The sequence below is a fragment of the Mycolicibacterium pyrenivorans genome (assembly GCF_025821625.1).
Lineage (GTDB): Bacteria > Actinomycetota > Actinomycetes > Mycobacteriales > Mycobacteriaceae > Mycobacterium > Mycobacterium pyrenivorans.
This window is the reverse complement of record NZ_JACKSH010000184.1, coordinates 1-46,815: the sequence shown is the minus strand read 5'-3', so window position 1 is coordinate 46,815 and position 46,815 is coordinate 1. Positions and strand designations below refer to the sequence as shown.

The following is a 46,815-nucleotide window of genomic DNA, read 5'->3' as shown; positions in this document are numbered from 1 at the left end:
TACGGCATCGTGCGCAAACTTCAACGCGCACTGGCTCATTGGATCGGCACCTGCCCACTATGCCACCACACCTTCCCCACCTAACAAAGTACTACTAGCAGTGCACCTGAGGCGGCCACGCCCGTGCCAATCAACGAGCCGCTTCCCGCAGCGGAGCCGCTAGACGACCACCAAGGCCATGACCACGTGCATTGACGCAGGCCCGCGCGGTAGTCAATCGCGCGCCTCGGCCTCCTAATTGCCGCCCGCCGGGTCTACCCGGCTATGGCCTCACCCCGATGCTCCACAGCGTCGAGCGCCGACATATCGATGCCGTCCCGTCATCGCCCTGACTCGGGAATCGTCACCCGGCCGATCGCGCCACGTGGCTGCCGCAGGTTGTCCCAGACAGTCATTCCAATCGCATATGTGAACACCGTGCGATTGGGGCGGATGCGGTTGAAGCACAAACGGCCCCCCTCGGTCACGATGCGTCGCTCCGTCGCGAGGATCCTGCGAAGGAACCACGATCCCTCGAACGTTCGGTTCCCCCCTCGTCGTCGGCCGCAACCAATCGTGGCGGTACCCAGAAACTGGATCGCGCGCGGCGGAAACACCGGAAAGAACCGATGCGGCGCCGGCACGACGAAGGCCACTTCCGGACGTGCGCGAAGGTTACGCACCTTGCGGTTGGTCGTCCGTGTCGTCACATACAGATTCAGCGGCTCGCCTGGCGCCGCCACCCAATAGACCACACCTGTCACATGCGGTGCGCCGTCCTCGGTCAACGTGGATAGTGTGCCAAACGTATTTTGCCGCAAGGTCTTTTCGACGCGGTCGAAGCTGATGCTCAACGCTGCTCCTGACCAGCACCCGGCACGTTGAGCCGTTTAAGCATCAGCGCGTTGACCGCGACGATCAGGCTCGAACCCGACATCGACAGGGCCGCGAGTGCCCGGCAGCATCGGCAACGCCGGCTGGGTTTTGTTCAAGGCTTGGATCTGGGTCTTCTCGTCCACGCACAGCACCAACGCACGCTCGGGCGGGTTCAGATACAGCCCGACGACGTCGCGAACCTTGGCTACGAACAACGGATCCTTGGACTAGTTTCCACGAATCCTGTTTGTGTGGAGCAAGTCCGAAAGCCCGCCACACCCGCGACACCATCGACTGGTTCAAGCCCAGATGCTCAGCCATCGACCGTGTCGACCAATGCGTGGCATCGGCAGGAGCCGTCTCCAGCGTCGCCACGATCAAGGCTTCGATCCGGTCGTCACCGACCACCCGGGGGCGCCCCGGACGCGGCTCGTCGAGCAAGCCCTCGAGCCGGTCTGCGACGAACCGTGTCCGCCACTTTCGGGCACTAGAGACATGGATGTCGAGTTTGTCCGCAATCGCGGTATTGCTGAGGCCGTCAGCAGTTGCCAACACGATCCGCGAGACCGCATCGCCAGGGCATTCGCGCTCTTGGACCGCCGCGACCACGACACCAACTCGCAACGCTCATCCTCGGTCAGATTCACCACCGACGCGACAGGGTTCGACACCCCCTAAGTCTAAACGCTACCGGCGAACGACTCAGGACACTAGTCGGTCGGCTTGAGCGGCGTCGTGTAGATGTCGCCAGCCCACCGCGACCAGCCAGAACCCGCCCCCAATCAGGACATAACTAGCCAGATGGAACGGGCTCAAGGTGCCCGCCGGCGTGAGTGCTGCGCAGCAGCGGGAACCGAGACCCCAACAAGCTGCCGAGCAGATAGACGGTCAGGGGGATTCCGTTGGCGAGTTCACCGCATTCCTGGTGGCGTTGTTCACCGAGGTGTTAGTCGCGCTTTGTGCGTGGATGAAAAAACTCAATCCGAAAACCGCGAACAACAAGTTATTCAGAATCACCAACGGCCACAGGCCGTAATCGGCATCTGCCATCGCCCCCACCCACCCAACGATCGAAGCCGATTCGGCTACGGCCGTGCGACCGGGTCGCGGTGCTCGCTGATATCGGAAGAGCCACGATTAGAACCCCCGCCGTGGCCTCCCCCCATACCGCCCATCATGAACATCATCATCAGCGGGCAGGCCAGTAACACGAGCGGCAGCAGAACTGTCGAGAGCGGGACGCCCAAGGCCACCGCGCCGATGACCGCTGCGACCAGAGCCGCCGTGTACCAGAGTATGTATTGACGCTTCATCAGTCGCTCCTTCAATTGGGGCCAACGAGGCTCAGGGCCATGCGATAGAGCCTACGTACCTCCGTAGTTGATACGTAGGTACGTAGGTCACTACCGAAGGTGACGAAAGTCCCTCCGGTGCCGATCCACCAGCGAGGGATGGACCGGCACGCCAGCACTAGCCCACCCTGCGACGCTCGCCAGGCTCGGGGCGAACCCGGCAGCACAGGTTGTATACCGGCACAAAGACCACAGCGACATATGCGCTGTAGAGGATGCTCCAGCCGAGACCGGTAACGAACCCGACGACACTCCAGCTGAAGCCGGGAAAGGCCGCAGCGAAGACGCTGTCGGTAAACGACGAGCGCGCCAACGCGTGCCACAGATAGCACGCCGCGTAGGTGATGGCAGCGAACACCATGAGTGACGACGCGACACGGGTAACACTCAATCTGTATCTGTCCACGTCACACTCCAATTCTTACGGGACCCAAATCGCTTGCAGTGCAACAGTGAATGACTGCCCCCTGGGTATCTGACGCGTCTATGACCGTCTGGTTTCGACGTCTTCGGGCAGTCCGCAACGTAGTTGTGTTCCCCGGCGTGCAGGGACGGACTGGCCGTGGAGCTACGCCACCTAGCCTGACGCGTCGTTGTCTCCCTTCGTGATGGTAGGTGCCACCTCGAATACGCGCGATCAGTAATCGGAGATCCGTACTGGCAAACGTCAAGATCACCCGTCACGGGCCTAGGAGCGCACCAGCCGGGCGATGGCTTCGGACGCTTCGGTAAGTCTGGCATCGGCGGCTGGTCCCCCGGCGGCAGCAGCGTCTCGAACGCAGTGTCGGATATGGTCGTCGAGCAGTGCCAGCGAGACGCTTTGCAGGGCTTTGGTGAGTGCGTCAGCTTGGGTGAGGATGTCGATGCAATAGCGTTCCTCCTCAATCATCCGGCTGATGCCGCGGGCTTGACCTTCGATGCGCTTCAACCGTTTCAGGTACTTATCCCTATCAGTGATGTAACCGTGGTGGCCCGATGTCTCGCAGTGGTTAGTGTCGCCGGCTTGAGTCATTTGCAGGTCCTTGTTTTACGTGTGAGGGTTTTCGCCCCGCGGAATCCGGTCCAGGCTGCGCAGTGTTTGTCACGCTGCGCTGGTGTATTTGTCGGGGTCGCGGTCGAACCGTGGTCCGCATCCCTTGCAGCAGAACCAGTAACGCCGACCGCGGTAGTCGCGGAACAGTCCAGCCGCCTCGGCGCTCGTCTTGTTCACCGGCATTCCCGGCATCACAGGGCAGGTGGCCTCGTTCTGGGAGCCGAGCTCGAGCAGATTCCTTGAAGTGGGGACGATGGCCGAGGTGCCGATCTCGTCGCCTGCGCTGCTGCAGCAGCAGCTGGAAGCGGACTTCTGATTGTCGGACATGGGTTCTCCTGAAAGGTGGCGTGGTGATCTAACTGGTGGTGTCGGTGGACGTGGACTTGAATCCGCGCAGGCGCAGGCTATTGCCGACCACGAAGACACTGGAGAATGCCATCGCGGCTCCTGCCAGCATTGGGTTGAGCATGCCTAGCGCCGCGACGGGTATCGCGGCGACGTTGTAGGCGAACGCCCAGAACAGGTTCGTCTTGATCGTCGACAGTGTTCTGCGGGACAGCCGGATCGCATCGACGGCGCTACGCAGGTCACCGCGCACCAGGGTGATGTCGGAGGCCTCGATAGCGACGTCGGTGCCGGTGCCCATGGCCAGACCGAGGTCTGCTTGGGCGAGGGCAGGCGCGTCGTTGACTCCGTCGCCGACCATGGCGACCGTTTTGCCCTCGGCTTGAAGGCGGGCGATGACGTCGACTTTGTCCTTGGGCATGACCTCGGCGATCACCGCGTCGATACCCACTTCGGCGGCGATCTGTCGGGCGACGGCTTCGTTGTCGCCGGTGAGTAGCACGGGCGTGAGGCCGAGGTCGCGCAGCTGCGAAATTGCTTGAGCACTGGTCGATTTCACGGTATCGGCGATGACGAGCACGCCCCGCGCTTGCCCATCCCACCCGACCGCGACCACCGTCTTGCCCTGAGCTTCAGCCACTCCTTTCGCCTGCACCAGCTCTGGGCTCAGGTGTTGGGACCAGTCGGCGAGCAGTGATTCGCGGCCGACGACGACGGCGTGGCCGTCCACGACGCCCTGCACACCCTTGCCTTCGACATTCGCGAAGTCCTCAGGGGTGGGCAGGGTTTGGACTTCCTCGGTGGCCGCGGTGGCGATGGCTTGGGCGATGGGGTGCTCGGAAGCGTTCTCCAGGGCGCCGGCCAGCCGAAGCAGCTCCGCACGTTCGGTTCCCGGCGCCGCGATGACGTCAATCAGGGACATCTTGCCGGTGGTGACAGTGCCGGTCTTGTCTAGCACCACGGTGTCGACCTTGCGGGTCGATTCCAGCACCTCGGGGCCCTTGATCAACACGCCCATCTGCGCGCCGCGACCGGTGCCCACCAGCAGTGCCGTGGGCGTGGCCAACCCGAGGGCGCAGGGGCAGGCGATGACGAGGACCGCGACCGCTGCGGTAAACGCGGCGGTGACCGAGAACCCCGCGCCCAACCAGGCACCGAGGGTGATCACCGCGATCGCGATGACGATGGGCACGAAGACACCGGAGATCCGATCGGCCAGGCGTTGAACCTCGGCCTTGCCGGTCTGGGCCCGTTCGACCAGCTCAGCCATCTGCGCCAGCTGGGTGTCCGAGCCGACACGACTGGCCCGCACCACCAGCCGGCCGCCGGCGTTGACGGTGGCGCCGACCACAGTGTCACCGGCAGCCACTTCCACGGGTACCGATTCGCCGGTCAGCATCGACGCATCGACCGCCGAGCTACCCGATGCCACCACTCCGTCGGTGGCGATCTTCTCCCCCGGGCGCACGACGAACTCGTCGCCGACCATCAGTTCTTCGATGGCGATCTTGGTTTCCACACCGTCGCGCAGCACGGATACGTCTTTGGCGCCCAGATCGAGTAGGGCGCGCAGCGCCGCCCCGGCCTGCCGCTTCGACCGTTTCTCGAAGTACCGGCCAGCAAGAATGAATGTCGTTACCCCAGCGGCGACTTCGAGGTAAATGTTCGCGGCGCCGTGCGACGGCGCCAGTGTCAGTTCGAACGGGTGCTTCATTCCGGGGGTGCCAGCAGTCCCGAAGAACAGCGCGTACAGCGACCACAAGAACGCCGAGACGGTGCCCAGGGAAATGAGGGTGTCCATCGTCGCGGTGCCGTGTCGCAGGTTGGCCCAGGCGGCCCGGTGGAACGGCCACGCCGCCCACACGATGACAGGGGCGGCCAGCGTGAGCGACGCCCACTGCCAGTAGGTGAACTGCAGCGCCGGGATCATCGCCATCGCGATGACCGGCACCGTCAGGACAGTCGAGGCCCTCAGGCGGTGCCGCAGCGACGCCAGTTCGGGGTCGTCGATACCGTCGGCGTTCGGGATCTCGCCGGATGCGTCCGAAGGCGCCGGTGCGCGGGGTGTCGGAAGCGCGGCGGTGTAGCCCGTCTTTTCCACCTCGGCGATCAGCAGCGCCGGATCGTATCCGTCAGGCACCGTGACGGTGGCCTTCTCCGTCGCGTAGTTGACCGTCGCGGCCACGCCGTCGAGCTTGTTGAGCTTGCGCTCGATGCGGTTGGCGCAGGAGGCACACGTCATCCCTCCGATGCGCAGTTCAACGTTCGCACCGGACACCGGTGTTGATGTCGATGTCGTCATGAGTGCCATTGCCTTTCAGTTTTCTGAGTCGGGCCGAAGTCGTTCAGTGCCCGCCGGCATGGCCGGCGTCGCGCGGAGATTCCGGCGCAGGCTGATTGCCGCCGCCGGGTGCAGCGTCGAGGACGAAGCTGGCGGTGTGCACGGTGTCGTCGACTTTGAAGTCGAGGTAGAGCAGGTACCGGCCGGCGGTGGGTGCGGTGGCCGCGAACGACACCGCCGGGCCGCCGGTGCGGCCTCCTACCGGCTCAGCGCCCTCGGGGTGCACGTGCAGATACGCCAGGTCACCTTCACGCAGCGCGACGAGGTGCCCGTATGCCCCGAGGTAGGGCTGCAGTGTTGTCACCGGCTCGCCGTCACGGGTGACCGTCGCTGTGACCTGCTTCGAGACGCCCGCGGTGAGCGCACCGTCGAGTTCCACGGTGTACCCGGCAATCTCATCCGAGGTGCGTGTGGTCAGTGGGGGCGACGGGGCCACCTCGCCGGCCACGTCGACCGTGCGGGTGAGTGTGAGTTTGGCGCTGCCGGCCTGGGCGGGCTGGAAATCCGCGAACACCCGGTAGGTCCCGGCGGCCTTCCACATCCAGGGCATCGACCATATGCCGGTTGCTTGATCCAGGACCGGGTGGACGTGCGCGAAATGCTGACCATCGGAGCGGACGACGATGAGATGCAGCTGCTTGTCGTGCACCGTCGCGTAGTCCAGCAGCGGCGTGCCGCTGGGACCAGCAATGGTGAAGCTCAACGTGGCCCGATCGTTGGGGGCGACGGGTGCCCGTACCGCGCTGAGCGCGTATCCGTCTTGGGCGAGCGACAACCCCGGCGGATCAGCGGACAGCGGTGATACCGGCACCGCCTGCTCGGTCGGCATGGTGTGGCCAGCGGCCGGCTCAGCGCCAACGTGCTGAGAAGGGGTCACCGCGGCGTCAGGGACGACCGCCGCGGCGGTGACGTACGCAGCCGTGAACGCCACCGCCAGTCCCGCACCGAACGCGGCCAACCGTCCCGCGGCGTTCATGCGACCCGCACCGCCGAATAGCCGGCCTCGTCGACCGCATGCAGGATCTGGGCGTCATCGACGAGACCGCTGGAGGTCACGATCAAAGTGCCGGTCGTGGCGCTGACCTCGACGTCTTCAACACCGGCGACCCCGCTGACTTCTTCCCGCACCGACAGCTCGCAGTGCCCGCAGGTCATTCCCGTGACGGCGTACGTGATCGTGCTCATGACCGAGCTCCCATCTTCACCTTGGGCAATACCCCTACCGGGTATGCGTACGCCAATGTATACCCCCAGAGGGTATGTTGCAAGAGTGGGTTTTCGGACTCTTGCTGATGCCGCGACGACGCTGGTCGGGGTCTCCCCGACGAAGGGATAGACAGATGGTGATGCAAACGTTGCACGTCGGGGATGACGGCTGGCCGCTCATGGGCGAGGTCGTCGGCCGCGGCGAGCTGATCATCATGCTGCACGGCGGCGGGCCCGATCACCACAGCATGCGGCCGCTTGCCGACCGACTTGCCGGCCGGTATCGCGTTGCGCTGCCGGATATTCGAGGATACGGAGCATCGCGATGCCCCGACCCGACGCTGCACCGCTGGGATCAGTACGTCACCGACACCCTCGCGATCATCCACGCGCTCGACGCCACGTCCACCCACCTTGTCGGCGCGGGCCTGGGCGGCACGATCGCCTTGCGGACATGCCTCCAACATCCCCAGATCGCCCGGTCAGCTGTCATCATCAGCGCTGAAGCTATCGAAGACGACGCCGACAAGGCCGCAGACGCAGAACTGATGGACCGCTTCGCCGAGCGCGCCCGCTCCCGCGGCTTACAGGCCGCCTGGGAGCTGTTCATTCCTCACCTTGCGCCGCTCATCGCCAACCTCGTCACCGAGGCCATTCCGCGCGCTGACACCCCCAGCGCCGCTGCCGCGGCGGCAATCGGTCATGACCGCGCCTTCGCGACAGTCGAGCAACTCCGGCGTATCGACACCCCGACGCTCATCATCGCCGGCGATGACACACGTCACCCTACGCACCTCGCGCGCACCCTTGCCGACGTCCTTCCGCGCGGCACACTCGCCGAGGCCACCATGTCCAACCTGCTGGTCAACGCCGACGACATGGCGCGCGCCTTCGCCTTAGTGATCGGAGAATTCCTCGCCACCGTGTCGGACCGCGATGCGCAGGACGACCTGCACTAGTGGCGCAGCTCCTCCGAGATCACCGGGGTAGAGCCAGAGGTCCGCGGCCATCAGCCGCAGCAGGATTTTTCCTTGCCGGCCTTGATAGGTCGGCGCCCGCCGGTGATTTGGGCCATCGCGCACAGGGCGATGCACTTGACGATCGCCCGCGTGGTCGAGCTCTCCACGAGCTGGCGGAATTTCTCTGGTGCCGTCACGAGCGTTAAGCCTTCCCAATCGATGCGATACCGCGGGGTACCACCGCAAGGTACCCCGCGGGGGTATCTACGCACAACGTTGGCCTAATCCGTTGTCACTCGCCAACGAGTGCTTTCAGCGCCTCGCTCATCGAGCACGACCGACGGGGCGAGTGCGCTGAAGACAGTGCGGGACGGGAACTGGCATCAATCCATGGCACGGGCCCATCGCCGCCGCTGGCAAACCATGCCCGCCCTCGTCCGACCCAACGCCCAGTCATTGCTGGTAGCCCGGCAAATACCCCTACGGACGATCGTTAGCATCGTTTGGTGGCAATGAATCGGGCGGGCGGTGATACCACCGGCGCACCGCGCTGGGGCGGGGCGGCGCTGCTGCGCCCAGGGGTGTTGGCGTTCACCGGGTCGATCGGTACCACTGATGTACACGCCCATCACGCAGTCCAAATTATCACCGCAACAACATCGTTCACGGTGTGTGACGAGCACGGCAATCGACATCGCAGCACAAAGGTGGTCGTGCCCGCCGATGCGCCACACCGGATTGAGGTCGGCGCGCAGGAGGGCACCGTAGTGTTCCTGGAACCGGAGTCCGTGCCGGGGCGGTCGGCCCATCTGCGCGCAATCCGTTCCGGCTGGACTGTTGCTCCCGTGCTGACGTTGACTCGTCGACGCGCGCTGGGCGCCGTGGTGGACGACCTGATCGAACACCTGGCGCCCCTCGGGACCGCAGACGAAGCGATCCACCACCCTGCCGTTGATGACGCGCTGCGCCTTCTGCCCAGCCTCGTGGCGCAAGGCCCCATCAGCGGTGCAGATCTCGCGGCCCGAGTGGGCCTGTCTGCGAGCCGGTTGACGCATCTGTTCACCGAGCAGGTCGGCATCCCGCTACGCCGCTACGTGCTGTGGTCGCGGTTGCGGATCGCGATCCTGCGGGTGCAGGCCGGTGATGATTTGACCGGCGCTGCGCACGGGGCGGGGTTCGCCGACAGCGCGCATCTGACCCGCACCACCCGCGACATGTTCGGGCTGCCGCCCTCGGTGCTGAGCCGGCACGTCTCCTGGGACCTGGCAACGAGTTGATAGCCGAATCGTTCAAGCTTCGTCACTGCAGTGACCGCGACGATAAGTGCCATGAGTACGACTCCTTCTTCGACCACGACGACGATCACGGCGGGTCAAGCGGTAGCCCGCTACGGCTATGTGCCGTTCATGCTGATCGGCCTCAACGGCGCGGGTATTGCCGTGGCCGCCGCTGACGCCCAGAAGTACTGGCTGCTGGTGATTCTGGCCGTTGCGATCGCGACGGCATTCCTGGTGGAGCGGATCATCCCGTATGACCCCCAGTGGAACCGCGACCGCGCCGACAGTAGCCGCGACCGCATCCACCTCGCGGTCAACGAAACCCTGATCCTGGCCAGCGTCGCCGCCATCCCGCTGCTCGCCGCGATCGTCCCCGCGCCCCAGTTGTGGCCCCACAGCTGGTCATTCGTCACGCAGGTCCTCGCCGCGATCCTCGTCGCGGACTTCGGCATCACCGTCGTACATCTGGCCAGCCACAAGATCGGCCTGTTGTGGCGCTTCCATGCCGTGCACCACAGCATCACCCGCTTCTACGGCCTCAACGGCCTCAACGGCCTCAACGGCCTTATGAAACACCCCCTGCACCAAACCGTCGAAATGGCCGCCGGCGTCGCACCGCTGATCCTGATCGGGCTCCCCGTCAACGTGGCGTCCGCCCTCGCCCTGGCCGTGGCGATCCAGCTGCTGCTGCAGCACTCCAACGCCGACTATCGCATCGGCCCCGCCAAGTACGTCCTGGCCCTCAACGAGGGCCACCGCTTCCACCACCTCAAGTGGGCCGGCATCGGCGACGTCAACTTCGGGCTATTCACCCTGGCGTGGGACCACCTGATGCGCACCTACTCCTACGACTCGGCCCGCCGGTTCGACTCCAGCCAGCTCGGCATGGCCGCCCAACCCGACTACCCCAGCAGCTACCTGCGGCAGATGATCTACCCATTCACTCGGAACGGCGGCTGCAGCCTCAACTCCGCAGCGTCGGAGGGCAACGCACGGACGACAGCATCCGATCCGGCCTCGAAGTATCGCCGCTGACCGGTTATCATCGTCATATGGCGATGAATAAGTCGGACCCCTGCCTCATTGGCAGCACCTTGGAGAGTTCGAATCTAGATGCCGCGGTGGCACTGTTTCACAGCCTCTCCGACTCGGCCCGGTTGCTGATCGTGCGCCGCCTGGCCGACGGGGAGGCGCGGGTGGCCGACTTGATCGGGGAACTGGGATTGGCCCAGTCCACCGTGTCGGCCCACGTGGCGTGCCTGCGGGATTGCGGCCTGGTCACCGGCCGCCCCGAGGGCCGCCAGGTGTTCTATTCGCTGACCCGCCCCGAACTGCTCGATCTGCTCGCTTCGGCCGAAACCCTGCTGGCCGCTACTGACAACGCCGTCGCGATATGCCCGGCCTACGGAACCAGGACGACCACATGAGCACGCCCACACCGGAACTGACCGCCGCCGAGACCGGACGGCTCACCCGCCGTGGCCTGCGCCTGGCTCAGTTCACTGTCGGCTACAACGTCATCGAAGGCGCCGTTGCCATCACCGCCGGATTGCTCGCCGGTCTGGTCTCGGTCGTCGGGTTCGGCATCGACTCCGGCATCGAATCCATCGCTGCCATCCTCGTCGGGCTTCGCCTGGCCGCCCGGCTGCGCCACGGCCACGCCGATGAACGCAAGGAACGCCTCGCCCTAAAACTGGTCGCCGGCACCTTCTTCCTGCTGGCCGCCTACGTCACCATCGAAGGCATCCGCAGCCTCGCCGGTGACGATGAACCCGAACACTCCTGGATCGCCATCGGGCTGCTCGTTGCTTCCATCATCGTGATGCCAGTGCTGGCTGCGGCGAAGAAGCGCGTCGGACAAGAACTCAACGACAACCTCATCCTCGCTGACGCCGCCGAAACCAGAATCTGTGTCCTCCTCAGCATTTCGACCCTGCTGGGCGTCGGGCTTTACGAACTGACCGGCGCAGCCTGGCTCGACCCGGTAGCCGGCTTCGTCATCGCCGCCTTCGCCCTCTACGAGGGCAAAGAAGCCTGGGAAGGCGAACTTGCCGAAACCGACGATCACTGAGCAGCGCCGACGCGGGCCCACCCGGTGGCCGTGGTCCATGAGAGCGGTGCACAACAAGCACCGATGACGTGCCCCCTGCACGAGGCGGAGATGGCCGCCGCTAAGACCCCGCCTCCGCTCATCAGCCTTCGGGGATACCTCGAATCCGCCGCACATCCTGCGCAACCCGCACCAGGCTGGCGCCGGAGGACAGACGGCTTCCTCACCCTCGGATTGGCCCAGCAGACGTGATCCCTGACTCGCGGTCGTGCAAACCCGGCAGCTCGGACTCTGGTGCCAGCTTTATCGAATCTTCATCGAAGGACTAAGAAAGCCAAACGACTGACGAGCACACTTAGAGAAGTCCCGTGAACGGTGCACCGTCGCCCGCGACCGGCCCACGAGGCGCCGAGCCGGCGCCACCGCATGTTAAGGCGATGACGACAACGCGATACGGAGAGCCCCACTCATGCCGCAGACAGGCTGCCGCCCATTGTTTCGAGCGACGACGCATTGGCTGCGGACCACCGTCCTCGCGGTGGCGGTGTTGCTGATCGCGGCCGCGTGCACCTCGTCGCCGTCGGCGGCGCCCACGCCCGACGTGATCACCGATAAGGGCACGCCCTACGCAGACTTGCTCGTACCGAAACTGGAAGCGTCCGTAACTGATGGCGCCATCGGCGTCGCTGTTGATGCCCCCGTCACCGTTACCGCCGGCGACGGTGTTCTCGGCCAAGTGTCGCTGACCAACGACGCCGGCAAAATCGTTGACGGACAACTCAGCCCCGACGGAGTGTCCTGGTCCTCCGCGGAGCCGCTGGGCTACAACAAGCAGTACACCCTGCAGGCGCAAGCACAAGGACTTGGCGGAACAACAAGCACCAGCGCAACATTCGAAACCCATTCTCCCGAAAACCTGACGATGCCCTACGTCTTGCCCAATGACGGCGAAACAGTGGGCGTGGGTCAACCCATTGCGATTCGCTTTGACGAGAACATCACGAACCGGGTCGCAGCGCAGCAGGCCATCACGGTCACCACGAACCCCCCGGTTGAGGGCGCCTTCTACTGGCTCAGCAACCGTGAAGTCCGTTGGCGCCCCGCCGAATACTGGGAGCCCGGCACCACCGTGGAGGTGTCGGTCAAGGCTTACGGGGTCGACTTCGGCGACGGGCTCTTCGGCCAAGACGACGTCACCACGCGCTTCACCATCGGCGATCAAATCATCGCCACCGCCGACGACGCCAGCAAGACGATGACCGTGCGGCGCAACGGTGACGTCGTCAAAACCATGCCCATCTCCATGGGCAAAGCCAAGACACCCACCGACAACGGCACCTACCTCATCGGCGACCGCTACTCATTCCTGGTGATGGATTCGTCGACCTACGGGGTGCCCGTTAACTCTCCCGACGGGTACCGCACCGAAGTCGAGTGGGCCACGCAAATGTCCTACAGCGGCATCTACGTGCACTCGGCCCCATGGTCGGTGGGTAGCCAAGGCATCGCCAACGTCAGCCACGGAAGCCTCAACGTCAATCCAGCCAATGCCCGCTGGTTCTACGACAACACCCGACGCGGCGACATAGTGGAAGTCATCAACACCACCGGCGCCACCCTGTCAGGAACCGACGGCCTCGGCGACTGGAACATCCCCTGGGAGCAATGGAAGGCCGGAAACGCCAACCTCTAAGCAGCACAAGTGCTCGACACCTGAGCCGACATGGCATCGGTGCCGGACAGCGAAACCCCTTTCTCTTGCAGCGCATTAGGTCAGCTGTTAGACGCCGCTGCTGCACGGGCAGCTGCTGGCATCGCTGAAGCCCACAGACTCCCCGATGAACACATCGCGGCGCTACGCCGACGAGGCGTCATAGGACCTCTCCTGGGCAGAATCGTTGCCCTCAACGACGGCCATAGAACTCCTCTCCGAGATACGCGCATGCGCACCAATCCGCGCACCATTGGCGCACGTATTCCCGGCCGCGGAACGGCTCCTGCCCAGCGCTTTCCGCGTTCAATGTGAACGGCCGCAGCGAATTTCACCATTGTAATTATGTGGCTACTGTTACTGGTGGGGCTTTTGTGAGTTAGGCTTTTCTCCGTAGGAGCTACGTATTTTGGTGCTGCGCCGTACGTATGCGTTTCAGCCCCGCTATTGGTGCACGAAGTAGGACACCGCGCGGCGCACCGAGGAGAAGACATGAAATCAGACGTCCGGAGCAGGAGTGCGGCAAGTGCCGGCGCCGACCGGTCTGACCCGGCGATGCGCGGTGCGAGACGCGTTCGGCGGCTCCCCGGTGTCCTCAGCATCGTCGTGCTGCTCTTCGTCGCGTGTGCACCGGTCGCGTCGGCCCAACCTGCTGCCGGTCCGTGGGACCCACTGCTTCCCAAGGTGGCGAGCGCAGGCGCTCCCGGTGATCCGGTTGCCATCGCGAACGCCTCTCTTCAGGCCACGGCCATGGCGACGCAGACCGCCATGAGCATGGGTCGCAACTTTCTCAGCAGCCTGGGAGTCGTCAGTCCGGCCGCGGATCCGTCGACCAGCGTGCGCGGAAACCGGGTCAATGGTGCGCAAGCGATCGAGTACGTAATCCGCAGGGCAGGAACGCAAATCGGTATTCCCTACTCCTGGGGTGGGGGCAGCCTCACCGGTCCCAGCCGCGGCGTCGACCAGGGGGCCGGCACTGTGGGGTTTGACTGTTCAGGCCTGACACGGTTCGCGTTCGCCGGCGTCGGAGTGCTGCTCCCGCGATGGTCCGGTGACCAGTACAACGCCGGCCGCAAGGTGCCACCCTCCCAAGCGAAGCGGGGCGATCTCCTGTTCTGGGGCCCCGGGGGGAGCCAGCACGAAGCTATCTATCTCGGCGGCGGGCAGATGCTCGAGGCACAGCAGACCGGCGTGCCAATCAAGATCTCCCCAGTGCGCACGTCAGGGATGACGCCCTACGTCGTTCGCATCATCGAAAGCTAAGTCCTCGCCGCAATCTGCCACCAGCTGCATCACTGCGGCGCACCAGGCACTCGCCGCCCCCACTCAGCCGGTGAGACAGTAACCGGTACCGCGCACCGTACGCAGATACCGCGGTGAATGCGGGTCCTCACCCAGCTTGCGCCGAAGATTGCCCACGTGCACCCCCAGCGTGGACCGGCCACCGTCGGAGGCATCCCCCCACAGGCTCAGCTGCAGGTGACGACACGTCACCGGTTCGCCCGGACTCTCTGCCAGCGTGGACAGGATCTCGAACTCCGTTCGGGTAAGTGACAGCGCCTCGCCGCGCAGAGACACCCGGCGTGCGACCATATCGATAAGGAGATCTCCGAATTCCCGGCGATGCATCACCTCGCCGTAGTAGCCGCCACGTGGTTCGCCACTGACACCGCAGTGCCTCAGCGCCAGCCGAATTCGCACGTTCAGCGCCGCGATGTCGCCCACACAGACGGCCCCGGTACTCACGAGCAGCGGCGCAATATCGCCGTCGCTGAGAGCGACCACGCCGACCTGCGTCTCCTGACGAATGCGGTCAAGCATGGCCGTGCCCCGGCCCTGCGCGCCCACGCACACCACGACCACATCGGGATCACCCTCGTGCAGACCTATGATCGCAGCACGCGGCGAGTAGGCCACCTCCACCGCGAAATCGTCGGCACGAAGGTGTCGCGCGACGGTGGCCGCATAGATGCGTCGCGGCTCAACGAGGAGTACACGGATGCGGCCGGCGGCCGCCACTGGCGGTACGGAACCAGCGACAACACGGTGCGACTCGATCGTCGTGGCACTCTCCCAGCCGTTCACGAAAACTAAAGCGCGCCCGCGCATCCTGCGCCGCCCGCGAGAGATAGTCTACCGCTACCTACGTAGTTGCTACGTAGATGACGCGCCGACCGGGACATTTCAGCGCCGGGTCGCGTCATCAACGGCCTTCGGCGTTGATCCCAGTCGTCCTCGCTGATCCAGGCGGTACAGCGCAGCCGCCGACAGCAATCCGATGACTGTCAACAACACCCACAGAAGTTCGGGCTGCCCAAGCTCTCTGGCGAGTTGCATCAACGACCCTGTTGCCAGGTTGCCGACCAGGATGCCGACGCCGACGATCGTGTTGTAAAAACCGTAATGCGTTCCGACGAGCCGATTATCGGCCAGGGACACGACGGTATCCATTTCGAACGGGAACACCGCAGCGGAGCCGACCGCCAGCACGGCCGTGGCGATCAGCAGCGCTGTGGCGGCCGCGACACGGCCGGCTCGCTCGTCATCGGGCAACGCGATGAGCGGCAGGAACGACAGCGCCAGGATCAGCATCCCGATCGCCAGTGAGCGCCCCGAACCCCAACGCCGCCCGAACCAGCGTGTGATGCGCATCTGCCCAAGCACCGCCACCACTCCGGAGACCACGAAGATCATCGCTGTGACGACGGAGTCGTTCTGCGGAAACAGGTACCGCGCCTGTAGCGGCATCGCGAGGTATACCTGAAACGACAGGACATAGGAGCCGATCATGGCCGCGGCGAACAGCAGGAACGAACGATTGGCCGCGACCGCCCGCCAATCCTGCAGCACCGAAGTCTTTTCCGGTGTCGGCGCCACTGCGCGCTGCGGCAGTGCGAACAGCTGCGCCACCGTCAGCACCGCGAAAACCAGGGCCGCGGCAGCCGCAGTCATCTTGAAGTCGACAAACATCAACGCCAAGCCCACCAGCGGCCCGGCGAGGATGCCGGCCTGATAGAACACGTTGAACAGCGCGAACGCTTCCAGCCGTCGCGGGCCCGCGTCGGCGGCCAAGTATGCACGCACAGCTGGGTTGAAGAGGGCACCGGCGAAACCCGTTGCCGCCGAGGCGACCAACACCGCCGGTAGCGAGTCGGCGAACACCAAAAGCCCGAATCCTGCCGTGCGCAGCACGCATCCACTCACGATGAGGGGCTTGAAGCCCAGGCGATCGGCCAACGTGCCGCCGATGATGAACATGCCTTGCTGGGAGAAGTTGCGCACCCCGAGAACGAGCCCGATGGCCCATGCCGCCAAACCCAGGGGCCCAGCCAGGTAGCCGGCCAAGTACGGCATGAGCATGTAGAACCCGAGGTTGATCCCGAATTGGTTGATCATCAGCATGCGGCTTGGCCAGCCGAAACTGCCGAACCCGGACAGCAGTGTCATCGTGGCACCACCTGCGTGGGGTCGACGACTACAGGGCACCGCGTCCAGGCCTTAACCACGTGTCGCAGCGGGTGATCGATGGTGGCCGGTTCGTTCGGCGGCGCCTTATCCAACAGGCCGTGGGTGCGGCAGTAATCGTCGTTATAGATGGTGTCGAAATAGCGCTGTGGGCCGTCGGGGAAGATCGCGGCGACCGTGGTGCCCGGGTCGCTGCGACGCGCAGCCCACCCCGCCACCACCGCGACCGCGCCGACGCTCCACCCGCCACTGGCATAGTGGGTGGCCGCCAAAGTTCGACAGGCCCATACCGCATCCGCTGGCGCGACCCAGTGCACCTCGTTGAAGGCCGCGTAGTCGACGTTGCCGGGGTAGATGCTTGAGCCGAGGCCACGCATCAGCCGGGTCGTCGCGGGTTGCCCGAAGATGGTAGAGCCCACCGTGTCGACGCCGATCAACCGCAGGCCGGGATTATATTCCCGCAGGACCCGTGCCACCCCTGCCGAGTGTCCCCCGGTACCGACCGAACACACCAACACATCGACAGACCCGAGCTGCTCAATCAGTTCCATAGCCAGCCCGCGGTAGGCCTCCACATTGTCCGGATTGTTGTACTGGTCGGGATGCCACGCCTGCGGATCAGTGCCCAGAATCTCATGAACGCGTTCGGTACGGGCCTGTTGCCAGCCGCCGCGCGGGTGAGGCTCAGTGACCAATTCGATGTGCGCGCCGAACGCGGCGAGCATGTGCTGGATGATCGGCTCCATGCCGGGGTCGGTGACCAAGGTGACGGGGTGACCGTACACAGTTCCAGCCAGCGCAAGCCCCAATCCTAGAGTGCCGCTGGTCGACTCGACGATACGGTCGCCCGGGACGAGCTTCCCGCGAGAGCGCGCACGTTCGACCATATGCAGTGCAGGCCGGTCTTTCATGCCGCCAGGATTGAAGCCTTCGAGTTTGGCCCAGAAGCCGTGCTCTGCGGCGGTGAACGGCGCGCCGATCCTCAAGACGGGCGTCTGCCCGACCATCGTAGCCGGCCGCTCATAGCGGCCCAGCCGCAGTTGCTCGAATCGGTCTGTGTCCTGGGCATGGTGGATCGAAAGGGCGTGATTCATGTCGTGGATGTCGCTTCTGTTTGACGGCGCGACTGGTCGCGCAGCTGCTGATCATGGGCAGCGGTCACCGGCCTCGGTTCACGACACGAGGCCTGACGCTGGCCAGTCAGCGACGCGCGATGCAGAGCCGGACGAGCACGTCTCGGCCGGTTTGTGCGACGGGTGAGCGCGGTGGGCCGCGGATAGGTGTCAGCGGCGCGTAGCGCCATAACGCCGGCAGCACAGCCAAGGCGCTGACTAAGGCCAAGGCGATCAGCGTGACCGTTCCTCGCGGCAAGACAGCCTCGGCGAAAGATTCCGGCGACGGCGCGACGCCACCCTGGGAGATGTGCGGATGATCAAGCTGGACGGCCACCGGCGCGCCCACCGCACTCGCAAGGGGGTGGGGTCCATGGGCCGGCGCAGCCTCGATTCCCGGCAGCGCCCATTCCGCAGCCACGATGACGATCCAGAACGCGAGCAATGCAGCGACGACTGCGCGTCGGCGCTGCGGGGAACTCGCGTCGATGTACCTCACGATGTTGCCGACTGTAGCAGCGGATCGCCGACCCTAGGGCCGTCGGTTGACTTGACGCCGTGTCGTGACCTGCCCGCGACCGCCATCTCCGGCGACCCGCGCGAAACGGCCAACGCACTCACCGCATTCGCCCGATAGCATTGCTGTACGGCTCATTTCGACGCCGTGCGTGCGACCAATCCATCTCGGCGAGCCATCTTTTGCACTGGTCATCTACGGTTTGACTCCGTAGATAATTTCCGCTCTGGACGTTGGCGCTGGGCAGTCAGACGAGCCTTTGCTGGATAGGCCAACAGCGGGCGCCGAATCGTCCCTCGTCCTGTGGAATGCGCCTCGGCGGCGACGGCCCGGAAGCTGGGTAGCGCCTAGTGGTGGCAGAGCACCTGGATGAATGCCGGGGTGGCGAGCATGGTGGCGATGGCGACAGTAAGGAGAGCGCGGTGGCGCCACCGCACGTGCCGACGCGTCGGGGTGACTAGCCGCTCGGCGCGGGTGATGACCGCCGTTGCCGCCGCGGCCAGACCTTCGGCGACAGGAGGTCGGTGACCGGCGAGTGCAAGCAAACCCGTAAGTAATGGACGAGTGCCGACGCGACGAGCAGCGGTGTCGTCGGCGCACATCTCTAGTAGTTCCGCCACAGCCTGATGCGCGCCCGCGAACAGGGGAAGATGGGGCAAGGTGGCTGCGAGGGCACGCAACACCATCAGAATGTGGTGATGATGCCCCGATAGGTGCGCATGCTCATGCGCCAGAACCGCTTTCAATTGCGCTCGGTCCAACGATTTTACGGCCGCCGAGGTGACGACGATGGCGTGGGGGCGGCCGATGACGCAGTAGGCGGCGGGAAGGTCCGCCTCGACGACAACGACGTGGGGATGGTCAGTAGGCCGACCAACGATCCGCGCGGCGTGTGCGTGCTCATGACTTCGCGTGCGCAGTCTGGCCAAACAGCGTCCCAGTCGCAGCGCCACCACCCCCGAGGTCAGCAACCCCCCACCGATGAGAGCTATAGACCCGAGGCGTCCCGCCAGCGGCGTGTGATCAGAGAACCCGAACAGTTCCAGACAGAGGGTCACCACCGAGCCATTCAGGGCACTACGTCGAGTCGACCACCAGCACCACGGCCGCCAGCCACGCCACAAGCACGGCGACAACAGTGGCCAACCACGCGGCCACACCCATGGCCGGGCTCACCCCACCAGCAGTAAGGCGCCGCAGTACCGGCGGAGCAAGCCACGCCAACACCGCGCCGTAGAGGACCAGCCACACAGCAGTCGTCATGATCGCCGACCTTTACTCAGCGCCGCCTTCAGCTGCGCCGACTGCTCTGTACTCATCTGCTCGACAAAAAAAGCCAGCACAGTGTTGGTGTCGCCGCCGGAGTCGAAGGCAGCTTTCATCAGACGCGCTGACCGCTCCGCACGACTCATCGCCGCCCGGTACACATAGGCTTTGCCGTTGCGCTGCCGTGTGAGCCACCGCTTGCGATACAGGTTGTCCATGGTCGACAACACAGTCGTGTACGCGATAGGTCGCTGCTGGGACAGGTCCTCGAATACCTCACGCACGGTGATCGGCTCCTGGTGATCCCACACCCAGTCCATGATCATCGCTTCGAGATCGCCGAATCCTCGCTGTTCCATCCGCCGCAACTCCTGCCCCGCTCTGACGAGGTGGCCGATGCGCACAGCGCGGCACCCTGCAGCCTCCCAATGTAGCCGCCAACAGCCCAAATGCCGGGGACCTCACCGCGGCTACGCCACTGATATCGATCCCGCCCCGGCGTGCCCACTCCTGATCCAGCCGATGGCACCGACCCGTCGAGTCAACAGCAAATGCCGCCGGTTGGTCAGGTGTTACCGAGTTGTGACTGTGACAGGTGTTTCTCCTGATGCCGCAGTGATGTACGTTCCGACTACGTACTGATCAACTTCGTACTCATAGCTTGTAGATCGTCCGACATGGCACGTCGGCGCACCGCCCTGCCCGACTCGCGGCTACCGGCAGCCACCCACAGGAGAATTGATGCGGCGCCTCACTTCACTTCTCACCACCGGGGTGATTTTTGCGGTGCTGGTGCTTCACACCTCGGGCATCGCAACGGCCGGCCACGGAAGCGAACCTGATGGTGACAACGAAACGGTCGCAGGACTTGTCGCTGCCGTTGCCGAAGCCAACCAGCACGTCGCCGATATCGGCGCGGACATCCAACACAAACAGGAGAGCGTCAATCGGACCCTGGTGGAGCTTGCCACCGCCCGCCAGGCGGTCACCGAGGCGCACCGCACACTCGAAGACAGCGAGAAAGCACTCGTCGACAGCCAGACCGCCATCGACGCCACGCAGCAGCGGTTCGACGATTTCGCCGCCTCCAGCTACATGAACGGTCCCTCCCGCGCGCTGCCGCTGGCAAGCAGCCCTGAAGACATCCTCTCGGCAGCCTCGACGCAGCAGACCTATCTCCTTGCTTTCGGCAGGGTCAAAGACGATCTTCGCCGAAGCCAGACTGAACGCGCCAACCAACTCTCGGCCGCCAAGCAGGCCCGGCTGGACGCCGACGCAGCAGCGGCCGAAGCGCAACGGCGACAGGACGCCGCAGTCACCGAACTCGTTGGCGCGCAACGCGCATTCACCGATCAACAGTCCGACCTGACCCGGTTGGCCGCCGAACGCGACTCCGCACAAACCCGACTGACTACTGCCCGACCGGTAGCAGCTACCGCACACCAGCCCACGGCCGCGCAACCCGGCGCCGCAGTCCCGCCGAGCGGCCAATGGGACCGCACCAGTCCGGCACCGGCAGACAGCTCGGGCGCCGGCCAGTGGGACACCACACTGCCGATGGTGCCCAGTGCCAATGTGGCCGGCGATCCGATAGCCATCATCAACGCCGTCCTCAAAATCATGGCGACCTCGCTGCAACTCACCGCCGACATGGGCCGAAACTTCCTCGTCAAACTCGGCATCCTCTCCCCCGCGACCGCCGCCGCAGATCCCGGAATCACCAACGGACGCATCCCCCGCCTGTACGGCCGCCAAGCCTCTGAATTCGTGATCCGACGAGCCATGTCGCAACTCGGCGTCCCCTACTCCTGGGGCGGCGGCAACGCCAACGGGCCCTCTCGGGGAATCGATCAAGGAGCCAACACCGTCGGCTTCGACTGCTCCGGCCTCATGCTCTACGCCTTCGCAGGCGTAGGCATCAAACTCGACCACTACTCCGGCTCTCAGTACAACGCCGGCCGCAAAGTACCGTCATCGCAGATGCAGCGCGGGGATCTCATCTTCTACGGCCCCAACGCCAGCCAGCACGAAGCCATGTACCTCGGCGACGGCATGATGCTCGAAGCCCCCTACACCGGGTCAGTAGTCAAAATCTCACCCGTACGCAGCTCCGGCATGACGCCCTACGTCACGCGCTTGATCGAATACTGACACTTTCCCGGGGAGCGCTACGTCCGCCGCGTCGCTGACCAGTCAGTCCGCTCCGGTGTGGCCGCTGCGCACAGTCTCCTGCAGTGCCTCCCGCCGCCGGCTGCGGGACGGCCGCCCAGAAGCGTGGAACAGCGCCGTCGCGCCCGCGATGGCGGCGGCCCACAGCACGACAAGGACGGCGCACAGGATCAGCCACGTTTGCCACCCGAGACTGTCCGGGCAGACGTCCATCAGCAAGCGCATGTCAGGCCCTCCTTCATGCTGAGCGTCTCCCAGCCGCAGGACGCAATCGGTATGAGTCTCGTAAAGATCTGCTGAAGATCGCGCCGCTCCGGCAGTCGCGCGCCACCGCACCCACATCAGCAGGCACCATGATGACCATGGACCACCACCCGGGTACACCGCCTGAAAGGGCGAAGGGATACCGCGCCCTGGTCGTCGACGACGAACTCCCCCTAGCCGAAGTAGTGGCCAGCTATCTCGAACGCGAGCAGTTCGAAGCGGTCGTGGCCGACAACGGCGTCGACGCGATCGCCGTCGCCCGCGACCTCGACCCCGATGTCGTCATCCTCGACATCGGCCTGCCCGGCATCGATGGATTGGAAGTCTGCAGACAGCTACGCACGTTCTCCGACGCCTACGTCGTCATGCTCACCGCCCGCGACACCGAAATCGACACCGTCCTCGGCCTCACTGTCGGCGCCGACGACTACATCACCAAACCCTTCAGCCCACGCGAACTCGTCGCGCGCATTCGCGCCATGCTGCGTCGGCCCCGCGTCCTGCAATCAGCCACCGCAACCGCCGACATTGACGTCGCGCCACCGCGTCGCTTCGGCGCGCTGAGCATCGACGTCGCCGCCCGCGAGGTACGCATCGACGACGAACAAATCTTGTTGACCCGCACAGAATTCGACATTCTCGAAGCCCTTTCCGGCCGCCCAGGAAATGTACTGAGCCGCCGTCAACTACTTGAAATCGTCCGCGACGGACCCTGGGTCGGCAACGAGCATCTCGTCGACGTCCACATCGGCCATCTGCGGCGCAAACTCGGCGACGACGCCGCCTCTCCGCGCTACATCGCCACCGTGCGAGGGGTGGGATACCGGATGGGAACGGGACAGTGACTCCCGGGTCGGCGGCCACAGCTCGCCGACGTCGACGGTGGGGCCGACCCGGTATCGGCCTGCGGTTGCTGGCAGCCCAAGTCATTGTGCTGGTAGCTGGGGCCGCCACGACCGCGGTGGTGGCCGCCGTCGTCGGCCCTCCTCTGTTCCGTGAGCATCTTCATCTCGCGGGGGTGCCAACGGACTCACCCGAGGAAATACATGCCGAGGAGGCCTACGGCTACGCGACGGTCATGTCCATCGGCGGCGCCCTCGCGGTGTCGGCGATTGCCGCCCTTGCCGTCAGCTTCTACGTCAGTCGACGGCTCCAACGTTCCATCACCGAAGTCGCCTCCGCCGCCACCGATGTCGCCCAAGGGAACTACGAGATCCGGGTGTCACCGCCGCGACTGGGCGACGATTTCGACGCGCTCTCGACCGCCTTCAACCAGATGGCTTCCCGGCTCCAAGCGGTTGAGTCGACACGACAGCGATTGTTCGGAGACTTGGCGCACGAGATCCGTACACCGGTCGCGGTGCTGGAGGCCTACATCGAAGCACTCGAAGACGGAGTACGCACTCTGACACCGCAGACGGCGGCCATGCTACGCGACCAGACCCGCCGGCTGGTGCGGTTCTCCGATGATGTCGCCGCTCTCGCCAAGGCCGAGGAAAGCTCAGTGTCCATGTCCTACGCCACCATTGACGTCGACCGCTTAGCGCGCCAATGCGTCGCCGCGGCGCACAAACGCTACGACAGCAAAGGTGTTGCGCTACGCGTGCGCCTACAGACAACACTGCCGCCGCTATGGGCCGACGAGCAGCGACTCTCCCAAGTCCTGGGAAACCTGCTGGACAATGCGCTGCGGCACAATCCATCTGGCGGCTCGGTCGAACTCAGCTGTGTCCGCGACGGTGACCGGCTGAGGATCGCCGTCGCCGACACCGGTGAAGGGATTGCCCCCGAGCACCTCCCCCGGCTGTTCGAGCGGTTCTATCGCGCCGACGCCGCCCGCGATCGCGAGCACGGCGGCGCCGGTTTAGGGCTCGCCATCGCCAAAGCGCTGGTCGAGGCCCACGGCGGATCCATTTCCGTAGCGAGCGCTGGACTGGGCGCCGGCGCAACATTCACCGTCGACTTACCCGTCGCCCAGGTACGCCCCGACGACATCCCTGTTACGGGTGCCTCGGCGCGGACCTGACCGTCGCCCCTCCGAACTGTTACTTGTCCAGCATCCCCTGCATCGTGTCGATCTCCGCTTGCTGAGAGGACACAATGGCTTCCGCCATCTCCACCGCCGCCGGGAACTGGCCGATCTCAATCTCCTCCTGCGCCATCATGATTGCGCCCTTGTGATGGGCAATCATCTGCGTCAAGAAAAGTCGGCTCGCCTCCGCACCCTGCGCGTTCTGCAGCGCAGCCATGTCGGCTTCCGACATCATGCCGTGGCCACCGCCGCCCATACCCGGCATATCGCCCATGTCACCGCTCGGCATCTGGTCGCCGGGCATATTGTGACCAGGCATCGCGGTGCTGGTCGGCGCAGGAGCAGGCGAGGACGACACTCCCCACTCCTGCAGCCAGCCCCGCATCTTCTCGATCTCCGGGCCTTGAGCGTTCTTGATGTCGTTCGCCAGCGAAATTACCTCGGGATCGATGCCTTGCTTGCCCAGAAGCATGTCGCTCATCTCGATCGCCTGCTGGTGATGAGGAATCATGCCCTGGGCGAACTGCACATCAGCGGCGTTGTGGGTAGCGTCGCTGCTGGCAGCACCCGGCGACGCCGATGCTGCCGCCGAGGTGCTGCTGGCCGATGGCTGAGAGTCCGTTGTCGCATTCGAACAGGCACTGATGACCAGGGCCGACGCCGCTAACGCCGCAAACCCAAATCCGAATCGCTTGTGCTGCATCGCACATCCTTTCTCATACAACTTCGGCACACCAGTCGTCCACACGGCAAGCGCTCTCGCCGCCTCGGTCCAGCCTCAAGAATCCGAGTATGGGTCGGTTCGTGTTCCGATGAAGATTTGATGAAGACGCCCCACCGACCCGCCGGTACCCGCAGCGCCGCCCAGGGCCGCGAACCAGCGTCGCGCCGTTGCCCCGTGCCACCATCTACTATTGCACTACGTAGATGGTTCGCGACCGGAAGGGGTCAGTGTGCAGCTCCGTAGACTCGTCGCCGCAATACTGACCGGAGCCCTGGCCGCAGCGTGCTCGTCGAATGCCCCCGACAGCACACCGCCCGCAATTGTGCCGGGCATGGTGCACATCCACGGCCTCGGTATCAATCCGACCGATGACACCCTCTACGTGGCAACTCATTACGGCCTCTACACGGTAGAGCGCGATCAGGCGCCACAACGAGTCGGCGATCTCATCCAGGACTTCATGGGCTTCACCATCACCGGGCCCGACGAATTCTTGGCCAGCGGCCACCCCGATCCGGCCGACCGTCAACAACCGCCACACCTAGGCCTCATCAAAAGCAGCGACGCCGGCCAATCCTGGGAAAATGTGTCGCTGCACGGCAGCGCCGACTTTCACGCACTCGAGTACCGCCACGGACGGGTCTACGGCCACGACAGCCAGTCGGGCACGGTGATGGTCAGCCTCGATCAGCAGTCCTGGCAGCGGCGAGCACAAATCCCTGCCTCTGACCTCGCAGTATCACCCGCGGACGCCGATGAGATCCTCGCGACCACACGCCAAGGGCTCCTCCGAAGCAACGACGGCGCAATGACATTCGCCGCAGTCAACAGTGCACCGGCACTGGTACTCGTCAGCTGGCCCGAGCGCGGTCCCCTCCTCGGAATCGACCTCGAAGAAGCCTCTACACCAGCACCGACAACGGGCAGACCTGGCAGCCACGACACACCCTGAACGCCAAACCTCAAGCCCTTCTCACCGCTGGCGACGGCCAGGTCTACATCGCCACAGATACCGCCATCTACACCTCCACCGACGACGGAACCACGGTGAACGTCCTCACCGCTGTCGAATAGAAGCACGGGCAGAAGACCCGCCCGAGAGCCAGCCACCTCGCCCACAGGAACCCGTCAGGTCGGAGGACCGCGCGCTCACACATGTCGCTACCACGGACCAGCGGGCCATCCTGCCCGATCCGGCCCCCGCGGAGCGCATCGTCTCGTGTCCTCGACTCGACGCTGAACGTCGCACACATCGACGCGTTCTGCGAGTGGACTGTGTGCCACCGGCCGCGCGTTTGCAAGGACTGCGCAAACGTCGCCTAGGGCGGCCTAGTTCTAGTACCGCCGGACGTTATGAATCGGTGCAGGAAATCGGCGCGACCTTCACCGGCGTTCCGTAGGTCGATGCATGGACCATCATCCCGTCACCGATGTACATACCCGCGTGAGAGACATCGTCATAGAAAGTCACAATGTCACCGGGTTGAAGATCAGAGGTGGCCACCGACTGCCCGCCCTGAGCAAGCGCCTGACTCGACCGGGGCAACGACTTCCCGCTCTGCAGGAACGCCCACTTGATCAACCCTGAGCAATCGAACGCATCCGGACCGGTAGCGCCGCAGCAATCTGCTCCTGCATTCGACGCTGTTTGGCCTCAAGGTCGGTTCGCACTGCCGCGGCCTCATCGGCCCAGTCCGTGCTTGTACTGCGGACTTTGCAGACCGGTCCGCGGCGGTGGCGGCGCGCGCACTCGCCGATCGGAACGCGGCCATCTGCACTGTCAGCTCCGATGCAACCGTCTTCTGAATCGCCAGCTGTTCGATGAGTTCCTGCGGAGACGTCGCCGTCAGTGCCGCCGCCAAGGTGTCGGTACGGCCACCCATGTATGCAGCCGCGGCCAACTTATCGACTGCAGCCTGATACTTCGCCAGATCGGCCGACGTTGCATCGACGGCCACGCGATCGGCGGCCGCCTCATTCTCCGCGACCAGCTGGGCGGAGAGCTTTTCGTCGAGGTCGATTTGCGCGGAGTGCATCTGCTCTGTGGTCTGCTCAGCAAGACGCGACAGTTCGGTGAGTTCGGCGAGCGCATCGGCCGCCGGATCAGCCCTCACGTCGGTCGCGAGAAGCGCAGCGAGAACGCCGATAGCTGCCAGGAGGCAGGCGAGCCGTTTACCCATCGCGCGAACGGGCCTCAAACACAGGCAAAGTCGCAACAGCGGCAACGTTCGGTGAAGTATGAAAGTACGTATCAGATACGTAGGGCACGGTTAGGTTACGAGGTCAGTGGCCGCTGTCCAGCCGGGTTGCCGCGCGGAGCGACGGCCGTTCCCCTGACTTGTCATACCAGCCGCCGTCTGCCGTACGTTCGCCCGTAAGCAATATCCCAGACCGCAAGGCCAGGCTGGAGCGGAATCCCAGCGCTTTGTCTTCGGTGATCAAGGCGATCGCCGAATTAGACGCCGGCGGCGATTGCTGACTTGGCGAAGCGAGGCCCGACTGGATACTTGGCCCTGCTAAGCATGCAGTAACTGAGGAATCCCTATCCATCAGGTTTCTCGCTCTGGCTGTTGCGGTCGTTATCGGGCGTTCTCGCGTTGCCTGATGTGAGCCCTTTGTCCGCGGGCGTCGCGTCGCCTGAATCCACGCCGCTGTCGGCCCGCGCGGCGGCATCGTCACGACCTACCGCAGCATCCCGCGTCGCCTCGGCTTCGCCTGTTGCACTGATCGCGAGGTCCTCGCGACCCTTCGACGCGATGAAGAAGTAGATGAGGGCGCCGATCAATACCACCGTGGCGGTAAATGAATTGATCCGGATGCCGGCAATTTGGGTCGCCGCGTCGCTGCGCATCAACTCGACGAAGAACCGGCCGACACAGTAGCCGGCGACATAAAGCGCGAACAGCCGTCCATGGCCGATTCTGAATCGGCGATCGACCCAACTCAGCATGCCGAAGACCACGACGTTCCACAGCGACTCATAGAGGAAGGTGGGATGCACGACCTGCGCTGACTGGACCTGTCGACACACCGTCGACCGAATGCACGTCGACGATGCCCGACGGCTCACGGCGGTAGTAAATCTCCAAGCCCCACGGCAGGTCTGTGGGCCTGCCGTAGAGCTCTTGGTTGAAGTAGTTGCCGATGCGGCCAATAGCCTGGGCCAGCACAATGCCCGGCGCAACGGCGTCGCCGAAGGCGGGCAACGGAATGCCGCGTCGCCGGCAGCCGATCCATGCGCCGACGCCACCGAACGCCACCGCGCCCAGATGCCCAGGCCGCCGTCCCAGATCCTCAATGTGGCGGCCCACCCAAGACCGTCGTCCCCAAAGTAGGTGCGACAGTCGGTGATCACGTGATAGAGCCGGCCACCTATCAACCCAAACGGTATGGCCCATATCGCGACGTCATAGACGACGCCCGGTTCGCCGCCCCGGGCGATCCAGCGGCGGTTCCCTATCAGCAGGGCGGCGACGATGCCGGCGATGATGAACATCGCGTACGCCCGGATCGGCAGTGGGCCAAGACGCCATACCCCCTGGGGCGGACTGGGGAAGGAAGCGACCAGAGTGGTCACGGCAGCCTCTGCGGCGCGGCAGCGACGGTTGACGTCTCAATCAGGACAGACTTACTCCGCTACCGCCATCACTCGTGTTCGGGCTCAGTGGGTTCGGCACGCGCGCGGGCGGCCTACTTTGTCTACTACGCTGAATAGTACCGCACAGGTGCCGACCTCCGGCAATGACGCCGATATACCGCACCTCGACGACCCTGCCACGCAATCGAGTCAGTCTTCGCTCCAGTTCAGCATCTAGCATCACAGGCCCGAAGTCCGCCCGCTGCGCGCGGATGAGCGCGTCCGCAGAAGTTGTGCTGCCCTCGGCAGACCAATCTTCCTCACGTTGCTAACAGTTCGCCGGCTCGTGGCGATAACCAGATTGCATTGCGGGGTCCGGTCACCCGCGGCAAGGATCTGGCGGGGAACGCGACTCCTCCCCCGCCAGATCACCAGATTGAAGCCGCTCACCAACGTCGCGATCCTCAGCTCGGCCGCGCCTGGCGAGTGACGCCGGCGGCAGCAGTCCCGCTTGACCTATGTGGTCAACGGTGCGTCCTGCGGCGAGCACCGTGTGAGGACGGGCGTACATCGTGGTGTGCTCGGCGCAGCTAGCCGACCTGACTCAAAAGAATCTTTAGCCAATCGCTTTCGGCACCAAAAGGGATGGTTCGCGTCTGACCGCTTGAGGACGATCAATCAGCTGCCGGCCCCATGCCAGCAATACGCCACGACGCGTACGATATTAGCCCTGCAGGGCTTCACCTTTCGGGATGCGACGGCATACCTTGCATCGCCCGCCAGGGGTGGTGGGGAATGTCGTTGCGGTATCGCCGTTTCAGTCGATGGGGAGTCTGTTGCGACGGAATTCCCGGCCGGTCTGCGACTATTTGCGCCAGAATGGAGCTCGGTCGCGGCGGGTCGCCGCCGTCTATTTGCTGACAGGGGATAGACTGTCGCCGTGTGTGATCGGTGCACGGGCGGACCAAGTCGGCCCGTTTCGCGGCGGGCCGTCCTGAGATTCGCGGCCGCAGCGCCGGCGGTTGTCGGTCTGGCTGGCGCCGCGCCCCTGCTCATCGGGACACCGCACGCGCCAGCGCAGCCGCCTCTGTCGGTGGACACGGCCACGGCGACACCACCGATCCCCGTTATCAGCCGCGGTCAATGGGGTGCCGACGAGTCGCTGCGGCGAGCAGCGCCGGTGTACGACAACGCGATTCGGGCCGGGATTATACACCACTCCGCAACGGGCAACAACTACGCGCCCAACGAATCGGCAGCGATCGTGCGCTCAATCTACGCGTATCACACACGCTCGATGGGTTGGGCGGACATCGCCTACAACGCGCTCGTCGACAAGCACGGTCAAGTTTTCGAAGGCAGATTCGGCGGCCTTGATAAACCGGTCGAGGGATCGCATACCGGTGGATTCAACAAAGACACGTGGGCGGTTTGCCTGATCGGTGATTACGGCCGAGAAGTACCGACGCCAGCGCAGCTGCGATCGGTTGGCCGGCTGTTGGGATGGCGGCTGGCGCTCGGCGCAGTCGATCCCAGAGGCGCCGTCACGCTGACATCTGCCGGTGGCCCCTACACCCGGTTCCGGCAGGGTATGAGCCGCATGCTGCCGAGCATCTTCGCTCACCGCGATGTCGGTGATACCGCATGCCCGGGCAACGCCGCCTACGCGTTCCTGGATCGGATCCGCGAGATCGCCGCGCGTTTCAACCAACCTCCCACGGCAGAGGACGTGGAGGAGTCGATGCGGGGTGGGGCGATTATTACGCGATGGCAAGCGCTCGGTGGCGCCAGCGGTGCGCTGGGTCCGGTGAGGTCGCCGGAAGCCCCCGGTGCTGGCCCAGCACGCTACGTCATCTTTACCCATGGAGCGATCTACTGGTCACCGGCCACCGGAGCGCAACCTTTGACCGGAGCGATCTATGACGCCTGGGCGACGCTGGGTTACGAGCGCAGCTCGCTCGGCTTGCCCACAAGCGGCCAGATCCAAGAGCCGCAATGGATTGTGCAGAACTTCCAGCACGGCACGCTGAACATAGATCGAGAGAACGGTGCGGTCACCATGGTGGCCGACGGGCAGCCCCGCGTCTTGCCTTCGCCGCCGCCCGGAGGGCCACCCGTTCAGCTAGAGCGATTCTCTCCGGCGCGCAACCGGATCCCCTGACCCGCTCTGTCGCCGCGGGCTACAGCAAGAAGTCGTCTCGCGGCATCCGCCGAATCCACACCTCTCGCGTCGCGCCCCATTGACCAGATGTGGACGTCCAGACTCCCCGATCCACGACAGCGCACAGTTGGCCCGGTCAACTGGCCCGCGCCGGTCTATGAGAGCGATTGGATTGCCGCGCGCAACATGATCGCGGCCTCGTCGGCCACGGCGCGCAGTTTTGGCTCGTCGGCGACCTGCACCATCACCTGCGGATCCATCGCGTCATCGATGACCATGCCCTTCGCGGCGGGATCGGTGCGCACCACGACGTTGCACGGAAGCAACAGCCCGATTTGGCGATCGATATCGATTGCCCGATGGGCCAAGGACGGATTGCACGTTCCCAAGATCAGGTAGTCCTCGATTTCCTCGCCCAATTTGGCCTTCAGTGTGGCCTTTACGTCGATTTCGGTCAGCACGCCGAAGCCCTGATCGCCAATGCTTTGCGAGTATTTTCAACAGCGTCGTCGAACGTGCTGTGCAATGTGGTTGAAATGGCCAGTGCCATAATCAATCCCTCTCTGTCGATGATGATATGCCGTCAGGTCAGCGGTGGTTGCGCCTCTCCAACTCGGCTTGGGCCATCTGGATTAGGCCGCGAGGAGACTCGCATGGGCCCGCCGACATTGCTTCTGAGCCGGCCCCGCGCTTAGCGCTTGGCTGCTCGCTTCGTGGGTCGACGGAGCGCGGCGCCCAGGCGCGCCGACTCCTCGGGGCCGATTTGTTCGAGGAAGTAGGTGAGCACCAGATCGGGTTGGCCGCCGGAGTCCAAGGCCTCGCGCATGAGGCTTGCGCTGTGTTGCTCACGAGTCAGGGTCGGCCAATACCGGTAGGCTTTGCCGTCGCGCTCCCGCGCCAGGTAGCCCTTGCTGTGCAGATTGTCCATCGTGGACATTACTGTGGTGTAGGCGATGTCGCGTTCTGCTGCTAGTTCGTCGAATAATTCTCGCACCGTCGTGGTCGTGCCGGATGCACGGTTCCAGATGCGGTCCATGATGACGGCTTCGAGTTCGCCAAATCCGCGTGTGCGCACCGTTGGCCTCCCGGCTGTCCGTGTCGAGCCTGTGTCACGCATGGTGCGCCCCTTCGGCGGAATGCGTATTGTCTACGTACCAAGAGCGTAATGCCGTTCCATACGGTTTGGAAACCGAGGGCCTGTCCCATGCATAACGTCAACGGCGGCACGGGTGCAGCGCGCAGACTTCGTGCGCTCAGCCAGACCCGGATCGGCAGCCGCTGATGCCCGCCACCGTCTCACGACGATTCTGGGACGAAGGAGACTCGCGCAGCTTTCTTCCTGCCGACGACGACGGGCGTGGCCGCGATAGCGCGCGACAAAGGCCTAGAATCCGGCACGCCCGGTTCTTGCAATCGGCGAAAACCGTTGTCCTAGCAGCAGAACGAAGGCCATGGCCCCATCAACTGATGCTTGTTTACGCTCCACCGCGCTGGACGCGTCGTTCCCTCATGTCAGACGGCCGGCCAGCGAGGGTTGCAGATATCGGCTCCACAATGGCGCCCTCTGTGTCGATGGCGCCCAACGGCCGAGTCGATGTCCCCGCATCATGACCTGGCTGCGGTGTGGGCTCATCGCGTTAGCGATCGCCGTGCAGACATCGGTGGGGCGGGGGGCGGGTAGCGCGCAGGCGCATCCCACGTTGCTGTTCACCGAACCCGCAGCAGAGGCCGCGGTTGCGGCCTCACCCGAGGCGATCACCCTGCTGTTCAACGAACCGGTCACCATCGGCACGCGCGCGATTGTGGTGCTGGATCAATCCCGCCGCGAGGTTGAGGTGACAGCCCCCACCCACCCGTGACCACAGCGGAGTGAGGGCATCCTCTAGCAACGCGAACCATGGTTTGGTCGAACGCACGTGCTCGAAGAACCGAAGCTGGCCGTTCGGCTTGAGCACCCGACGCAGCTCGGCCAATGCTGCCGGCACATCGGCGACCGAGCACAACACCAACGACGCAACGGTGCCGTCGAAGGTGGCGTCCTCCACCGGCAGCGCGGTCGCGTGACGGGCCACCACGTGTACCGGCACAGCTGCGGTTTCAGCAGCCCGCTCAGCCAGTGTCCGCAGGTGATCCTCGGGCTCGACCGCGACGACTTCTGCGACCGTATTGGGATAGTGGCCGAAGTTCATGCCGTTGCCGGCGCCGACCTCAATCACCCGGCCGGACAAGCCAGCAAAGGCGCGATCGCGATGCTGCGCGGTGCCACGCTGCTCCGACTCAGCGCTGATCCGCTCATACATGCGCGCACACCGTGGATGCTGGAATTCGGACAGATCCGCCATGTCGCCTCCTCCGCGGTCGGCCTGTGCCATTTTCCTTGTCGTCGGGGCTCTCACACGCCTTCGGCGAAGTCGTATGTCGAGGGAATGGTTTCGCCAGGACGGGGGACGCCGTAAACCACGGCGATCTCGTCGCGATCGCCCAGCATGATCGCCGCCGGGTTTCCCGTCTGCTGTGCGCCGTTGACGAAAACGCGCACGGCCTTACCGTCGACGGCGCGCAGCGCCCCGATGTTGTCCGCCGACAGATTCACCTGCCATTCGGTGAAAACCTCCCCCAGGCTGAACTGTCTTTTCACCGGCGACTCAACATGAATCACACCACTACCGTCATGGGTGTGCAGCGGGCTAATAGTGCCGCGCTTGGTGTCGATACCCAACTCGGCTGGAACCGGCACAGGCTCACCATCAACGAGCACATCCAGATGGGCGTGAATGTGCTCCACGGCCCCTTCGCTGCCTAGCATCGGCAAGCCGGCTGCGGCCACCGCCGCACTCGCATCAGTAGGCGCCGGCCACGGCGGCATCGTTTCGGCGCCCACGGCCACGGTGGCCGGTGGACTCTGCAGGCTCGCCGATTCCGTGTCCGGTGTGGGCTGACCGGGCGATTTCATGATGCTGACAATCACGATCACCACAATGGGAGCTACGAACACAACACCCGCGGCGAGCCACAACCAGCCGGTGCGTCGGCTCGACTGCGCACGCGCGATGGCCTTGCGTCCATCTCGTGAAGACTTCACCGTCGTCCGGGGGCTTTTCCTCGCCGCCATGAACACGCTCCGTTCGTCTGCAGATACGCCGTCATATGTAGCTACTGCGTAGCTTGTAGCTAGTCCCGGTCTGATTGTTCTTCGCAGGAGGCGTCAATAGGGCAGCATCCAGGCCGGTAACAAATCCTGCTACCTCAGATATGCTGCTGTCGTTCAAACTTCAGCTGGTCGACCTCTGCCCGCAGCCGAGTCATTTCCTCACGCTCAGGCATGTCCGTCCCGTGACTGGGCCGCATCATCAGAAACATCATCGCGCCCATACCAACCGGACAGGCCAGCGCGGCGGCCGCCGAGAGTAGCTGCTCCATTCGGGACTCCCTTCGGCGGGTAGGACCCTGCACGCCGTGTTCGCACGCGTGGGCCTACGATCTACGTACACGCATAGTAGACCCGATGGAAATCCATCACCAGTGGAGAACCGATGCCCAATCGCCTGCGTGCACTCGCGGTGTGCGCCATCGCGGCCCTCATCGCGGTGGGATGTGCCACTGGACGTGATGCCGTCACGCAGGGCGGCACATTTGAGTTCGTGTCACCCGGGGGGAAGACCGACCTCTTCTACGATCCACCGCAGACCCGCGGCAGCATCGGCGACCTCACGGGTCCCGCGCTGATGGACGATCGACCGATCCATCTATCCGATTTCGCCGGCAAGGTGGTCGTGATCAACATCTGGGGGTCCTGGTGCGCACCGTGTCGCACCGAAACTTCTGAACTCGAGAAGGTCTTCAATGAGACCGCACCCCTCGGCGTTGCATTCGTGGGCATCGATGTGCGTGACGATTGTTCCGCCGCCAAGGATTTCGTCACCGACCGCAATGTAAGCTACCCGTCGATCTTCGACCCTGCGATGCGCGGCTTGATCGCCCTCGGCAAGGGCTATCCCACCAGCGTGGTACCCACCACGCTGGTGCTCGACCGCAAACACCGCGTCGCAGCCATTTTTTTGCGGGCGCTGCTGGCCGAGGATCTGCGGCCGCTCGTGCAGCGGATCGCGGCAGAGCCGTGACCGCGCACGCGCAGGGCATCGGTGAAACGTTCGGCGCGGCGGCGGCCTCCGGGCCGTTGGTGCTCGGGCTTGGCGCGGCCGCACACTAGCCGGTATCGTCTCCTTCGCGTCTCCCTGCTGCATCCCCTTGGCGCCCGGCTATCTGTCCTACCTCGCCGGTACTGCAGGGGCGAACGGCTCACCAGATGCGCGACCGGCGGCGCGGGATTCGTGGCGCGTGGCTGGCGCTGCCCTCTTGTTCGTCGCCGGGTTTCACGGCGGTGTTTGTGGCGGCGACGGCGTCGGTGTTCGGGTTGATCGGCGTGCTGGCGCTCAACCGGGATCTCCTGCAGCAGATCGGCGGCGTACTCACCATCGTCATGGGCTTGGTGTTCCTCGGATTCATCCCAATGTTGCAGCGCGACGTTAGGTTTCACCCTCGTCGGATCACTGGCGTTGTGGGGGCACCGCTGCTGGGCGCGACGTCGGACTCGGTTGGACGCCCTGCTTGGGACCCACCCTGGCCGGCGTCCTCTCCGTTGCCGCCGGCACCCAAGGCGTCACCGCGGCACGTGGCGTGCTGCTCATCGTCGCGTTTTGCCTCGGCCTCGGGATGCCATTCGTCCTGCTGGCGCTGGGCACGACCGCGATGCAAGGCTGGTTCGGATGGCTGCGCCGCAACACCCGCCGCATTCAGATCGCCGGGGGGATCATGCTGGTCGCTGTTGGTGTCGCACTACTCACCGGAGCGTGGGCCGACTTTGTCGGCCGGATCCGCGACCAATTCGTGACGACCACAGTGCTGCCGATATGAGCCCGAGACCCGTGCATAGCGGTGCCCATCAGCCACTTTGACCCAGCCGGCGTAGAGGCCGCGTGACCGGATGGTCGCCAAGCCCTTCGATCTGAAGGTGCAACTCGAGCGAGGCATCGTCATCGGCGCGCCCCAACACCAATCAGTCACTTCCGCCATGGGTTGCACGGCACTGGGCGATCGAACACCACTTTGACGGCATGCAGTTTGTCGGCGCGGCACGGACGGTCTAAGTACTGGCGGCTTCGGACATCGTGCTCGCCGCGCCCGTTGTCTACCACATCCCGGCAACGGCGATACGGCCGCGAACCCCCATAGGGACTTTGGTCCATACAGATGATGACCTTTGTTCTACGGATCAAGTACGTAGTCCCATTGGCTTCGCCACGCTCGTGGCGCACGGTTAATCCAAACCTGAACGGAAGGAAACAAGATGAAGCGCCAGTATTACCCGTGGTACGCAATAGCCTTGGCCGCCGCCCTCGTCGCCGCAGTCGCCGTTGGCGTGCCAGTATCAACGCTCTTACTCCTACTGGTCGTGTTGGCGTGCCCGCTGATGATGATGTTCATGATGGGCGGGCACGGTCACGGTGGCGGTGGCGGTGCCAGTTCCGGCGATACGCATGAGCATCATGATTCGGCCGGACGTTCCTAGGTACCGCGCGTGAACGCACAATGACCGCAGCGCCGGCGGTCGATGCGAAGACAGTTGCGCCCTCCGCATCGGTGCTCACGGCCGAGGGCATCGAGAAATCATTTCGCCGCGGCATTTGGCCGGTGTCGCACCGCCAGCAGGTGCTGCGGGGCGCGGATCTAACCCTGTACCCGGGCGAGGTTGTCGGGTTGGTGGGCGAGAACGGTTCCGGCAAGTCGACGATGATGAAGATCTTGGTCGGCGAGTTGGCCGCCGACGCGGGCACGGTGACGCGTTCGGGCGTGCTAGGTTACTGCCCGCAGCAGCCGGTGGTCTACGAGCGGCTGACCTGCGATGAGCACATCGAATTGTTCGCCCGCGCCTACCGAATGACTCACGAGGCGGAGCGGCGTTCGCGACGAGACCTGTACGAAGCGTTGGGGTTTGAACGATATGCCGGCACGCGGGCAGACCGGCTGTCCGGCGGTACGCTGGCCAAGCTCAATCTGACCCTGGCGATGCTGGCCGATCCGCCGGTGTTGCTGCTCGACGAGCCCTATGCCGGATTCGACTGGGACACCTACCTCAAGTTCTGGGACCTGGTCGGCGTTCGCCGCGCCACGGGCAGGTCGGTGTTGATCGTCAGTCACTTTGTCGCCGACGAGCATCGGTTCGATCGCATTGTCAAGCTGTGCGACGGGCGATTGTGTGACGGGCGGCGGTGCGAGGGGCAAGGGGCTGCGCGATGACCACCGCGGCCCACGAACAGTGGCGGCCAACGCTGCTTCTGACGCGCAGCTTCATCACCGACTACGTGCGCAATCCGGTGAACCTGATCATGTTGGTCCTCGTGCCGGGGGTGTTCGTGCTGGTCGCAGCCGGTTCGATCGCCGATGCGATGGAGCTGTTGCGCGGGAGCCCTGGGATGGCGACCCAAATTGCGACCGCGGGCTGGGCGGCCGGCTTCCTGTCGGGCCTGGCCATGTACTTCCAGGTCCGCTCGGCTCACGCAGCCGACAGACGGATGCTGCTGGCCGGGGTATCGTCGGCGCGGCTGCTCGCCGCCCGGGCCGGCACCGGGCTGCTGATGGCTGGGCTCGTCACGACGGTCGCGTTGATCGCGTTGGCGGTGCGTACGGGCATCGACAACCCCGGCCGGGTGATCGCCGGCACGCTGATGTTTGCGTTGATTTATCTGGCGATCGGTGCGTTGATCGGAGTGGCTGTCAGCAATCCGGTCAACGGCGCTGTGGTCATCTTGTTGGTCTGGATGATCGATGTATTCGTCGGACCTGGGGGTAGCGGTGGTGATTATGCGTTCACCCGGTGGTTTCCCACGCATTTCGTCACATTGTGGATGGTCGGCACGCCGTCGCGCCACGGCGGACAGCTGGGTGATCTCGGGATCTCGTTGGTCTGGGTGGTGGGGGCGCTGGTGGTGGCCGGGGCGGTCGTCGCGGCGGGTTCGCGCACCGCGCGGCGGCATCGACGCTCAGCGGGCCAGCTGCTGACCGCGTTGCGGTTCGGGTTGGTCGATCTGCGCCGCAACCCGGTGCTGCTGGTGCTGCTGGTGTTGGTGCCCGTGCTGTTCGTGCTGCTCGCGAAGGCGACCACGCCCGCGCGCCCACTCGTAGTAGCCGTGACCGAAAGCGGCTCCACCTCCAATCAAGCGTTCTGGTTCCCGGACGTACATGCGGGGGCGATGGCCCCGATCGGGATCGGGGCCTTGGCCGCACTGGTGGGCATGTTCGTCGTGGTCGACGCCGCCGGCGGGGACCGTCGTCTGCGGCTGGCCGGCTACCGCACCAGTGTCGTGCTGTCGGCCCGGCTCGGCGTCGTCGCCGCAGCCACCATCGTCATCACCGTGGCCACACTGGCGGTCACCGCGACCGTCTTCAACCCCAAGCAGTGGGTCGCGTTTGCCGCCGTCAACCTGCTGGTGGCGGCCACCTACGCAATGATCGGCGTCATCATCGGACCGCTGCTGGGCAAGGTCGCCGGGGTGTTCGTCGCCTTCTTGATCCCGTTCCTCGACCTGGGCATCATCCAAAGCCCGATGCTGCGCCCCGAACCCGAGCAATGGGCGAATCTGCTACCTGGATACGGCTGGACCAAGGTACTCTTCGACACCGGCCTGACCGCACACTTCGACCAAACCGGCCCTCTGCTGGCCGCGCTGGCCTGGCTCAGCGGGCTGCTGCTTGTTGCCTCGTTGGTGCTCGCGCGTTCACGCCGGCAGGGCCTCAACCGTGTTGCTGGATGACGACTCCACTGCCGGCATGTCCACCAGCAGTTTCGCATCTGCCGGATAGGTCCTGCTCGACACATCACCACACCGACAGTCAGGTGCGCCGCGGGCCTAGCATCGTGGACTCCTCCGGCACTGCCTCGAGGATCTACGCGCTGGCGTGGTCAGGTTGCCTCGATAACAACCCGTGGGGTGGCGCTCCTCCCCAAGCGCGCCAGCCATCATCGGGCCGCGACCGCGGCGCGAGAAACGCCCACTCGCTTGCCGTCGGCTGATCGGACGGAGAGCCGGTGAAAGAACTGGGGCCGTGGCCTGTTGACTATCGTTCGGTCGTGCGCTGGTGGGATGCGGTCATGGCGGCCAGCGCCATTGTGACGACGGCATTCTCCGCGCGTTCTTGCGGCCAGCGCTGTCCCACTCGCAGCGCTAGATAAGTCCACCCGACTTGGTTGAACAACACAGTGGCCGTTTGGTCGAGATTGGGGACGTCGACGAGGCTACCGTCTAGGGCCCCGTCGTGGAGTAGCCGCGCCAGGGGCTCGATGAAGCGGCCGCGGGTCGCTAGCGCCCGGTCGTGCTCATCATCGGTCGCACGGTCGGGTTCATGGAAGATGCCGCCGTCCTCGGCGAATAGGCCTACCAGTAGGTGGCGCCAGGCGTCGGCAACCCGACATGTGGCCCGAAGCGCTTGCTCCAGGCGGTCCCGACCGGAGCCGGTCGACACCAGAGTCGGCCACACCGCGCGCAGGTACTCATCGGCGGCCCGCACGCTGAGCAGCTCGATCACTCGCTCACGCGTGACTCCGTTGCGGTGCAAGGTCATCCGTGACGCACCCAACCGCCGCGCCAGGCTGGCGATAGACAGCTCGGCCAGTCCGCTCTCCTCGATGAGCGCCAGCGCGGCCTCGGTAATTCGGCTTTCCCGCCCGTCCACGATACAGTAATGTATCACCCACAATACAGGTCAGATCAGGAGCGGTAGTGCAGGTTGACAGATCTCCAACGCCTCGACGTCGCCGCGCCGCGGCGGCGGTCGGGCTGGCAGGGCTCGGCGTCGCCGAGGTCGTCGCTGCGGCGCGAGGAAGTTCGCTCATCGATGGTATGGGGCGAGCCATCGTGGATGGGAGTCCTCGACTGCTCGTCGATCGCACGGTCGCACTGCTGGGCAGCCACGATAAGGCCGCCATCCGCCTTAGTGTGGGCGCATCGACGATCTGGGCTGCGGCTGGATTGGCGAGGCTGCCGGCGAAGATCCGCACACCCGCGGTGGCCGCGCTTGCCGCCGCCACGGCCGGTGCGACATTGAGGCGCCCTCCGCGATCCGTCGGGGCCGCCCTCGCTGCCGCGGCTGCCGGCGCGATCGCAACCAGCGTCGGCCTGAGTCGTGGTCCCGCCAATGCACGAAGTGAGCTGGCGTGGGCGGTGCTCGGCGGTGGTTCACTCGTGGCCGCCCGCACGTTTTTGGCCCGTCGCCGCCACCGATACAGCAGGCTGATCGAGGGCGACAGGCGATCTGCACAGCCTGACCCGATGCCCAGCGACGGTGCCGAAATGCTTCCCGGTCTCGCGCCGCTCATCACGCCGATTGACCAGTTTTACGTCACCGACGTCAACCTCGGTGCGCCGATCGTTGACCCTGCCGGCTGGCGGCTCGCGGTGACCGGGCTAGTGGGCAAGCCCCAACGGTGGTCGTTGAATGAACTCGCCGCTGAGGCCGAGAGTTTCGACGCGGTCATGGTGTGCGTTCACAACCCGGTGGGCGGGGACCGGGTGGGCAACGGCCGGTGGCTGGGCGTGCCCCTGCAGACCATTCTCACGCGCGCCGACGCGTCCGCCCATGCGACCACGCTGGTGACCAGGGCGGTCGATGGTTTCACCACCTCGCTTCCGGTCCAGCCGTTGCGATCTGGCGATTGGAGTGGCTACGTTGTGATCGGCTCGAACAGTGGGCCGCTGCCGGCCCGGCATGGCTACCCTGCGCGGGTATTTGTGCCCGGCATCTACGGCCAGTACACGGGCGTCAAATGGCTCACAGAGCTGGAACTGATCGCGGGCCCGCACGACGACTACTGGGCGCCTCGCGGATGGCCACACGAGCCGGCGTGGGTTCAGCCGCAGGCCCGCATAGATGTCCCACCGACGGGCGCACATGCGGGTCGAGAGGTCACCGTCGCGGGCGTTGCGTGGGCGCCGCCGCATGGTGTGGCCGGCGTGGAGGTGCGCACCGGCCAGGGACCCTGGCGGGCAGCGGATCTCGCCCGCGAACTGGCTCCGTCGTCGTGGCGCCGCTGGCGGGCAGCGCTCGACCTCCCGCCCGGCGTGCATACCGTCCAGGCGCGCACGATCAGCCAGTCCGGCGAAGTCCAGGAAGGCCGGCAACGACCGCCGTTCCCCCTCGGCGCGAGTGGGTGGCACACCGTCAGCGTCCACGTCTCGTAATATCCGTCGACGACTTCAGGAGTGCCCGTGGCTATTTCCGCGCAACTAGGCGAGCTTCACCGGGCGGAGCTCTCTGCGGGACCAGTGGAGTATCGCGAACGAGGCTCGGGGACGCCGATCGTTTTCCTGCACGGCATCGTCGCCAATGGCGACGTGTGGCGAAACGTCGTGCCCGAGCTGGCAGGCCAGTACCGGTGTATCACCCCCGACTGGCCACTGGGATCGCACCGGCTGCCGATGCGCGACGGAACAGACTTCACCCTCTTCGGGCTCGCCAAGCTCGTCGATGAGTTCCTCGAAACGCTCGGGCTCAATGACGTGGTGCTCGTCGCCAATGACACCGGCGGCGCGATCGCCCAGGCCGTCGCCGCCCGGTATCCGCAACGCCTCAGCAGGCTGGTGCTCACGCCGTGCGACGCGTTCAACAACTTCCTGCCCTTGCCGATCAAGCACCTTCAGCTGTTCGGCCGCGCCCCTTTGGGGCTTTACCTGCTCGCGCAGAGCCTGCGCTCACGGGCGATCCAGCGGCTGCCGATCGCCTTCGGCCGGCTCACCGAACGCCCGATCCCCGCCGAAATTATGCGCTCCTACACCGAGCCATTGCGATCCTTGAGTGGGGTCCGCCGCGACTTCGCCGCCTTGGTCAGCGCGATCAGCACCCGGTTCACCGAGGAAGCTGGGCGCGGCCTGAGTTCGTTCGATCGCCCTACGCTGATCGTCTGGGCACGTGAGCGGCGACGGTTTTTCCCGGCCGAATACGCGCACCGGCTCGCGGACATCCTTCCCGACGCGCGGCTGGAGTTCCTCGACGGCACCGGGCCGTTCGTCAGTGAGGATCAGCCGGTTGCCTTATCCCGCTCGATCCAGAAGTTCATCATCGAAACGTCACAGCACCGCCGCTGACCGGCCAGGCCGGACATCGCGCAACACAACCACCTCGATCACGGCCTGCACCTGGCCCCTCACCCCCTGCGATTTGACCCGAAGTGGGTCGTGTATCTACCAAACATGTTGTGGCTCTCGTGTGTCGGCTGGTCCGGTGATGTTGACTCACGGGTGTCCCCTTCCGACCCAGCATCGGCGAGTACAGCCATCGCCTGGACTCTGCACTGTCACCACGGCTTTCACATCCGCGTCAGGATGATCTCCAGCGGGTCATTGGGTGCTCCTTGAATAGGGACCGGAGCGGGGTCCCCAAGGAAGCCTCGTCGGACACCCAGGGTTTCGTCGGTGCGGCGGATAGATACGGCGGCGTCGGTGACGGTTCCCGACAATGCACGGACGGCGTCGATGGTTTCCGGGATGACAACCGCCTGGTTGTCGACGGTGTAGGTGAAGAAGAGCTCTGTGCCGTCGACGGTGAGGATGTCTTCCCAGACGGCAACCTCGTACATGTCGCCGCGCGGTCGGCCGAGGTCCCTCATCAGTTCGATGGTGCTATTCGGCGCCACGATGCCGTCGGCCTCACGGACCAGAGCGACTCGCGGCATTGACCGCAGCGCATCGAGAACCTCCTCCCGCCATGGCGCCAAGTTGCGTGGGCGGGCCGCGGCAACCACGGCGCTGCGGCCGCGGCCATCGCCACGGCAACCGCCGTATGCCAGAGGGGAAGCCCAGCCCGCCCTGCAACCTACGTAGCGTCAGCTCATCCAGCAGGACGTCGGGCCGCTCCAGACCGACCAGCGTCTTCACCACGCGGTCGAGGAGGTAGGCCAGCACGCCCGCGGCGGCCAGATCCCGGGCAAGCCCAATCCGCCGCGCGGCCAGCGCCGCCCCGGCGGCGACCGCACCGAGCGAACCCAACTGTGGCGTCGACGGGTTGACAGCACACCCAATTGGCCGGCGGCGTGCAACTCCGTCACCTCGCCGACAGCGGCCGAGCGGGGTGGTCGACTCGGGGACGGCCAGTCGATGGGCGACGAATTTGTCGTCCACGGAGCAGGTTCGGCGCGCAGCGCAACGCCCGGAGTTGACGACGCTGCGTTGGGCGTGGCTGCGACTCTCGGTCACCGCCGCACGGTGATCAGCGTCGCTGAGTGACGTCGTAGGACCGCCAACCGGTCGCGGTCTGGCGGATCTGCCCCCGCGCGAATCGATCCGGTCATTCGGTGTGATTGCCGCTCGCGCCGATCATGGATCGTGGCTACGTCGGGCGGCTAGGGCACATAATTCATGCTGGTCATCATGCCGGCCTCAAGGTGATAGGTGTTGTGACAGTGCAACATCCAAATACCTGGGTTGTCGGCGACCAGGCCGACGGTCAGCGTTTCGTTGGGCAAGACATTGACCGTATCTTTGCGTGGTCCGACACTGCCATCGGGTTTCATCACCTGGAAGGTGTGGCCGTGCAGGTGCATGGGATGCCACATCATCGCGGTGTTGGTGAACGTCAATGTGGCGTGCTGGCCCTGCCGCACGGTCAGCGGCTGTGTGTCGCTGAAGGTTCGACCGTTGATTCTCCAGTCGTAGGGCATCATCATTCCGGACAAATGGGCCGATAGGGCGGCATCGGGTTTCCCCGCCGCCAGGACGACTTCCGGCGCGGCGCTGAGTAGCTGCACCGTGCCGACGCGCCCATCGAGCTCGGAAGGTCGAAACCCTGGGTCGGGTGCGCTGCCCGCGCCGGTGGACAACAACGCCCGCGCGACGGCGTTCTTTCCTTCGGCCGAAGCGACCAGGGGGAAGACACCGTCAGCGGCGGTGACGACCACATCGTAGCGCTCCCCCATCCCCACCAACACGGCATCGACCTCGGTCGGCACCACGGGGAAGCCGTCGGTGTGAGTGACAGTCATCCGGTGCCCGCCCAGCGCAACCCGGAACGCGGTGTCGGAACCGGCGTTGATGATCCGCATCCGCACCCGCTGCCCCGGTTTGGCGCTAAACGTGGTCGGCGCGGCCGGAATACGCCCATTGATCAGGTAGTACGGGTAGCTCACGTCCCCCGCATCCCCGCCCAGCAGGTCGCTTCTGCCCACACCGCCCATGCCGGGCATGCCCGGCATATGCTCTTCCGACATTGCCCCACCGCGCAGCCCGTCAAAGATCTGCTGCGGGCTGGGGCCCACGCCGTCGGTCCAATCATCGAGCACGACAATCCACTCGACGTCGTAGGCGCCGGGATCGGCCGGGTCGTCGACAATCAATGGCAGATGCAACCCGGCGTCGAGGTCCAGACCGGTGTGCGGGTGGGCCCAATATGTGCCCGGATCGGGCACTGAGAACCGGTACGTGAAGCTCTTGCCGGCATCGATGTTCGGGGTCGCCGGAGTGGCGCCGTCCATGTCGTTTCGCAGCGCAATGCCATGCCAGTGCACGGATGTCGCTTGGGCGAGATCGTTTTTCACGGTGACAGCGAGCTCGTCTCCGACATTGGCCCGGATCAACGGGCCGGGCACCAGGTTGTCGTAGGCCTGGGTGCGCACGATCATGCCGCCCAGGTCGACGTCGGTGGGCCCGGGCGTCAATGTGGCCTCGACGGTGCGGCCCGTATGCGGGCGCGCCGACTCGGCCGCTGATATCGCATCATCGGGTGTCGCCACGGTCTTCGGTCGCGCGCAGCCCGCGACGGCGACCGCGCCGGCGATGCTGGCCGCGACGAACGTCCGCCGGCTCAACTGCGTCGAGCTGAACAACGACTCAGCCATGACGCGTCCCGGAGAAAAAAACGCGGGCGATGGATGACGTTGCTGCCCGCTCTAGGGCGAGACCGGGGAGATGACCGGTTCGGCGGGAGTCGCGAAACAACCCGGACACGGCGACAATCACCGCCCCCCAAACAGCCAGCAACGCAAGCTCCAGCAGCATCCATCCGCTCAAGCCCACGGCACTCACGACTTCGCGCCACCACGTCATGGCCAAACACCTCCCTGTTGCCACCATCGGCTGACCAACCAGCTAGATCGATGATGATTGTGTGAAGATTCGCTCAAGACCTGCGCGGCTGCCGCGGCACCGCCTTGGGCGGCGCGCATTCCCAGGAGCATCGCGCCGTTCGAGGCGAAGCCGGCCAGGACCGAGACGGCGGTGAACGCCACCACGTCGCCCAAGAAAGTCGGCCGGGCACAAAACCGGTCGGTCAGCAGCCCACCGAGCAGCGTGAGCACGGCGAAGGGCACCGTGTAGATGTTGATCACCCATTCCAGCCCCGCCAGGCCCAGTTCGAGCTCTCGGCCTATCGACGGCAGCGCGATCGCCACGGCGGTGTCATCGAGCAGGACCAGAAATGATGCGACCGACACCACCGTGCTAGCTCGTGGGTCGCCACGCTCACCTAGTCCCCTTCTCGCCACCGCACCGCTCGGTTCGGCGTCACCGACAACCCTGCCAAACGATCCCGAAGGACCCAAGGGACTTTCGGCCCCAAATACTATGGGACCTAGTAGAAATGTCGAGGGCCCCTGCCGCGCCACAACTGAAGCACCGATTGGCGGGCGACGCGCGCACGTGCGTGCAGACAGTCCGCTGTGACTTCAGAATCGATCCCCGCTACGGGCGCATGTCGTCAATCACCCTACCGGGCAACACGATTCGGTAGCGCACACGTCCGTGCAGACATCGCAGCCACGCACGTCGCGGCTCCGGGTCGGTCCGCACAGTTCGACAGGATGTTCGCACAAAAACGCCCGGTCTCCCAGCGACTCCCCGCTACGGAGCAGTCGGGTCAACGCCCTACTACGGCGCCGGTCCGCGGACCGGCACGCGGGCCGCTGGTCGCGGTTGGCATTACGCCAGGCCATGCCACCACTGGGCATCTCTCAAAGTCCGCGCCGACGCCTGCAGGCCGAGTAGCTCGTGCACTGACAGCGGGACCTGCTGCACCCGTCCGGCGCCAACTGCCGACACCACGGTGGGCAACGACAATGCCGCACCCACGGCTACTAGTCGTCGAAACGGTGACGGAAGCGGTCTTCTATCCGGCTCGTGAACGACCCGCCGGCGCCTTTGCCATGCCGGCGCTTCGGCGCGCCGGCGGATCCGCAACGGTCCACCACACCGCCAATCCGCGGGCCGGTGAGCGCGACGACCGCTCCGCCGAACATCACCAGAAATCCGAAGACCGACAAGATCGGGAAGCTTCCGATCATCGAGGCCGTGACGGCCACACCGGAGATCAACATCGCCAGACCGATTACGAACAGCGCTACACCACCCTGGATCTGCCGCCGGGTCGTGGGCGCCCACCAGCTTCCGCCGCGGACACGAGAGGCGAACTTGGGGTCCTCAGCGTCGAGCGCGTTCTCGATCTGTTCGAGCATGCGCTGCTCACGATCGGACAGTGGCATGTGTGCCTCCTTGCCGCCAGGCCCCGCACTTCCAACGAGCGTCGTGCCCGAATCTTGACGGGAATCTACTTAGGCACAGTCTGGTCGTTCAGAGTCAGGCGACCAGGGTCGGCGGCACTCGACGGCAGGGGCTTTGGTCATCTCGGCTGCTGTAGGTCACCGCGATGGCGGCTCGCGTCCTTGCCCCTGACCCGTTCGTGTAGTTGAGTCTGGTCATCATCGCGGCCTCCTGGTGATAGGTGCTGTGGCAGTGCATCCAGATGCTGTTGACGACGGTTGAAATCTAGGCCAGAAGCGACGGTTGAAAAGTAGGCCACGTGGTCGTGGTTATTGTGCCGTGTTGTCGGCTCTGGCGGAGGGCAAGGTGTCGATTCCGGTGTCCTTGAGCCGGTAGCTGGAGCCTTTGAGGGTCAGGACCTCGGCGTGGTGCACGATGCGGTCGATCATGGCCGCGGCCACGACCTGGTCTCCGAACACGTCGCCCCAGCGCGCGAAGGGCAGGTTCGAGGTGAGTATCAGCGAGGCGTGTTCGTAGCGGCTGGAGACCAGTTGAAAGAACAGGTTCGCGGCGTCCTGCTCGAAGGGGATGTAGCCGACTTCGTCGACGACGAGCAGTCCGATGCGACGCAGCTTGGCCAGCTCAGCCGGCAGTCGGCCGGCGTTGTGGGCGGCCTTGAGGCGGGCGACCCAGTCCACCGCGGTGGCGAACGCGATGCGGTGCCCGGTTTGGGCGGCCTTGACCGCCAATCCGATTGCCAGATGTGTCTTGCCGGTTCCGACCGTTATCGCGGGTTCGAGAATGAGAATGCCGCGTTCTTCCTGTTCAGGACGTTGTTGCGATTGATGCGACGTTGGGTAAGGGGTGGATGCCGCGGCGGG

At 64.9% G+C, this 46,815-nt stretch carries 48 protein-coding genes and 7 pseudogenes; 22 read left to right on the top strand and 33 right to left on the bottom strand.

Translation table 11 applies throughout. The features are described 5' to 3' along the window. Positions 1–320: 320 nt before the first annotated feature. Both H7I57_RS21020 and H7I57_RS21015 read right to left on the bottom strand, forming a co-directional pair. Positions 321–833 carry a pyridoxamine 5'-phosphate oxidase family protein gene (locus tag H7I57_RS21020; protein ID WP_264025789.1) on the bottom strand — a complete coding sequence of 171 codons (513 nt, stop codon included), beginning with the start codon at positions 831–833 and terminating at the stop codon, positions 321–323. 96 nt (positions 834–929) lie between these two features. Next, positions 930–1,526, bottom strand: a pseudogene (locus H7I57_RS21015) (IS630 family transposase); the annotation flags it as partial. Between the two features lie 158 nt (positions 1,527–1,684). Here H7I57_RS21015 and H7I57_RS21010 point away from each other — a divergent pair. After that, positions 1,685–1,891 (top strand): hypothetical protein, encoded by a 207-nt coding sequence (locus H7I57_RS21010; protein WP_264025787.1) that lies wholly within the window; start codon positions 1,685–1,687, stop codon positions 1,889–1,891. A gap of 49 nt (positions 1,892–1,940) precedes the next feature. Here the strand turns inward: H7I57_RS21010 and H7I57_RS21005 are convergent, their stop codons facing one another. The 7 genes from H7I57_RS21005 to H7I57_RS20975 all read right to left on the bottom strand — a co-directional run bounded on the left by H7I57_RS21005 (position 1,941) and on the right by H7I57_RS20975 (position 7,111). Continuing rightward, on the bottom strand, positions 1,941–2,168 hold the full coding sequence (locus H7I57_RS21005; protein ID WP_264025786.1) for a DUF2933 domain-containing protein: 228 nt from the start codon (positions 2,166–2,168) through the stop codon (positions 1,941–1,943). A gap of 157 nt (positions 2,169–2,325) precedes the next feature. Then, entirely contained in the window at positions 2,326–2,568 is a 243-nt protein-coding gene (locus tag H7I57_RS21000; RefSeq protein WP_264025785.1) for a hypothetical protein, read from the bottom strand. A 327-nt stretch (positions 2,569–2,895) separates the two neighbouring features. Then, positions 2,896–3,219, bottom strand: coding sequence for a metal-sensitive transcriptional regulator (locus H7I57_RS20995; RefSeq protein WP_264025784.1), 324 nt, complete (start codon positions 3,217–3,219; stop codon positions 2,896–2,898). A gap of 69 nt (positions 3,220–3,288) precedes the next feature. Then, positions 3,289–3,567: a YHS domain-containing protein gene (locus H7I57_RS20990; protein ID WP_264025783.1), complete on the bottom strand. Its 279-nt coding sequence runs from the start codon at positions 3,565–3,567 to the stop codon at positions 3,289–3,291. 28 nt (positions 3,568–3,595) lie between these two features. Further along, complete coding sequence (locus tag H7I57_RS20985; protein WP_264025782.1) at positions 3,596–5,896, bottom strand: heavy metal translocating P-type ATPase; 2,301 nt, start codon at positions 5,894–5,896, stop codon at positions 3,596–3,598. A 34-nt stretch (positions 5,897–5,930) separates the two neighbouring features. Beyond that, positions 5,931–6,902: a DUF8832 domain-containing protein gene (locus H7I57_RS20980; protein ID WP_264025781.1), complete on the bottom strand. Its 972-nt coding sequence runs from the start codon at positions 6,900–6,902 to the stop codon at positions 5,931–5,933. Further along, the gene (locus tag H7I57_RS20975) at positions 6,899–7,111 is read right to left on the bottom strand and encodes a heavy-metal-associated domain-containing protein (RefSeq protein ID WP_011891812.1); all 213 of its coding nucleotides are present in this window, start codon (positions 7,109–7,111) and stop codon (positions 6,899–6,901) included. The genes H7I57_RS20980 and H7I57_RS20975 overlap by 4 nt, the downstream gene beginning before the upstream one ends. A 155-nt stretch (positions 7,112–7,266) precedes the next feature. On the opposite strand from H7I57_RS20975, the gene H7I57_RS20970 reads away from it, so the two are divergent. Continuing rightward, positions 7,267–8,091 (top strand): alpha/beta fold hydrolase, encoded by an 825-nt coding sequence (locus H7I57_RS20970; RefSeq protein ID WP_308204392.1) that lies wholly within the window; start codon positions 7,267–7,269, stop codon positions 8,089–8,091. Positions 8,092–8,141: 50 nt separating this feature from the next. Here H7I57_RS20970 and H7I57_RS20965 read toward each other — a convergent pair whose 3' ends face one another. Continuing rightward, complete coding sequence (locus H7I57_RS20965) at positions 8,142–8,288, bottom strand: hypothetical protein (protein WP_264025777.1); 147 nt, start codon at positions 8,286–8,288, stop codon at positions 8,142–8,144. Positions 8,289–8,603: 315 nt separating this feature from the next. On the opposite strand from H7I57_RS20965, the gene H7I57_RS20960 reads away from it, so the two are divergent. The 6 genes from H7I57_RS20960 to ripB all read left to right on the top strand — a co-directional run bounded on the left by H7I57_RS20960 (position 8,604) and on the right by ripB (position 14,392). Next, positions 8,604–9,368 carry a helix-turn-helix domain-containing protein gene (locus H7I57_RS20960; RefSeq protein WP_264025790.1) on the top strand — a complete coding sequence of 255 codons (765 nt, stop codon included), beginning with the start codon at positions 8,604–8,606 and terminating at the stop codon, positions 9,366–9,368. 51 nt (positions 9,369–9,419) lie between these two features. Continuing rightward, on the top strand, positions 9,420–10,403 hold the full coding sequence (locus tag H7I57_RS20955; RefSeq protein WP_264025776.1) for a sterol desaturase family protein: 984 nt from the start codon (positions 9,420–9,422) through the stop codon (positions 10,401–10,403). Positions 10,404–10,420: 17 nt separating this feature from the next. Then, positions 10,421–10,795 (top strand): ArsR/SmtB family transcription factor, encoded by a 375-nt coding sequence (locus H7I57_RS20950; protein ID WP_264025774.1) that lies wholly within the window; start codon positions 10,421–10,423, stop codon positions 10,793–10,795. Then, positions 10,792–11,439 (top strand): cation diffusion facilitator family transporter, encoded by a 648-nt coding sequence (locus tag H7I57_RS20945; protein WP_264025773.1) that lies wholly within the window; start codon positions 10,792–10,794, stop codon positions 11,437–11,439. The genes H7I57_RS20950 and H7I57_RS20945 overlap by 4 nt, the downstream gene beginning before the upstream one ends. Positions 11,440–11,887: 448 nt before the next feature. After that, on the top strand, positions 11,888–13,111 hold the full coding sequence (locus tag H7I57_RS20940; RefSeq protein ID WP_264025771.1) for a L,D-transpeptidase: 1,224 nt from the start codon (positions 11,888–11,890) through the stop codon (positions 13,109–13,111). A 510-nt stretch (positions 13,112–13,621) separates the two neighbouring features. Continuing rightward, the gene (ripB, locus tag H7I57_RS20935; RefSeq protein ID WP_048472056.1) at positions 13,622–14,392 is read left to right on the top strand and encodes an NlpC/P60 family peptidoglycan endopeptidase RipB; all 771 of its coding nucleotides are present in this window, start codon (positions 13,622–13,624) and stop codon (positions 14,390–14,392) included. A 63-nt stretch (positions 14,393–14,455) separates the two neighbouring features. Here ripB and H7I57_RS20930 read toward each other — a convergent pair whose 3' ends face one another. The 7 genes from H7I57_RS20930 to H7I57_RS20900 all read right to left on the bottom strand — a co-directional run bounded on the left by H7I57_RS20930 (position 14,456) and on the right by H7I57_RS20900 (position 19,848). Continuing rightward, complete coding sequence (locus tag H7I57_RS20930) at positions 14,456–15,148, bottom strand: winged helix-turn-helix transcriptional regulator (RefSeq protein ID WP_048472055.1); 693 nt, start codon at positions 15,146–15,148, stop codon at positions 14,456–14,458. 165 nt (positions 15,149–15,313) lie between these two features. Next, the gene (locus tag H7I57_RS20925) at positions 15,314–16,576 is read right to left on the bottom strand and encodes an MDR family MFS transporter (RefSeq protein WP_048472054.1); all 1,263 of its coding nucleotides are present in this window, start codon (positions 16,574–16,576) and stop codon (positions 15,314–15,316) included. Next, positions 16,573–17,688, bottom strand: a complete 1,116-nt coding sequence (locus tag H7I57_RS20920) for a PLP-dependent cysteine synthase family protein (RefSeq protein WP_048472053.1) — start codon at positions 17,686–17,688, stop codon at positions 16,573–16,575. The genes H7I57_RS20925 and H7I57_RS20920 overlap by 4 nt, the downstream gene beginning before the upstream one ends. A gap of 106 nt (positions 17,689–17,794) precedes the next feature. Continuing rightward, positions 17,795–18,205, bottom strand: a complete 411-nt coding sequence (lpqS, locus tag H7I57_RS20915) for a putative copper homeostasis (lipo)protein LpqS (protein ID WP_082169028.1) — start codon at positions 18,203–18,205, stop codon at positions 17,795–17,797. Between the two features lie 365 nt (positions 18,206–18,570). Beyond that, on the bottom strand, positions 18,571–19,284 hold the full coding sequence (locus H7I57_RS20910) for a M56 family metallopeptidase (RefSeq protein WP_264025768.1): 714 nt from the start codon (positions 19,282–19,284) through the stop codon (positions 18,571–18,573). 16 nt (positions 19,285–19,300) lie between these two features. Beyond that, positions 19,301–19,486 (bottom strand): hypothetical protein, encoded by a 186-nt coding sequence (locus H7I57_RS20905; protein ID WP_234714159.1) that lies wholly within the window; start codon positions 19,484–19,486, stop codon positions 19,301–19,303. After that, entirely contained in the window at positions 19,483–19,848 is a 366-nt protein-coding gene (locus H7I57_RS20900; RefSeq protein WP_048472059.1) for a BlaI/MecI/CopY family transcriptional regulator, read from the bottom strand. The genes H7I57_RS20905 and H7I57_RS20900 overlap by 4 nt, the downstream gene beginning before the upstream one ends. Before the next feature lie 382 nt (positions 19,849–20,230). On the opposite strand from H7I57_RS20900, the gene ripA reads away from it, so the two are divergent. Continuing rightward, complete coding sequence (gene ripA / locus H7I57_RS20895; RefSeq protein WP_060937731.1) at positions 20,231–21,640, top strand: NlpC/P60 family peptidoglycan endopeptidase RipA; 1,410 nt, start codon at positions 20,231–20,233, stop codon at positions 21,638–21,640. Positions 21,641–21,682: 42 nt separating this feature from the next. Here the strand turns inward: ripA and H7I57_RS20890 are convergent, their stop codons facing one another. Continuing rightward, a complete protein-coding gene (locus H7I57_RS20890; RefSeq protein WP_264025766.1) occupies positions 21,683–21,883 on the bottom strand; it encodes a hypothetical protein in 201 nt (66 codons plus the stop codon). A gap of 128 nt (positions 21,884–22,011) precedes the next feature. Between H7I57_RS20890 and H7I57_RS20885 the strand changes: the two genes are divergently transcribed. Then, the gene (locus H7I57_RS20885; RefSeq protein ID WP_264025765.1) at positions 22,012–22,767 is read left to right on the top strand and encodes a response regulator; all 756 of its coding nucleotides are present in this window, start codon (positions 22,012–22,014) and stop codon (positions 22,765–22,767) included. After that, positions 22,764–23,948, top strand: a complete 1,185-nt coding sequence (locus tag H7I57_RS20880) for a sensor histidine kinase (protein WP_264025763.1) — start codon at positions 22,764–22,766, stop codon at positions 23,946–23,948. The genes H7I57_RS20885 and H7I57_RS20880 overlap by 4 nt, the downstream gene beginning before the upstream one ends. A gap of 19 nt (positions 23,949–23,967) precedes the next feature. On the opposite strand, the gene H7I57_RS20875 is transcribed toward H7I57_RS20880, so the two are convergent. Then, positions 23,968–24,657, bottom strand: a complete 690-nt coding sequence (locus H7I57_RS20875) for a DUF305 domain-containing protein (protein WP_264025762.1) — start codon at positions 24,655–24,657, stop codon at positions 23,968–23,970. A gap of 250 nt (positions 24,658–24,907) precedes the next feature. On the opposite strand from H7I57_RS20875, the pseudogene H7I57_RS20870 reads away from it, so the two are divergent. Then, positions 24,908–25,752: pseudogene (locus tag H7I57_RS20870) on the top strand (F510_1955 family glycosylhydrolase). A gap of 261 nt (positions 25,753–26,013) precedes the next feature. On the opposite strand, the pseudogene H7I57_RS20865 reads toward H7I57_RS20870, so the two are convergent. After that, positions 26,014–26,858, bottom strand: a pseudogene (locus H7I57_RS20865) (NlpC/P60 family protein). A gap of 547 nt (positions 26,859–27,405) precedes the next feature. Beyond that, a pseudogene (gene lgt, locus H7I57_RS20860) lies at positions 27,406–28,255 on the bottom strand (prolipoprotein diacylglyceryl transferase); the annotation flags it as partial. A gap of 1,048 nt (positions 28,256–29,303) precedes the next feature. Between lgt and H7I57_RS20855 the strand changes: the two are divergent. Continuing rightward, positions 29,304–30,416, top strand: a pseudogene (locus H7I57_RS20855) (N-acetylmuramoyl-L-alanine amidase); the annotation flags it as partial. A 155-nt stretch (positions 30,417–30,571) separates the two neighbouring features. On the opposite strand, the pseudogene H7I57_RS20850 reads toward H7I57_RS20855, so the two are convergent. Together H7I57_RS20850 and H7I57_RS20845 are read right to left on the bottom strand one after the other, a co-directional pair. Then, a pseudogene (locus tag H7I57_RS20850) lies at positions 30,572–30,966 on the bottom strand (DUF302 domain-containing protein). Between the two features lie 141 nt (positions 30,967–31,107). Then, the gene (locus tag H7I57_RS20845) at positions 31,108–31,491 is read right to left on the bottom strand and encodes a BlaI/MecI/CopY family transcriptional regulator (protein ID WP_264025761.1); all 384 of its coding nucleotides are present in this window, start codon (positions 31,489–31,491) and stop codon (positions 31,108–31,110) included. 376 nt (positions 31,492–31,867) lie between these two features. Between H7I57_RS20845 and H7I57_RS33560 the strand changes: the two genes are divergently transcribed. Continuing rightward, positions 31,868–32,275: a copper resistance protein CopC gene (locus tag H7I57_RS33560; protein WP_308204391.1), complete on the top strand. Its 408-nt coding sequence runs from the start codon at positions 31,868–31,870 to the stop codon at positions 32,273–32,275. Here H7I57_RS33560 and H7I57_RS20835 read toward each other — a convergent pair. From H7I57_RS20835 to H7I57_RS20825, 3 genes are all read right to left on the bottom strand, one after another. After that, a complete protein-coding gene (locus tag H7I57_RS20835) occupies positions 32,159–32,758 on the bottom strand; it encodes a class I SAM-dependent methyltransferase (RefSeq protein WP_264025757.1) in 600 nt (199 codons plus the stop codon). The two genes, H7I57_RS33560 and H7I57_RS20835, sit on opposite strands and share 117 nt — an antisense overlap. A gap of 50 nt (positions 32,759–32,808) precedes the next feature. Then, positions 32,809–33,528: a hypothetical protein gene (locus tag H7I57_RS20830; protein ID WP_264025756.1), complete on the bottom strand. Its 720-nt coding sequence runs from the start codon at positions 33,526–33,528 to the stop codon at positions 32,809–32,811. A 134-nt stretch (positions 33,529–33,662) separates the two neighbouring features. Beyond that, positions 33,663–33,836, bottom strand: a complete 174-nt coding sequence (locus H7I57_RS20825; RefSeq protein WP_264025754.1) for a hypothetical protein — start codon at positions 33,834–33,836, stop codon at positions 33,663–33,665. A 113-nt stretch (positions 33,837–33,949) separates the two neighbouring features. On the opposite strand from H7I57_RS20825, the gene H7I57_RS20820 reads away from it, so the two are divergent. The 5 genes and pseudogenes from H7I57_RS20820 (at position 33,950) to H7I57_RS20800 (ending at position 38,227) form a co-directional block, all read left to right on the top strand. After that, the gene (locus tag H7I57_RS20820) at positions 33,950–34,537 is read left to right on the top strand and encodes a TlpA family protein disulfide reductase (RefSeq protein WP_264025753.1); all 588 of its coding nucleotides are present in this window, start codon (positions 33,950–33,952) and stop codon (positions 34,535–34,537) included. Continuing rightward, positions 34,534–35,330: pseudogene (locus H7I57_RS20815) on the top strand (cytochrome c biogenesis CcdA family protein). The gene H7I57_RS20820 and the pseudogene H7I57_RS20815 overlap by 4 nt, the downstream one beginning before the upstream one ends. 433 nt (positions 35,331–35,763) lie before the next feature. Continuing rightward, positions 35,764–35,985, top strand: coding sequence for a DUF2933 domain-containing protein (locus H7I57_RS20810; protein WP_264025751.1), 222 nt, complete (start codon positions 35,764–35,766; stop codon positions 35,983–35,985). A gap of 20 nt (positions 35,986–36,005) precedes the next feature. Continuing rightward, positions 36,006–36,713, top strand: a complete 708-nt coding sequence (locus H7I57_RS20805; protein WP_264025749.1) for an ATP-binding cassette domain-containing protein — start codon at positions 36,006–36,008, stop codon at positions 36,711–36,713. Beyond that, entirely contained in the window at positions 36,710–38,227 is a 1,518-nt protein-coding gene (locus H7I57_RS20800; protein ID WP_264025748.1) for an ABC transporter permease, read from the top strand. Before H7I57_RS20805 ends, H7I57_RS20800 begins: the two co-directional genes overlap by 4 nt. A gap of 304 nt (positions 38,228–38,531) precedes the next feature. Here H7I57_RS20800 and H7I57_RS20795 read toward each other — a convergent pair whose 3' ends face one another. Continuing rightward, complete coding sequence (locus H7I57_RS20795; RefSeq protein WP_264025747.1) at positions 38,532–39,146, bottom strand: TetR/AcrR family transcriptional regulator; 615 nt, start codon at positions 39,144–39,146, stop codon at positions 38,532–38,534. 47 nt (positions 39,147–39,193) lie between these two features. Here H7I57_RS20795 and H7I57_RS33555 point away from each other — a divergent pair, with 47 nt between their 5' ends. Next, entirely contained in the window at positions 39,194–40,651 is a 1,458-nt protein-coding gene (locus H7I57_RS33555; protein ID WP_264025746.1) for a molybdopterin-dependent oxidoreductase, read from the top strand. Between the two features lie 27 nt (positions 40,652–40,678). Beyond that, complete coding sequence (locus tag H7I57_RS20785) at positions 40,679–41,554, top strand: alpha/beta fold hydrolase (RefSeq protein ID WP_264025744.1); 876 nt, start codon at positions 40,679–40,681, stop codon at positions 41,552–41,554. A 221-nt stretch (positions 41,555–41,775) separates the two neighbouring features. On the opposite strand, the gene H7I57_RS20780 is transcribed toward H7I57_RS20785, so the two are convergent. The 3 genes from H7I57_RS20780 to H7I57_RS20770 all read right to left on the bottom strand — a co-directional run bounded on the left by H7I57_RS20780 (position 41,776) and on the right by H7I57_RS20770 (position 44,082). Beyond that, positions 41,776–42,141, bottom strand: coding sequence for a hypothetical protein (locus tag H7I57_RS20780; protein WP_264025742.1), 366 nt, complete (start codon positions 42,139–42,141; stop codon positions 41,776–41,778). Beyond that, on the bottom strand, positions 42,116–42,661 hold the full coding sequence (locus H7I57_RS20775; protein WP_264025740.1) for a hypothetical protein: 546 nt from the start codon (positions 42,659–42,661) through the stop codon (positions 42,116–42,118). Before H7I57_RS20775 ends, H7I57_RS20780 begins: the two co-directional genes overlap by 26 nt. A 146-nt stretch (positions 42,662–42,807) precedes the next feature. Continuing rightward, positions 42,808–44,082, bottom strand: a complete 1,275-nt coding sequence (locus H7I57_RS20770) for a multicopper oxidase family protein (RefSeq protein WP_308204390.1) — start codon at positions 44,080–44,082, stop codon at positions 42,808–42,810. A gap of 19 nt (positions 44,083–44,101) precedes the next feature. On the opposite strand from H7I57_RS20770, the gene H7I57_RS33550 reads away from it, so the two are divergent. Further along, on the top strand, positions 44,102–44,335 hold the full coding sequence (locus H7I57_RS33550) for a hypothetical protein (protein WP_308204389.1): 234 nt from the start codon (positions 44,102–44,104) through the stop codon (positions 44,333–44,335). A gap of 167 nt (positions 44,336–44,502) precedes the next feature. Here the strand turns inward: H7I57_RS33550 and H7I57_RS20765 are convergent, their stop codons facing one another. The 3 genes from H7I57_RS20765 to H7I57_RS20755 form a co-directional block, all read right to left on the bottom strand. After that, positions 44,503–44,895: an MFS transporter gene (locus H7I57_RS20765; protein ID WP_264025738.1), complete on the bottom strand. Its 393-nt coding sequence runs from the start codon at positions 44,893–44,895 to the stop codon at positions 44,503–44,505. 636 nt (positions 44,896–45,531) lie between these two features. After that, positions 45,532–45,936 carry an SCO2097 family morphological protein gene (locus H7I57_RS20760; RefSeq protein ID WP_264025736.1) on the bottom strand — a complete coding sequence of 135 codons (405 nt, stop codon included), beginning with the start codon at positions 45,934–45,936 and terminating at the stop codon, positions 45,532–45,534. Between the two features lie 327 nt (positions 45,937–46,263). Continuing rightward, positions 46,264–46,815 (bottom strand): ATP-binding protein (locus H7I57_RS20755; protein ID WP_264025734.1); only part of this gene is annotated, 552 nt, incomplete at its 5' end.

What these genes read in the sequence shown, in the direction of transcription:
- H7I57_RS20875 (WP_264025762.1), bottom strand. Translation starts at nt 24,657, where the DNA reads ATGCAGCACAAGCGATTCGGATTTGGGTTTGCGGCGTTAGCGGCGTCG.
- H7I57_RS21005 (WP_264025786.1), bottom strand. Translation starts at nt 2,168, where the DNA reads ATGAAGCGTCAATACATACTCTGGTACACGGCGGCTCTGGTCGCAGCG.
- H7I57_RS20885 (WP_264025765.1), top strand. Translation starts at nt 22,012, where the DNA reads ATGATGACCATGGACCACCACCCGGGTACACCGCCTGAAAGGGCGAAG.
- H7I57_RS20905 (WP_234714159.1), bottom strand. Translation starts at nt 19,486, where the DNA reads ATGACGACTGCTGTGTGGCTGGTCCTCTACGGCGCGGTGTTGGCGTGG.
- H7I57_RS33560 (WP_308204391.1), top strand. Translation starts at nt 31,868, where the DNA reads ATGGCCCCATCAACTGATGCTTGTTTACGCTCCACCGCGCTGGACGCG.
- H7I57_RS20820 (WP_264025753.1), top strand. Translation starts at nt 33,950, where the DNA reads ATGCCCAATCGCCTGCGTGCACTCGCGGTGTGCGCCATCGCGGCCCTC.
- H7I57_RS20945 (WP_264025773.1), top strand. Translation starts at nt 10,792, where the DNA reads ATGAGCACGCCCACACCGGAACTGACCGCCGCCGAGACCGGACGGCTC.
- H7I57_RS20960 (WP_264025790.1), top strand. Translation starts at nt 8,604, where the DNA reads ATGAATCGGGCGGGCGGTGATACCACCGGCGCACCGCGCTGGGGCGGG.
- H7I57_RS20810 (WP_264025751.1), top strand. Translation starts at nt 35,764, where the DNA reads ATGAAGCGCCAGTATTACCCGTGGTACGCAATAGCCTTGGCCGCCGCC.
- H7I57_RS20985 (WP_264025782.1), bottom strand. Translation starts at nt 5,896, where the DNA reads ATGGCACTCATGACGACATCGACATCAACACCGGTGTCCGGTGCGAAC.
- H7I57_RS20980 (WP_264025781.1), bottom strand. Translation starts at nt 6,902, where the DNA reads ATGAACGCCGCGGGACGGTTGGCCGCGTTCGGTGCGGGACTGGCGGTG.
- H7I57_RS20940 (WP_264025771.1), top strand. Translation starts at nt 11,888, where the DNA reads ATGCCGCAGACAGGCTGCCGCCCATTGTTTCGAGCGACGACGCATTGG.
- H7I57_RS20825 (WP_264025754.1), bottom strand. Translation starts at nt 33,836, where the DNA reads ATGGAGCAGCTACTCTCGGCGGCCGCCGCGCTGGCCTGTCCGGTTGGT.
- H7I57_RS20780 (WP_264025742.1), bottom strand. Translation starts at nt 42,141, where the DNA reads ATGCCGCGAGTCGCTCTGGTCCGTGAGGCCGACGGCATCGTGGCGCCG.
- H7I57_RS20990 (WP_264025783.1), bottom strand. Translation starts at nt 3,567, where the DNA reads ATGTCCGACAATCAGAAGTCCGCTTCCAGCTGCTGCTGCAGCAGCGCA.
- H7I57_RS20995 (WP_264025784.1), bottom strand. Translation starts at nt 3,219, where the DNA reads ATGACTCAAGCCGGCGACACTAACCACTGCGAGACATCGGGCCACCAC.
- H7I57_RS20970 (WP_308204392.1), top strand. Translation starts at nt 7,267, where the DNA reads ATGGTGATGCAAACGTTGCACGTCGGGGATGACGGCTGGCCGCTCATG.
- H7I57_RS20950 (WP_264025774.1), top strand. Translation starts at nt 10,421, where the DNA reads ATGGCGATGAATAAGTCGGACCCCTGCCTCATTGGCAGCACCTTGGAG.
- H7I57_RS20770 (WP_308204390.1), bottom strand. Translation starts at nt 44,082, where the DNA reads ATGATCGTGCGCACCCAGGCCTACGACAACCTGGTGCCCGGCCCGTTG.
- H7I57_RS20975 (WP_011891812.1), bottom strand. Translation starts at nt 7,111, where the DNA reads ATGAGCACGATCACGTACGCCGTCACGGGAATGACCTGCGGGCACTGC.
- ripA (WP_060937731.1), top strand. Translation starts at nt 20,231, where the DNA reads ATGCGGCGCCTCACTTCACTTCTCACCACCGGGGTGATTTTTGCGGTG.
- H7I57_RS21000 (WP_264025785.1), bottom strand. Translation starts at nt 2,568, where the DNA reads ATGGTGTTCGCTGCCATCACCTACGCGGCGTGCTATCTGTGGCACGCG.
- H7I57_RS20920 (WP_048472053.1), bottom strand. Translation starts at nt 17,688, where the DNA reads ATGAATCACGCCCTTTCGATCCACCATGCCCAGGACACAGACCGATTC.
- H7I57_RS20925 (WP_048472054.1), bottom strand. Translation starts at nt 16,576, where the DNA reads ATGACACTGCTGTCCGGGTTCGGCAGTTTCGGCTGGCCAAGCCGCATG.
- ripB (WP_048472056.1), top strand. Translation starts at nt 13,622, where the DNA reads ATGAAATCAGACGTCCGGAGCAGGAGTGCGGCAAGTGCCGGCGCCGAC.
- H7I57_RS20955 (WP_264025776.1), top strand. Translation starts at nt 9,420, where the DNA reads ATGAGTACGACTCCTTCTTCGACCACGACGACGATCACGGCGGGTCAA.
- H7I57_RS20760 (WP_264025736.1), bottom strand. Translation starts at nt 45,936, where the DNA reads ATGCCACTGTCCGATCGTGAGCAGCGCATGCTCGAACAGATCGAGAAC.
- H7I57_RS20805 (WP_264025749.1), top strand. Translation starts at nt 36,006, where the DNA reads ATGACCGCAGCGCCGGCGGTCGATGCGAAGACAGTTGCGCCCTCCGCA.
- H7I57_RS20835 (WP_264025757.1), bottom strand. Translation starts at nt 32,758, where the DNA reads ATGGCGGATCTGTCCGAATTCCAGCATCCACGGTGTGCGCGCATGTAT.
- H7I57_RS20830 (WP_264025756.1), bottom strand. Translation starts at nt 33,528, where the DNA reads ATGGCGGCGAGGAAAAGCCCCCGGACGACGGTGAAGTCTTCACGAGAT.
- H7I57_RS20890 (WP_264025766.1), bottom strand. Translation starts at nt 21,883, where the DNA reads ATGCGCTTGCTGATGGACGTCTGCCCGGACAGTCTCGGGTGGCAAACG.
- H7I57_RS20800 (WP_264025748.1), top strand. Translation starts at nt 36,710, where the DNA reads ATGACCACCGCGGCCCACGAACAGTGGCGGCCAACGCTGCTTCTGACG.
- H7I57_RS20900 (WP_048472059.1), bottom strand. Translation starts at nt 19,848, where the DNA reads ATGGAACAGCGAGGATTCGGCGATCTCGAAGCGATGATCATGGACTGG.